The sequence below is a fragment of the Herbaspirillum sp. CAH-3 genome (genome assembly GCF_009668275.1).
Taxonomy (GTDB): Bacteria; Pseudomonadota; Gammaproteobacteria; order Burkholderiales; family Burkholderiaceae_D; genus Herbaspirillum; species Herbaspirillum aquaticum.
Genome location: NZ_VSWE01000021.1, coordinates 1 through 56,372, shown reverse-complemented (window position 1 = coordinate 56,372; position 56,372 = coordinate 1). Strand labels below are relative to the sequence as shown.

The window sequence follows — 56,372 nt, the reverse complement described above, 5'->3', positions numbered from 1 at the left end:
GTTCGTCTGGCCCGGTTTCGGCGACAACATGCGCGTGCTGAAGTGGATGCTGGACCGCATCGAGGATCCGCAGGGCGTCAAGACCGGCGGTGTCGAGCATCTGTTCGGCCTCACCCCGCGCTTCGATGACCTGCAATGGGAAGGCCTGGACTTCAGCGCCGAACAATTCGCCACCATCACCTCCATCGACAAGGCCGCCTGGGCCAAGGAACTGGAGCTGCATGCCGAACTGTTCGACAAGCTCAAGCACAAGCTGCCGGTCGAACTGCAGGGCGTGAAAGACAAGCTGGAGAAGAAGCTGGCAGCCTAAGCTGACCGGTTCGGAGAAGACAGGAAGCGCCTGCCGCAGTGATGCGGCGGGCGTTTTCTTTTTGCGTGGCGGATCTGGCGGACGGGTTTTTCAGCCAGGCATCAGCAAGGTCAGCGGCATCAGCGCCGCCCGCAATGCCTCCGGCAACGCCACCGGCCTGCGGCTGCCACGATCCACGTACACATGCACGAAATGGCCTTGCGCAGCGGCAGTCTCCTCCCCCGCCTTGAAGATGCCCAGCTCGTAACGCACGCTGCTGCGGCCCAGATGCGCCAGCCGAATGCCCACTTCGATCAAGTCCGGAAAGGCGACGGAAGCGAAATAGTTGCACTGCGTTTCAATGACCAGCCCGATCACTTCCCCTTGCTCGATATCCAGCACGCCCCGCTGCACCAGGTAATGGTTCACGGCGGTATCGAACCAGCTGTAGTAGATGACATTGTTGACGTGGCCATAGACGTCATTGTCCATCCAGCGTGTCGCAATGGCGTGAAAATGCTGGAAATCGGCGCGGCGGCCAGGTTGGGGACGGTGCTCGCTCATCGGTTCATCAGGGTCGGGATTGGTCAGCTTGTGCGCCTGCACAAGAACGGCGTGCTTGCAGTAACATTGCTCCCACTTCCGCTCGCACCTGCTCATGGCGCGGCCGGGAGTGTTCCATCTTAAGCGATCACGGCCAGAGATTGGCCAGTGCCGTGCTTGCATCTGCGCAGGCCGACGCCATGTATTTTCGGTGATCGCCCTCGTTTTGCGCTCGCCGGCACTGCCGATAGCCAGATCCTCAAGACTGATAGTTAAATCCAATCAAAAGTATTGATTAAATAAAATTGATCTATTTTGTTTGGCGTTCTACTATTCAACCCATCGCTTCACTCAACCCCCTTTAAAAGGAAATCGACAATGTCCCTGATCAACACCACTATCAAGCCGTTCAAGGCAACCGCTTACCACGATGGCAAGTTCGTCGACATCACCGAAGCCACCCTGAAGGGCAAGTGGTCCGTGTTCGTGTTCTACCCGGCCGACTTCACTTTCGTGTGCCCGACCGAGCTGGAAGATCTGGCCGACAACTACGCTGAATTCAAGAAGCTGGGCGTTGAAATCTACGGCGTGTCCACCGACACCCACTTCGCTCACAAGGCATGGCACGACACCTCGGAAGCCATCAAGAAGGTCCAGTACCCGCTGGTGGGCGACCCGACCGCGACCCTGGCACGCAACTTCGAAGTGCTGATCGAAGAAGAAGGCCTGGCACTGCGCGGCACCTTCGTGATCAATCCGGAAGGCGAAATCAAGGTCATGGAAGTGCATGACAACGGCATCGGCCGTGACGCTTCGGAACTGCTGCGCAAGGTCAAGGCCGCCCAGTACGTGGCATCGCACCCGGGTGAAGTCTGCCCCGCCAAGTGGGAAGAAGGCGCTGCCACCCTGAAGCCTTCGCTGGACCTGGTCGGCAAGATCTAAGCAACATCCCGCCGTATCGCGCCAGCCAAGCGCTGTTCTCCGGCTGGCGCCGCACTGAATATCCCGCAGTATCCGTCCTGACCCGCTCCCCCGGGCAAGCGGCCGACCCCCACAAGGGCGAGGCCGTGGTCAGGGCGACCCTAGAATCTCTCAACGAGGAAGTGATCATCATGCTTGATGCCAATCTCAAGACCCAATTGAAGGCCTATCTGGAAAAGGTCAGCCACCCGATCGAGATCGTCGCGTCGCTCGATGATGGCGCCAAGTCCCGTGAGATGCAGGAACTCCTGCAAGACATCGTGCTGCTTTCGGACCGCATCAAGCTGGTCGAGCAACGCGGTGCCGATGCCCAGGGACGTACCCCGTCCTTCAAACTGAACCGCCCCGGGACCGATATCAGCGTCGAATTCGCCGCGATCCCCATGGGCCACGAATTTACCTCCCTGGTGCTGGCGCTGCTGCAAGTCGGCGGGCACCCGGTCAAGCTCGACGACAAGGTCATCGAGCAGATCAAGAACCTGGACGGCGACTATCGCTTCGAGACCTACGTCTCGCTGACCTGCCAGAACTGCCCGGAAGTCGTGCAGGCGCTCAACGTGATGTCCATCATCAATCCGCGCATCCAGTCGGTGACCATTGACGGCGCGCTGTTCCAGGGTGAAGTCGAGCAACGCCAGATCATGGCCGTGCCGACCGTCTACATGAACGGTGAAGTCTTCGGTCAGGGCCGTACCGGCGTGGAAGAGATCCTCGCCAAGCTCGACACCGGTGCCGCTGCCCGCAAGGGTGAAGAACTGAGCGCCAAGGAGCCGTATGACGTGCTCATCGTCGGCGGTGGCCCCGCCGGTGCAGCCGCTGCCATCTATGCAGCGCGCAAGGGCATCCGTACCGGCGTGGTGGCCGAGCGTTTCGGCGGCCAGGTGCTCGATACGCTGGCCATCGAAAACTTCATCTCGGTGCAGGAAACCGAAGGCCCGCAATTCGCCATCGCGCTGGAACAGCACGTGAAGGCCTATGACGTCGACATCATGAACGTACAGCGTGCCGAAGCCCTGGTGCCGGGCGACAAGCTGATCGAAGTGAAGCTGGCCAATGGCGGCGTACTGAAGGGCAAGACCGTGATCCTGTCCACCGGTGCCCGCTGGCGCAACGTCAACGTGCCGGGCGAGCAGGAATACAAGAACAAGGGCGTGGCCTATTGCCCGCACTGCGATGGTCCGCTGTTCAAGGGCAAGCGCGTGTCGGTGATCGGTGGCGGCAACTCGGGCGTGGAAGCGGCCATCGACCTGGCCGGTATCGTCGCCCATGTGACCCTGATCGAGTTCGCAGCCGAACTGAAGGCTGATGCGGTGCTGGTGCGCAAGCTCAAGAGCCTGCCCAACGTGACCATCGTAACCTCGGCGCAGACTACCGAGATCACCGGCGACGGCCAGCGCGTCAACGGCATCAGCTACAAGGAACGCGAGACCGGTGAGGTCAAGCACGTGGCGCTGGAAGGCGTGTTCGTCCAGATCGGCCTGGTGCCCAATACCGAATGGCTCAAGGGAACCCTGGCCTTGTCCAAGCATGGCGAGATCGAGATCGACGCCAAGGGCCAGACCTCGATTCCTGGCGTCTTCGCGGCCGGCGACGTGACCACGGTGCCGTACAAGCAGATCGTCATCGCCGTGGGCGCAGGGGCTACCGCTGCTCTGTCGGCTTTCGATCACCTCATCCGTTCGTCGGCGGATGATGTGGCACCGGCTGTGGCCAAGGAAGCGGTTGCGGCCTGATTGATTCCGGCCAGCCAGTAACGCAGTAAAAGAAACGCCACCGGTTCGCCGGTGGCGTTTTTGTTTCTGGCCTGGGGTATGTGATCCGATGCATCCAAGGGTTTGCGGATACGTATCGGCATGCAATGCGTGGTCTTGGCAGCGCAGATGAAAAAACGCCATCGGCTGACCGATGGCGTTTTCTTGACTTGCTCATCTGCCGCCGTGGCGGCGGAACTGCCTGATGATTACTTGAACATCAAACGCAGCGAGTCCCAGGCACGGCCGATGAAGCCTGCCGGGCCCACCGATTCCAGTGCGATCACCGGCAGTTCGGCCACGGTCTTGTCATCGATGGTCACCTTCAGGGTACCGACCTTGGCGTTTTCCGAGATCGGGGCGATCAGCGGATCATTGCGTTCCAGCTTGGTCTTGACCTTGTCAGCGCTGCCCTTGGGGATGGTGATGTAGACATCGTTCTTGAAGCCGACCTTGATCTTGCCCTGCGAACCCTTCCACACGTCAGGCGTATCCACGGCCTGGCCCTTGGCGTACAGCTTCACGGCGTCGAAGTTCTGGAAGCCCCAGTTCAGCAGCTTCTGGCTTTCCTGGGTGCGGACCTGGTCGGACACGGTACCGATCACCACCGAGATCAGGCGACGCTCGCCGTTGGGCACCGGGCGATGGGCCGAGGTGATCAGCGAATAGCCGGCGCTGGAGGTGTGGCCGGTCTTCATGCCGTCGACCGTCGGATCCAGCCACAGCAGGCGGTTGCGGTTGGGTTGGGTGATGTTGTTGTAGGTGAACTTCTTGACCGAGTAATAGCGCTTGTAATAGTCGGGGAAGTCGTTGATCAGGTTGCGGCACAGGATCGACAGGTCGCGCGCGGTCGTGTAGGTGTCGGCGCTGGGCAGTCCGTGCGGATTGCTGAAGTGGGTGTTGGTCAGCCCCTGGCGCTGCGCTTCGCGGTTCATCAGCTGCACGAAGGCATCTTCGGTGCCGGAGACCGCTTCGGCCACGGCCACGGCGGCATCATTGCCGGACACCGAGATCAGGCCGTACAACAGGTTGTCGATCGAGACCGGCTTGTTGGGCTCGATGAACATCTTGGAGCTGCTCGGATCGACCTTCCAGGCGTTGACCGAAACGCTGACTTCCTGCTCCAGGCTCAGGCGCTTGTCGCGCAGGGCGGCGAAGGCCAGGTAGGCGGTCATCAGCTTGGTCAGGGAGGCCGGCTCCACGCGGGTATCGGGGTCGGCTGAGGCGATGACCTGGTTGGCCGAGGCATCGAGCAGCAGCCAGCTCTTGGCCGCCACGGTCGGCGGCGGCAGGCTTTGGGCGGAGGCGGTCAGGGCAGAAAGGGAAAGGACGGTTGCGGCGAATGCCGCGAGAAGCTTTTTCATCGGTGCCTAAGAAAAATTGCCAGCACGGGGGAACATCGTAGCTGTTGGTTTGAAAAGAGGGTGAGGCAGGACGGATCAGTCTGGTCAATCGATGCGAACAACCGCAATGGCGCGCTGCGCCGGTCTGGCTGGCCGCACTGAATTATAAAACGTCATGTGGCATCGTTCCCAATTGAATGGATCTTCATCCCCGAAAATCCCCTCACGATACCGGCATGCACCCTGGTCCTGGCCTCGTACAGCGCCGCCATGCTTCCGGATGAACACCGGTCGTGCCGGAAATCCTCAGGCCTGAAGCTGCGCCGGGCGGCGATGCCAGCTTTCGACCACGACGTTCTTGATATGTTGCAGCTTGCGGTGAAAAAAGTGATCCGAGCCCGGAATCACCACCACCGGCAGCTCCTGCGGGCGGGCCCAGTCCAGTACGGCGGACAGGGGAATGGTCTCGTCCTGCTCGCCGTGGATCAGGATGGTATTGGCCGGGGCTGGCGGCATGGGCCACTTGCCGGCGGCCGTGCCGACCAGCACCAGGCGCTCGGCAGCCGAGGCGGCGTCCTGTTGCAGCAGGCGCTGCTGCAATTGCGCCTGCACGAAGGTGCCGAAGGAGAATCCGCCCAAGGCCAGCGGCAGCTCCGGATACTGCGCGCGCATGTGCTGCAGCAGCAGGGCCATGTCGTCAGTCTCGCCGGCGCCGTGGTCGTGCACGCCTTCGGACTTGCCCACGCCGCGGAAATTCATGCGCACTGCCACGTAGCCCAGCGCCAGGAAGGTGCGGGCCAGGGTTTGTGCGACCTTGTTGTCCATCGTGCCGCCATACAGCGGATGCGGATGGGCCACCAGGGCCAGGCCCACGGGAGCGGCAAACTGCTCGGGATCGGGCAGGTCCAGCGCGCATTCGAGCTGGCCGACGGCGCCGGCGATCTGGAAGTGTTGGGTATGTACGTTCATGGCTTGCGGGGAAACGGATGAGGGGAGGCTTGCTGCGCCCGGCATTGCGGGCGGCAGCTTGATCAAACTTTCATATCGTCAGATTTTCAGGCGATCCACGACCTTGCCGCCGACGATGTGGCTGTCGATGATCTCGTCGATGTCTTCATTGTCGACGTAGGTGTACCAGGTGCCTTGCGGGTAGATCACCACCACCGGGCCTTCTTCGCAGCGCTCCAGGCAGCCGGCCTTGTTGATGCGGACCTTGCCGGGCGCGGACAGGCCCAGTTGCTTGATGCGCTTCTTGGCGTGCTCCTGCGCGGCCTGCGCGCCCTTGTCGGCACAGCAGGTACGTTCGCCCGGCTTGCGCTGGTTCAGGCAGAAGAAGACGTGATGTTCGTAATAGGGTTGTTCTTGCGCTTGCTCTTGATCGCTCATGGAAGGCCCTGTGGAGAGTGACGGCAGTGCCGGCGCAGGCCGGCAAAGCGTCAATGATACACCTCGCTCAGCCCGGCCTGCGGTGCACCGGGTGCAACAGGAACCAGATCGCCAGGAAGGGCCACAGTACCGACAGGAACTGCGCGGCACCGTCGAAGTTGAGGAATTTGCCCTGTACCCAGGTTTCCAGGGTGGAGAGATAGTAGGGGTTGGCCGGCACCGCATTGGTCACCACCAGGCTCAGGATCAAGGCCAGTGCCGCCACCCGCCGCTGCGCCGTGGGCGGGGCCCAGGCCAGGCCGACGATCATCAGGGTGCCCAGCATGATACCGCCCACCGCACTGGGCGAGATCCAGACGAAGGCATTCTGGGGCGCAAAGAACAGTGCGCAGGCCAGCGACTTGGCCGCAATGCAGGCCAGGAGGTAGAGCGTCACCAGGCGCCGGCGTGGGGCCTGGCGACGCATCAGCAGCAGCACCAGCAGAGCCGCGCCGGTCAGGCCGCAGGCGGTGACGATGACGTCGGCCAGCCAGTATTGTTCGGCGCTCGGTTGCGCGCTGTTGAGCCAGGTGGTGGCCAGGTCGATGGGGGTATCGAACAGGTCGGAAAAGAACGCCGACAGCGGTGGTACCAGATGTCCCAGGCCGAACAGGTGATTCTGGGGATAAATCAGTGCCAGCGGCCACAGCCACGCCACCACCAGCCCGCGGCCGGCCGCGCCTGAGAACCAACGCCGGCGCAGCATCAGGAGGCGGCTATCCTGCAGGAAGGTACGGCTGCAGGCCGCACCCAGCAAGGCTCCCAGGGCCACGCCCAGCGAATTGGTCAGCAGGTCGAGATTGGAGGGCACGCGCGTGGGCAGGTAGGTCTGCACCGCCTCCATGCAGGCCGACAGCAGCACACCGGCCAGCGTGGCCGGCCATACTGCCCACCAGGGACGCAGGCGCGGATGCAGGGCCAGCACCAGCAGCAGGCCCAGCGGCACGTAGCCGGCGACGTTGGTCCAGACGTCGAACACGGTCCAGTAGTAAGGCAGGCGCGCGCCCAGGTAATCGAAGGGCTTGAGCCCCATGTCGCGCCAGCCGGAGAAGGGATACCAGCTGGCGTAGACGATCAGCAGCGTATAGACCAGCAGGCTCACGCGCGCGAACGACGAGGCTGCCGGCGCGCTGGCCGGGGTAGCGGGAGGCTCGGAGCGGGAATCGGGTGGCACGGGCATGGGCCAGAGGGTAACCGATTTCGGGCCAGGCGGCGCCGGCTGGCTGCCGTCTTTACCATTGCAGCGTGCCAGGCACCCCGCGCAGGCGCGCTCTGCCGTTACAATGCGCGCATGACACTGACCTTTCCCATGCCTGCCGAGCCTGAATCGGCGCCGCTGGTGCGTCCCGAGCGCATCGGCATGCTCCTGGCCGGATCCGATCCCACTGGCCAGCAACGCATCGATGTCGAAGCCGTGGCCGAGACCGGTTCCACCAATGTCGACCTGATGCAGCGCCTGTCGTCCCTGCAGCGCCCGTTGCTGCTGGTGGCTGACCGCCAGACCGCCGGCCGTGGCCGCGCCGGCCGTCCCTGGCGCGCCGCCCCGGAAGATTCCCTGACCTTTTCGCTGGCCTGGCGCCTGCAGCGTCCCATGCATGCGCTGCTGGGCTTGCCGCTGGCCGTGGGCGTGGCGCTGGCCGAGGCGCTGGAAGTGTTCGGCATCCGGCCGCAACTGAAGTGGCCCAATGACGTCTTGCGCGAGGGCGCCAAGCTGGCCGGTATCCTGATCGAGACCGCTGCCGATGGCCGCCAGGGCGATGGCACCTGGGCCGTGATCGGCATCGGACTGAACCTGGCGGTCCCGCCGGGGCTGGAAGATGAACTGCAGCGCGCCGTCGGTGCCGCGCCAGAATTGCAGAAGGCGCCGCGCGAAACCGTGCTGGCCATCATCGCCAGCGCGCTGGCAGGGGTATTGGAAGAGTTCGAGGCGCGCGGGTTCGGGGCCTTCGTCAAGCGCTGGGAAGCCTTCCACGCCTATGCGGGGCAGGCCGTCAAGATCGTCGAGAATGGCCGCGTGCTGCAGGAAGGCACCGCGGTGGGCGTGGACATGATGGGCCGATTCCTGATGGACACCGAGGGCGGACAGGTCGAAATCCTGGCCGGGGATGTCTCCTTGCGCTTGCAAGACGCATGAGGCTCCTGGTCGACGCCGGCAATACCCGCATCAAGTGGGCGGTCGTGGCCGATGCGGATCGGAGTACGCTGCCGCGCTGGCAGCAGCAAGGCGCAGTGGAACGTGCCCAGGTGGAGGCGCTGGCCCAGGACTGGACCGGACTGGCCAGCCAGGCTGCTGCTGATGAAGCGCTGCAGGTTTGCGTCTCCAACGTCGCCGGCCCGGCCCTGCGCGAGAGCCTGCAGGCCCTCTTCCACGATGTCTTCGGGCCGCGCGTGATCGTCGAATGGTTCGCTTCCACTGCCGAGCGGGCCGGCGTGCGCAATGGCTATCGCCATCCCGGCCAGCTGGGCTGCGACCGCTTTGCTGCGGCCATCGGTGCGCGGGCGCTGTTTCCGGATCAGGAACTGCTGGTGGCCACCTGCGGCACGGCCACCACCATCGATGTGGTCAGCGCCGACGGCTGCTTCGAGGGCGGCATGATCCTGCCGGGCTTCGGCACCATGGCCACTTCGCTGGCCTTGAATACGGCCCAGTTGCCCCGCATCGATGGCGCTGCGCCGCCCGAACGGATGTTTGCGGACAATACCGTCGATGCCATCGTCGCCGGCTGCATCGCGGCCCAGGTCGGCGCCATCGAGCATGCGCTGGCCGAACGGCGGCGCCTGCGTCCGCACGCTCAACTGCGCTGCCTGCTGGCCGGAGGTGCCGGGTTGCTGCTGGCGCCCTACCTCGCAGCGGGCGAGACGCCGCTGGAAAAAGTGGATAATCTGGTGCTCATAGGCCTTCATATGGCCACCATGCGGGTATGAACCATGGACGCTGAGCGCTTGTCCATGCAGACAAGCAAATCAATCAGGGCAAGGAAGACTGGGCGCGGATGAAGCTGAAACTGCTTTTTTGGCTGTTGCTGGTAGGTAACGTGGTCCTGTTCGGGATGTCGCGCGGCTATTTCGGTGCCAACGCCTCCGAACGGCGCGAGCCGCAGCGCCTGGCTGAGCAATTGCGCCCGGAACTGCTGAGCGTGCTGCCGGCCAACAGCGAGAAACTGGCGTCGCAACTGCGCGCGCAGCCGGCGACGACGCAGGCGTCCGCTGCCGACCCTGCGACGGCGGCCGCAGCGCCTGCCGCTGCCGCCCCGGCGGCAACCCCCGCCACGGCGTCCCCGGCCCAGCCTGCGGCTGCGCAGGTCGCCACGGTCACCCCTTCCTGTACTGAGGTCGGCAACTTCACTGCCGCCGATGCGCGCCGCTTTTCGGACCAGCTGGCCGGCCTCAAGCTGGGTGACAAGGTGGTCCAGAAGCTGACCCAGGACGTGACCAGCCACATGGTCTACATCCCGCCCCAGGATGGCCGCGAGGGCGCCGAGCGCCGCGTTGCCGAGCTGCGCCGGCTGGGCATCGGCGATTTCTATGTCATTCCTGACAGTTTCCCCAATCCGGCGCTGCGTTCGGGTGTCTCGCTGGGCATTTTCCGCACCGAGGAGGCGGCCAAGGCCTATGTGGGCCAGCTGATCTCGCGCGGGGTGCGCAGCGCCCGCATCATTGCGCGCCGCTCGGGGGCCGGCAAGCAGGTGTTCCAGCTGCGCGATCTGAGCCCGGAAGCCCGCACCGCGCTGGAGAACATCAAGAGCGCCTTCCCGGATCAGGAAATCCGCGCCTGCAGCGCCTGAGCGCGGCGGCGTTGTCTGGATAGGACACGCCGCATGTTGCAGTGCGAAGGCAAGCGGCTTTCCATGTAAAATCGCGTCCCTAACCGCATCACCCCATCACTTTTTCCTCATCGCATCGACAGGACATTGCCATGACCACCGACCTCACCAACGTAGCTCCCCAGATCAAAGCCGAAATCCTGGCCGAGGCGCTGCCGTATATCCGCAAATTCCACGGCAAGACCATCGTGGTCAAGTACGGCGGCAATGCGATGACCGAAGAAAGCCTCAAGCACGGCTTCGCCCGCGACGTGATCCTGTTGAAGCTGGTCGGCATGAACCCGGTGGTGGTCCACGGCGGCGGCCCGCAGATCGATGCGGCGCTCAAGAAGATCGGCAAGCAGGGGACCTTCGTGCAGGGCATGCGCATTACCGATGAAGAAACCATGGAAGTGGTGGAATGGGTGCTGGGCGGTGAAGTGCAGCAGGACATCGTGATGCTGATCAATCACTACGGCGGCCAGGCGGTGGGCCTGACCGGCAAGGACGGCGGCCTGATCCGCGCGCGCAAGATGCAGATGCCGGACAAGGAGCATCCCGGTCAATTCCTCGACATCGGTTACGTCGGCGAGATCGACGCCATCAACCCGGCTGTGGTCAAGGCGCTGCAGGACGATGCCTTCATCCCCATCATCTCGCCGATCGGTTTCGGTGACGATGGCCAGGCCTACAACATCAATGCCGACGTGGTGGCCGGCAAGATCGCCGAGATCCTGCACGCCGAAAAGCTGATCATGATGACCAACATCGCCGGTGTCCAGGACAAGGCCGGCAACCTGCTGACCGACCTGTCGGCGCGCGAGATCGATGAGATGTTCGCCGACGGCACCATCTCCGGCGGCATGCTGCCCAAGATCTCCTCGGCCCTGGATGCGGCCAAGTCGGGCGTGAACACGGTCCACATCATCGACGGCCGCATCGAGCATTCGCTGCTGCTGGAAGTGCTGACCGAGCAGGCCTTCGGGACCATGATCCGTTCGCACTGATCGCTGCAGGGCTCCGGTCATGCAAAAAGGGATGAGCGTGCTCATCCCTTTTTTTGTGCACAGCGCATTGCCGCGCCTTTGATGCGTCGCGGCCGGACGGATTCAGTAAAGTTGCCGCACCTGCAAGCCCTGCTTTTCCAGCAGGACCGGCACGCTGCCCGGCCCGACCAGATGCAGGATGCCGATGGCCGCCACGGCCTTGTCCTGCTGGCGCAGCAGTCCTGCAATGCCCGCCGCCAGGCCGGGGTTGCGCTCGCGCAGCAGGGTTTGCACTGCAAAGCGGCTGGCGAAACTGTCATCCTGCTGCATCTCCTGCAAGGCGGCAGCGAAGTCGGCGCTGTCGGCGCGGCGCCAGGCGGCGACCAGGCGGTCCAGCTTGCGGGTGAGGTCGGCATCGTCCAGCTCCTGCAGGGTATCGGAGAGGAATTGCGCCTGCTGTGCCGGCGTGAGCTTGCTGAACAGGCCCATCTGGCGGTCGGCGCTTTCCAGTTCAATCACCTTGCCGCCATGTGCACGGACGGTTGCCGCCAGATGGCTGTCCACGGCCAGGTCGGTGCGATAGCCGTGACGTACGTATTCCTGCACGGTCAGGGCCATGGCCAGCATCCAGGGGCGCAGTTGCTGCACGTTGTGCGGCGTCATGCCGAAACGCTGCAGCGTGGTCCGGGTCCGTTCGCGCAGTGCCGGGTCGAGTTGGTCCAGCAACTGTTGTCCGGCAGGATAGACCGCGTAGCGCTGTACGGCGCTCTGCATGGCGGCGCTGTTCTGCGGGTCCAGTTCCAGCGCCAGTGCGGGCGCCACGGCCAGGGCTTGTTGCAGCTTCGGTTCCAGCGGATAGAAGTCGGGAGCGCCGACGTGGATCGTGCCAAACAGCAGCAAGGTATGGCGGCCGTCGGAGACCTGGTAAAGGGCGCCGCGCGGTGGCGCCGGCGGGGCCGCATCGGTTGGCGTGGCAGCGCGGGCGGGGGAGAGCAAGTTCAGGCAGGACAGCCAGGTCAAACTCACTATAATCAAGCGTTGCATCAATCCGGTCACTGCTGGCCTTTCTTTCCTAGCTTGCTGAAGGTGCGCCCCGGTGACGGCGGCGCGCCGGTCTTTTTATGGCGTCCAATACTACACCGCTCTGGCTGTTCGATCTCGACAATACCCTGCACAACGCCTCGCACGCGATCTTCCCGGCCATCAACACCAACATGAACCGCATCATCAAGCGCGTGCTGGACAACGATGGCCAGCCCAGCGACGAAGCAGCGGTCAATTACCTGCGGCGGCACTACTGGAAGCTCTACGGCGCCACCCTGCTGGGGCTGGTGCGCCACCACGGGCTGGGGGTGGATGAATTCCTGCATGAAGCGCATCTGTTCGATGATCTGCCGGGCATGGTGCGTGCAGAGCGCGGCATCGGGCGCTGGCTGTCGCAGTTGCCGGGGCAGAAGATCCTGCTCACCAACGCACCGCGCCGTTATTCCCGTGAGCTGGTGCGGCACCTGGGGCTGCACCGGCATTTCTCGCATCACATCTCCATCGAGTCCATGCACGTGCATCGCCAGCTGCGTCCCAAGCCTTCGCGCATCATGCTGCGCAAGCTGCTGGCGCGCCACAAGGTGGCGCCGCGCCGCTGCATCCTGGTCGAGGATACGGTCGATAACCTCAAGAGCGCGCGGGAGCTGGGCGTGCGCACGGCCTGGGTCACGCAGTATCTGCGCGGTAGCCAGGCGCTGCTCGGGCACATGGGCGGCCAACGCGCATTGAGTCGCTTGCCGGGTTTTGTCGATGTGAAGGTTCGTTCAGTGCGGCAGTTGCCACGACGGCTTGCGGCGCTGGGGGCCGCGCGCTGAGCTGAAGGGATCTGCCCAAAGTCAGTCGGCGCAGTCGGCGCACCAACCCTTGATGGTCAGTTCCACTTCGTGGCTCTGGAAGCCTTTGCCCAGGGTCTTGCGCAAGGCCGATTGCAACTGCGCGGCGGTGGAGCGGTGACGGTCGGCGTCGGGCAGGACGGTCGCCAGGAAGTCGGTGCCATCGCTGGCATCCAGGCAGAACACGCGGTTGCAGCGGGTGCACTTGAAGTGGCCGTGCTGGTGCTGCTTGCCTTGGGCATGGTCGTGCAGGCCATGTTCGGCGTGATCGGCACCGGCGCTGTAGCGGAAGATGCGGTCGTCGCTGGAGATCTTGTGCGCCAGGCCGGCTTCGGTCAGGCAATCCAGGGCACGGTAGAGCGTGACCCGGTCCATGTCGGCAAAGCGATCCTGGATATCCTGGTGGGATGCCGCGCTGCGGGTTTCCAGCAGGGCACCCAGGACATTGACGCGGGCCTGCGTCACGCGTACGCCGGCCTCGCGCAGTTGTGCCTCGGCCAGCGCGGTCACCGTCGCAGCCTGGGCGGCAGTGCTGGCGGGAGAGGATTCGGCGGCTTTGGCTTTCATGGTCGGCATGGGCGAGTGTGCTGGGCCAGCGGGACTGGCCAACGGTTCGGTAGCACGTGGCGTGCGGAAGCCTCCATTTTATCCGATCACGGCCCGGCGCTCGCGAAGGCGCGGCCGCCAGCCGGCCGGCAGTTACTTGCCGCCGCCCTTGCGGGCCCGTGGATGGGCCTGGTCATAGACCTGGGCCAAGCGCTGGAAGTCCAGCGCGGTGTAGACCTGGGTAGCGGTGATGGAGGCGTGGCCCAGCATTTCCTGCACCGCCCGCAGGTCGCCGGAACTTTGCAGCACGTGAGATGCGAACGAATGGCGCAGCATGTGGGGATGCACGTCAGCAGGCATCTCTACCCCCTTGCCATGGGCCTTGAGCCGCAGCTGCGTCACCCGGGGCGACATGCGCGCGCCGCGTTCATTGAGAAACAGCGCGTGACCATCGGTCCCACGGTCGGCCTTGACCAGTCCGGCGCGCAAGGGCAGCCAGTCGCGGGTAGCCTGCAAGGCTGCCTGGCCCACCGGGACCTTGCGCTTCTTGCCACCCTTGCCGGTGACGGTGACTTCGGCCTCGTCCAGGTCGATCCAGCCGGCTGATTCGTAGGGGCCTTCGCGTACATCCGTGACATCAATGCCCACCAGTTCCGAGACCCGCAACCCACTCGAATACAGCAGCTCGAACATGGCCCGGTTGCAGGCCGCCAAGGTTGAGTCTGGATCGCGCGCCGGATCGGCCTGGGAGACCAGGCGGATGGCCTCATCGGCCGGCAAGGCCTTGGGCAGGGGTTTGCTTTTCTTGGGTGGTTTGACGCCATCGACCGGATTGGCCGGCATCGCCTGTTCCAGCGCGAGCCAGGCGAACAGGCCGCGCCAGGCCGACAGCTTGCGCGAGATGGAACGCGCATTGAGGCCGCGGGCATGCAGGCGGGCAGCGCATTTGCGGATCTGGGCCTGGGTGACGTGCTGCAGGGCAGGTTCACCGGCGTCCTGCTCCGAGTCGTTGGGCGCCAGCAGGGCGCGCAGCTCTTGCAGGTCGCGCGCATAGCCGTCCAGCGTATGCGGCGATAGCTTGCGCTGGCTGCGCAGGAAGGAAAGATACTGTCCGATCAGGGACGCAGCCGGCACCGTTGTGTCATCCATGCGGTGACTCCTCGGCGCTGGCCGCCGCGCTCAGCGCAGCAGGCAGGCCAGGGCGGCGCTGCCGGTTTCGCCGATGCGGGTCAGGAAATCGGTGCCCATGTCGGCGGTGAAGCGGCTGGGATCGGGCGAGCCCAGGACCAGCAGGCCGAAGGCTTCGGGCGCTGCGCCCACGCGCAGCGGCAGCATGGCGACCGATTTTACGGAGGCGGCGTCCTCCAGCCAGCCGGCCGCTTCGAAATCCTTGTTGGGGCCGCAGAAGGGCGCCGACAAGCCATTGGCGAAGATGCGTGCATCATCCGAGACTTCCTGCGTGGCCCAATGGCTGGCGTGCGCGGGGCCCAGGTTCCACAGGCGGACCGTCACTTGCGGGACGTGGAAGATTTCCTGCAGCCGGTCTACCAGCACGCGCGGCAGGTCCGCGGCATCGCGGGTCAGGAGCAGGGCGCGGCTCCATGCCTGGAACTTGCTGGTGATCTCGTCGTTTTCCTGGGCGATGCGCATGAGGTCGGCCATGCGCAGTTCCTGCACGCGGATCTTCTCGCGCAGGATTTCCATCTGGCGTTCCTGCAGCGACACGGCGCGGCCCATCACGGGGCTGGTCAGCTTGACCGTCGAAAGCAGTTCGGCATGCTCCTCGAAGAAATGAGGGTGGTCGAGCAGGTAGTCGGCAATCAGGCTGGAATCCAGTTCGGTGGTCATCGTCGCGGGGTCTGTGTTGGAGTGCCGGTGGCGCGCGGGGAGGAGCGCACCGGAAGTATCGCGAGATTATCCTCGCTATCGGACACACTGACAATCATCGGCACTGGCGGGAGGGGCTTGCCCGGGCTGACAAGGTGGGCGAAGGCAAAAAAGAAAGAGGCCTGCATGATTGCTCATGCAGGCCTCTTTCGGTACGGCTCAGGTTCAACTCAGGTTGAAACCGATGTATTCACACCGGCTTCAGGTCCATGAATTAGAACTTGTGACGAACGCCAACGGTGACAGCGGTTTGGCTGGCATCGTTGCCGGTGGTTTCGCTGTTGAACACGCCGGGGTTCTTCATGTCCTTGGCACGCAGGTTCGACACGAAGGCGTACAGGTCGGTACGCTTGGACAGCCAGTAGTCAGCACCCAGGTTGTATTGGGTCAGCTTGCCCTTGCCGCTCAGACCGTCGAAGTCAGCGCGGGTGTATTCAACAGCAGCCAGCAGCTTCAGGGACGGGGACAGGGAGTAGGCGGTACCGATTTCGTACATGTCAGCCTTCTTCGCCAGACCCAGGGTAGCAGCGGTCACGCGGGTCACGCCGGTAGCGGTCAGGCCGGTGTTGGCAGCGGTGTTCAGGTCTTGCTTGACGCGCGAGTAGTTACCGTACACGCGGGCCGGGCCGAACTGGTAGGAAGCCACAACGTTCAGGGACTTCAGTGCGCTTTGACCTGCGTTGGCAGCGCCAGCGGCGGTGCTCAGAGCAGCAGCCGAGGAGATCAGCGAAGTGTCAGCAGGAGTCGGGCCTTGCTTGGACTGGTAGTAGTTGATACCCAGACCCAGAGGACCGTTGTCGTACTTGCCGCCGATGCCGAAGGCTTGACCAGCGGAGGTCTTGCCAGCGGTTTCGCCGAAGCCGTACATCAGGTTACCAGTGAAGCCGCTCAGGCTGTTGGTGGTGTAGCTGATCGAGTTGTTGGTACGAACACCTTGCAGGCGGTTCAGGCCCGAACCCGAGGCGGAGACCACGCCACCGAAGTCGTTGACGGCGGTGTAAGCGGAGATGGTGTCAGCGAAGTCGGTTTGACGACCGACCAGCACGGTGCCGAAGCCACCAGCCAGACCAACGACCGACTTGCGGCGGAACAGGTTGGTGGTACCAGCGGTGCCATCTTGACCGTTCAGAGCGCCGTTGTCGTTGTTGAAGCCGGTTTCCAGTTGGAACACAGCCGACAGGCCGCCGCCCAGATCTTCAACGCCCTTGAAGCCGATACGCGAACCTTGGATCACGCCCGAGTTCACAGCGAACTTGCTGCCGGTGTTGATGCCGGTTTGGCCGGGAACGTTGGTGGTCTGTGCCTTGGAGGTGTAGGTGATGCCGGTATCAACGATACCGTAGATAGTAACGGAGCTTTGTGCTTGAGCAGCACCTGCGAACGCGCCGAGGACGGCCAGTGCCAGCAGAGATTTTTTCATTTGACATCCTTCTATAAAAATAGTCTTGAGGATCCGTACTTCTGGTCGGATGGTGAGACATTAAGGGTTCTCATTTGGCGTGGCCGCAGATTGGTCACGTGGAAGGCGGAATTTTGGTTGAAAGCGTCAAACCGCTGGCGTAGTGTTGTTTTTTTCAAACGCTTTCCTGCCCGTTAATGCCTGACAGGCAAATTTTGGCTTGCAGCTTGTCACTCATTAACGGCATTGCACCCCAAAACTTGATCCGTCCCGTCTCGCCAGCCACCTTGTTGTTAAAAAGATGCGTTTCGATTGTTTTCGATGGTTTTTTAAAAAAATGTCGATTGTGGGGCATAATTTTGGCTTTCTGACCTGATGTGGAGGCTGGATGGCCAATCGCGAGGATCTTGCAATCATCCGCGCAGCACGTGCCGGAGATGCCCAGGCGCAACTGAACCTGGGCCAGCGCTACCTGTTTGGGGGCAATGGACTGCCGCAAAGTCCGGGCACCGCATTCCACTGGCTGGAGCGGGCGGCGCGCCAGGGGCAGGCCGATGCGTGGAAGCTCATGGCGCAGCATATTCCGTATGAAGTGATAAGCCAGTTGGCCCGGCCGCATGAAGCGGCCCAGTGGTATGAGCGGGCGTTTGAGGATGGTTCCATGCGTGCGGGCCTCACGCTGGCCCGCCTGGTGCTGGAGCATCCGGCAGGCGCTGCGGCGGCCAGTGCTCAACAGAAGAGCCGCGCCTTGCGCGCGCTGGAGGCCGTGGCGGCCGAGGGCGATGCGGATGCGCAGTGGCTGCTGGCGCGCCAGGGCGAACGCATGATCGCGCCGGCAGCAGGAGCGCCGCAGGCGGCCGCTGAGCCGCAGGCAGCAGTGCCGGTGCAGCCGGAGCAATTGCAGCACTGGACACGGAAAGCCGCCGATGCCGGCATCGAGCAGGCCCAGCATGCGCTGGCCGACAGCGCCTGGCGCCAGTCGGACTTCGCGGTGTTCCGCGAGCGCGCCCAGCCCCTGGCCGACGCCATGCTGCGCCAGCATGACCAGCTCCAGGCTCAGCTCAATGGGCCCTCAGAGGCCTTGGCGTCCGCCCTGGGAGCGCAAAACATCCAATTGCTGCGCCGCCTGGGCGAGGTACATCTGGCTGACAGGCGTCCTGACCTGCAGCAGGCCCAGCAATTGTTGGAGCTGGCATCCCTGGCCTGCGACCGCGATGCGCAACTGGCCCTGGGCCTGTTGTACGGTCGGGTCGATGCCTCGGGTGAGCGGCGTTTCGCCGGGCAAGGTTCGGCCAATTACAAGAAGGCCATCCGCTGGCTGACCCTGGCAGGAGAGCAGGGGATGGCCGCGGCTTGGTACGTGCTCTCCCGCATCTATCTGAAACCTGAGTTTTCACAGCGCAATCTTGCGGATGTGCAGCATTACCTGGAGCGTGCCGCCGAGATGGGGCATGTGGAGGCGCAGGTGGAGTGCGGCGTGGGCGCATGGCGCAACCGGCGCGACGATCCCGCCAACGACGTGCGCGCGCTGTACTGGCTGCAGAAGGCCGCGACCCAAGGGGCGCAGCAGGCGCAAGCGCTGCTCGACAAGGTGGCCGACCGCCCGCAAGCTGCGGCCTGGGCCGTGCAGGCGCGCGCGCAGATGAGCCGTGAGCAGGTCAATGCCCATCCGTTCCTGGCGGCCCGCATCGAGCTGGCCATGCTGTTTGGCCTGACCCGGCCAGAAGCCTTGTTGATCGACTTGAAACAGGCCGATTGCGGGCATTGCCTGATGGTCGACATCCGCAGCCAGTACGCACGCAGCAAGCGGCGGCTCATCATGGTGGAAACCGGCGAGCAGCGCGGTGCGCTCAACCGTATCGGACGCCTCTTCGAAGACATGGATTGCGGGCCCAGCGGTCCGGAAGGCAACTATCGCCAGCGCCTGTATCGCTTGAAGACCGTCCTGCCACAGTCTCAGGATGACGAGGAAGCCGAAGCGCAAGACCTGGCGGCCTGAGCCGGCCAGCCCGCGCGTGGGCGTGAAATGAAAAGCGGCTTGCTGATGATGGTTCAGCAAGCCGCTTTTTCGTTGCAGGGAGGCAAGGCGATCAAAGTGCGTCAGGCACGTCAATCTCGCCTTCGAAGACGGTCACGGCGGGCCCGGTCATCATCACTGCCTCGCCCGGACCGGCCCAGGCGATGTTGAGGACGCCGCCGTGGGTCTGGACCGCTACCGGCGAATCCAGCAGGCCGCGGCGGATGCCAGCGACCACGGCCGCACAGGCACCGGTGCCGCAGGCCAGGGTTTCGCCTGCGCCGCGTTCATAGACGCGCAGGTTGATGTGGTGGCGGTCCACCACCTGCATGAAGCCGGCATTGACCCGCTTGGGAAAGCGTTCATGGTGCTCGATCAACGGCCCGTCCACCAGCACCGGGGCGGCTTCGCTGTCCTCCACCACCTGCACCGCGTGCGGATTGCCCATCGACACCACCGAGATCCAGGTGGTCTTGCCGGCCACGTCCAGTGGCCAGAGCGTGTCTTCAGCCTCGCTGCGATGCTGCAGGTTGCGGCTGTCGAAGGGGACGTCGGCGGGCGTGAGGATGGGCGCGCCCATGTCCACGGTGATCTGGCCGTCGTCTTCCAGGCGCGGCTCGATCACACCGGACATGGTTTCCACGCGGATCGCGCGCTTCTCGGTGAGACCCTTTTCGGTGACGAAGCGCACGAAGGCACGGGCGCCATTGCCGCATTGCTCGACTTCGCCGCCATCGGCGTTGTAGATGCGATAACGGAAATCGACCCCGGCGCCTTGCGCCTTTTCCACCACCAGCATCTGGTCGGCGCCGATGCCGAAGCGGCGATCCGCGATGAACTTCCACTGGCCAGGCGTGAGCGAGATGGCTTGATTGACGGCATCAAGGACGACAAAGTCGTTGCCGGCACCGTGCATCTTGGTAAATTTGATTTTCATCACATCATTATAAGTACGCTGCGCCCGATTCAAAGGGCGGCGGGGTGGTCGGTGCTGCCAGCGTCAGTGCTGGCCCTTGCGATAGAAGTCCGGTTCGCCCGGGGGGCGATTCTTGAAACGCTTGTGCGCCCAGAAATATTCGGCCGGGGCTTCCAGTACACGCTCTTCGATGAAGGCATTCATGCGGCGGGTGGCGGCCACGATATCGTCGCCCGGATAATTTTCCCAGGCTGGATAGAAGGTAGTCTTCCAGCCGCGATAGCCGGGCAGGAAGGTGGTGATGACCGGTACCACGGACGCCCCGGTGGCCGCCGCGATGCGGGCGGTGGCGGTGAGGGTGGCCGCAGGCACGCCGAAGAAGGGGACGAATTCCGCATCGCGCGTGCCGAAATCCATATCGGGCAGCATGATGAAGGGCAGTCCTTCGCGCATGGCGCGAATGATGGGCTTGACGCCTTTCTCGCGCGCCAGCAGCGTCACCGGGCGGAAGCGCGAGCGGCCCTTGAGCAAGGCCTGGTCCACCACTTCGTTCTGCTGGCGGGCGTAGATGGTGCAGACTGAATAGTCCGAATTGAGCACCAGCGCGATGCCGGGGATTTCCAGGCAGACGAAATGGGGGCACAGCAGGATGGTCGGGCCGCGGCTGAGCGTCTCGAAGGGAATGCCGGGTTCGACCTGGATCAGGCGCTTCAGGCGAGACTCCGGTGCCCACCACAAAATGCCGCGCTCCAGGGCGCTGCGGGCATAGGCCTGGAAGTGGCGCCGGGCCAGCAGGCGGCGTTCCTGTTCCGTTTTTTCAGGAAAGCACAGGCGCAGGTTGATCAGGGTGATGCGGCGACGCGGACGCATATAGATATAGAGCAGCCAGCCCAGCGCCTCGCCCAGCCGCCCCAGGATGGGCAGCGGCAGCCAGTGCAGCAGCCACATCAGCCCGATCAGGGCTTTCATTGCGCCGCTCCCGGCGGGGTCACGCCTGGCGGCGTCTTGTAGCGGTTGTAGCTCCAGATGTACTGCGCCGGGCAGCGGGCGATCAGCTTTTCCATGGCGGCATTGATGGCACGGGCCTGTTGCTCGGGCGTCTGGCCGAGTTCGCCCTCGAAGGGCACGAAATGGATTGCATAACCGCGGCCCCAAGAAAGGCGCTCGGCGTAGGCCAGGATGATGGGCGCGCCGCTCATCTGTTGCAGTTTGGCCGGCAGGGTCATGGTATAGGCCGGCTTGCCGAAGAAATCCGCCCACACGCCTTCGCCGTTCTGCGGTACCTGGTCCGGCAGCAGGCCGATGGCCTGGCCGTTCTTCAGGGCCTTGAGCAGGATGCGCACGCCCGACAGGTTGGCCGGTGCCAGGTGCAGGTTGGCGCGGGCGCGGGCGCCTTCGATCAAGGGCTTGAGCGCGGCCTTGCGCGGCGGGCGGTACAGCACGCTCAGGCTGTCATGGCGCGCCACCGATTGCGCTGAAATCTCGAAACAGCCCAGGTGCGGCGTCAGGAAGACGATGCCGGCCTTGGCGTCCAGCGCCTGTTGCACCAGGTCCCAGTTGACGATGCGTGCCGTGCGCAGCACCCGTTGCGGACTTGCGCACCAGATGAAGGGCAGCTCGAACATGCCCTTGCCAGCTTCGCCGACCGATTTCCAGAGACTGCCGCGATGGCCGGCCAGCGTGATGTTGTCAGTCAGGCGGCGGCGATAGGAGGGCGAAAGCAGGAAAACCAGCCAACCCACCGCTACGCCCAAGGCATGCAAGGCCGGCAACGGCAGGAAAGAGAGCAGGCGGAATAAAGAAACGAGCATACTTGCCGATAACAAAAAGGCGGACTTAATCCGCCGTCAAATTGCAGAAAAATGCAAGAGGCGTAAAATAGCACAAGCCGTCGAGTTAATGACAACTTGCGAGACGGGGTACAAATATCGCTAAAGCGTCGCAGGCACGACTAACGATGGGCCGCGACATTTCGCTAAATCGTTTTCAGTTCGAGGCTTGCATGTCCAACGAATATCTCTTCACTTCCGAATCCGTCTCCGAAGGTCATCCCGACAAGGTCGCCGACCAGATCTCAGATGCCATTCTGGATGCCATCTTCACCCAGGATCCCCACTCCCGTGTGGCCGCCGAAACCCTGTGCAACACCGGTCTGGTGGTGCTGGCCGGTGAAATCACCACCCGCGCCAACATCGATTACATCGACGTTGCCCGCGAAACCATCAAGCGCATCGGCTACGACAACGCCGACTTCGGCATCGACCACAAGAGCTGCGCCGTGCTGGTCGCCTACGACAAGCAATCCCCCGACATCGCCCAAGGTGTTGATGAAGGCCGCGGTGTTGACCTGGAGCAAGGCGCCGGCGACCAAGGCCTGATGTTCGGCTACGCCTGCAACGAAACCCCGGAACTGATGCCGGCCGCGATCTACTACGCGCACCGCATCGTCGAGCGCCAGTCGCAACTGCGCAAGGATGGCCGCCTGCCCTGGCTGCGTCCCGACGCCAAGTCCCAGGTCACGCTGAAGTATGTGGACGGCAAGCCCGTCGCCATCGATACCGTGGTGCTGTCGACCCAGCATGCGCCGGAGATGGAGCAGAAGGCCATCCACGAAGCCGCCATCGAGGAAATCATCAAGCCGGTGCTGCCGGCCGAGTGGCTCAAGAACACCCGCTACCTGATCAACCCGACCGGCCGCTTCGTCATCGGCGGCCCGCAGGGAGACTGCGGCCTGACCGGGCGCAAGATCATCGTCGATACCTACGGTGGCGCAGCGCCCCACGGTGGCGGTGCCTTCTCCGGCAAGGACCCGTCCAAGGTCGACCGTTCGGCTGCCTACGCCGGCCGCTATGTGGCCAAGAACATCGTCGCCGCCGGCCTGGCCGAGCGTTGCCAGATCCAGGTGTCCTACGCCATCGGCATCGCCAAGCCGACCTCGGTCATGGTGACCACCTTCGGTACCGGCAAGATCAGCGATGAAAAGCTGGCCCAGCTGGTGCAGGAGCACTTCGACCTGCGCCCCAAGGGCATCGTGCAGATGCTGGACCTGCTGCGTCCGATCTACGCCAAGACGGCCGCCTATGGCCACTTCGGCCGCGAAGAGCCGGAATTCACCTGGGAGCGTACCGACAAAGTCGCCGCCCTGCGCGCCTCGGCTGGCCTGTAAGCCAGCCTGTCCGGCAACTGCCGGCTTGCAGCATGCATGATGAAGCGCCAATGCATCTGCAAACCGGCTTGAAAGGCGTGTGAAGACCGATTCACACGCCTGTTCCGGGGATTGACTAGCGCCTGACCCGCGCTACAATGCTGTTCCCGCGAATGAAGATTCGTGCACTGTTCCGATGTTGGCATTGCGTCCGGAACCTGGAACCTCACAATGCCTCACCGCTGCAAGGAGCGTTGCGACAGGGCTATCACCCTGCCAGGCTTGAAGCGGTGAACAGGCGCAGGTCGCCTGGCAACCGCGCTCACGTTACTTTTTTTCTGGCTTTTTCATGAAAGGAGGGCGTGAACAGCGCCATTGCCATGACCACCAATCCTACCCAAGACTACATCGTCGCAGACATCAAGCTGGCCGACTGGGGCCACAAGGAAATCAAGATCGCCGAAACCGAAATGCCGGGCCTGATGGCGATCCGCGAGGAATTCGCTGCCTCCCAGCCCCTGAAGGGCGCGCGCATCACCGGTTCGCTGCACATGACCATCCAGACCGCCGTGCTGATCCAGACCCTGGAAGCACTGGGCGCGCAAGTGCGCTGGGCTTCCTGCAACATCTACTCGACCCAGGATCACGCTGCTGCTGCCATCGCGGCCAACGGCACCCCGGTCTTCGCCATCAAGGGTGAAACCCTGGATGAATACTGGGAATACACCCACCGCATCTTCGAATGGACCGATGGCGGCTATTCCAACATGATCCTGGACGATGGCGGCGACGCCACCGTGCTGCTGCACCTGGGTACCCGTGCCGAGGCCGATATCTCGGTGCTGGACAAGCCGGATTCGGAAGAAGCCGTGTGCCTCTTCAACGCCATCAAGCGTTACCTGGCCAAGGACCCGCAGTGGTATTCCAAGCGCATCAAGGAAATCAAGGGCGTCACCGAAGAGACCACCACCGGCGTGCACCGCCTGTACCAGATGTTCAAGGAAGGCAAGCTGGCCTTCCCGGCCATCAACGTCAACGACTCGGTCACCAAGTCCAAGTTCGACAACCTGTACGGCTGCCGCGAATCGCTGGTGGACGGCATCAAGCGCGCCACCGACGTGATGATCGCCGGCAAGGTCGCCATCGTGGCCGGTTACGGTGACGTCGGCAAGGGTTCGGCCCAGGCCCTGCGCGCGCTGTCGGCGCAAGTGTGGGTCACCGAAATCGATCCGATCTGTGCCCTGCAGGCCGCCATGGAAGGCTACCGCGTGGTCACCATGGACTATGCCGCTGAGCATGGCGACATCTTCGTGACCGCCACCGGCAACTACCATGTGATCACCCATGAGCACATGAAGAAGATGAAGGACCAGGCCATCGTCTGCAACATCGGTCACTTCGATAATGAAATCGAAGTCGCCGCCCTGAAGCAGTACACCTGGGAAAACATCAAGCCGCAGGTCGACCACGTGATCTTCCCGGACGGCAAGCGCATCATCCTGCTGGCCGAAGGTCGCCTGGTGAACCTGGGTTGCGCTACCGGCCACCCGTCCTACGTGATGAGCTCGTCCTTCGCCAACCAGACCATTGCCCAGATCGAACTGTTCGTCAACACCAAGGACTACCCGGTCGGCGTCTACACGCTGCCCAAGCACCTGGATGAAAAGGTCGCCCGCCTGCAATTGAAGAAACTCAATGCGCAGTTGAGCGAACTGACCGCCGAACAGGCCGCCTACATCGGCGTGAAGGTCGAAGGCCCCTACAAGCCTGAGCACTACCGCTACTGATCCCTGCCTGGCGCCGGCCTTCTCTTGCATGGAGAGGGCCGGCCCGGCAGCCTCAGCATCGTCTCCCGCCTGCGGACCTTGCATCCCCCTCTTGAGGTGATGCAAGCTTCACGGGTATCTTCATTACTCCCTGACGGGGTCGAAAGGTTTTCCATGCGCCTGCTGCTCACCTGGCTCATCAATGCATTGGCCTTGCTGGCCGTTCCTTACCTGATGCACTCGGTGCAGGTCGACAGCTTCGGTTCGGCCCTGCTGGCCGCGCTGATCCTGGGCTTCGTCAATACCATCGTGCGTCCGGTGCTGGTGGTGCTGACCTTGCCGGTGACCATGCTCACCCTGGGCTTGTTCATCCTGGTCATCAACGGCCTGATGTTCTGGGTCGTGGCGCAACTGGTCGGCGGCTTCCACGTGGCTGGCTTCTGGTCTGCGGTCGGCGGCGCACTGCTCTACAGCATCGTGTCCTGGGCACTGTCCACACTGTTGCTGAAATCGGGTTCGAATCAATGAGTACACATAATTTCAGTATCGAATTTTTCCCGCCAAAGACCGCTGAAGGCGCGCAAAAGCTGCGTACCACCCGCACCCGGCTGGCGGCGCTGGCGCCAAAATATTTCTCGGTAACCTTCGGTGCCGGGGGATCGACGCAGCAAGGCACGCGCGACACCGTGCTGGAAATCATCGGTGAAGGCCATGACGCCGCGCCGCACCTGTCCTGCATCGGCAGCTCGCGCGCCAGCCTGCGCGCCATCCTGGAAGACTATCGTGCCCAAGGCATCAAGCGCCTGGTGGCCCTGCGTGGCGACCTGCCCAGCGGCTACGGTGCCATGGACCAGGCTTCCAGCGAATTCCGCCATGCCAACGAACTGGTCGAGTTCGTGCGCGCCGAAACCGGTGACTGGTTCCACATCGAAGTGGCCGCCTATCCCGAGATGCACCCGCAAGCGCGCTCGCCCCAGGACGACGTGCAGAACTTCGCGCGCAAAGTGAAGGCCGGTGCCAATTCGGCCATCACCCAGTATTTCTACAATGCCGACGCCTACTTCCGCTTCGTGGATGACGCCGCCAAACTGGGTGCCACCGTGCCGGTGATCGCGGGCATCATGCCCATCACCAACTACACGCAGCTGATGCGGTTCTCGGACATGTGCGGCACCGAGATCCCGCGCTGGATCCGTCTCAAGCTGGCCAGTTACGGCGACGATACGGAATCGATCCGCGCCTTCGGCCAAGATGTGGTGACCCAGCTGTGCCAGCGCCTGCTGGCAGGCGGTGCGCCCGGTTTGCATTTTTATTCACTGAACCAGGCCGGGCCGACCGAGGCGATCTGGCAACAACTGGTGAAGTAGACTGCAGCTGCTTCTGCGAGCCGGACTTGGGTCCGGCTTTTTTTCTTCATACGTCCTCGAAAATGATGCTGTCCAGCGGGATATCGTGCGCCTGCGCCTCGAATTCGACCCGCCCGAAGCTGTGACAGACCCCCACGGCCAGCGGCCGCGGGCTGGCAGCCAGCGTGCGGTCATAGAAGCCGCCGCCATAGCCCAGGCGGTATCCTGCCGTATTGACACCCAGGCAAGGAATCAGCAGCGCCTGTGGCCGCACGACGGTCGTGCCGGCAGGTGGCACGAGGGTGCCCATCCCATCCTTTTGCAGAGGATCGCCGGGCTGCCAGGCGCGGAATTCCAACGCCGCATCTTTATCGACCACCACCGGCAGGCACAGGTGCACCCCGCGCGCGGCCAGCGCGTTATAGGCCGCAGACAGATCCGGTTCGCGCCGGATCGGCTGGTACACCGCCAGGCTGTGGATGGCGTGGGTGGCGCACCAGTCCAGTACGCGCTGGCCGATGATGGCATCGGCTGCGATCTTGTCCTGCTCGCCCAAGGCCTTGCGGCGCGCCAGCAACTCGGTGCGCAAGCGCTGTTTGTGAAGGGCGGCCGCCTGCTGTTGCGTCATTGGCGGGGGCGTGTCGCGTGCTATGCTTGGGTTCATTTTCCGTTTCACCAATCTGCATGAAGAAGCTTGCATGAGTATGCGTCCGAAGAATCATCCGTTCAACCAGCGCCTGCGCGCGCTGGCCGCCTCATTGGCGCTCCCCCTGGCGCTGGCGACTGGCGCCATGCTTGCCGCTGCCCCTGCTGCCCACGCCCAGAAGCGTGTGGCGCCTGACGCCGCGCCTGACGATATCTTCCTGGCCTTGCGACAGGCTGCCGCCAGCGACAATGCCGCGCTGGCGCAGGACCTGGCCTCACGCTTGTCGGGCTATGAGCTGGCATCCTATGTCGACTACTATCGCCTCAAGCCACGCGTGCGCGATTACAGCGCCAGCGAGCAGGAAATCCGCGATTTCCTGGCACGCTGGGACGGCCAAGCCATCGTCGACCGGCTGCGCAACGACTGGCTGCTGGCCTTGGGCAAGACCGGCAACTGGGCCGTCTTCGATGAGCAGTATCCCAAGTTCGTGCTCGATGACGATACCCAGGTCAAATGCTTTGCCCTGAACTCGCGCGCACTCAAGGGCGCCAATGTCGCCGAGGAGGCGCGCATCCTGCTGAGCAATCCCAAGGACTACGGCCAGGGCTGCAGCGACCTGATCGCGACGCTCGCCCAGAATGGCCAGTTCAGCGATGCCGACGTCTGGTTCCAGATCCGCCAAGCCGCCGAGAACGGCAATGCCACCGTGGCCCGCCGGGCAGCCGTGCTGGTCGACAGCGGCGACGTCAGCGTGACCCAGGTGATGGATCGCCCTGCGCTGATGCTGGCCAAGGGGCCGGGCCGTGGTCCGGCGAACCACCAGCTTTATATCATCGCGCTGGGCCGCATCGCCAAGACCAATCCTTCCCAGGCCGCGACCTATCTCAACGATGCCGGCCGCAACCTGACCTCGCAGGAAGTCGCACAGGCTTGGGCACAGATCGCCCTGGCCGCGTCCTACAAGCTGGCACCGGAAGCCTCGGATTACTGGCGCAAGGCCAAGGACGCGCCACTGACCCAGGATGCGATGCAATGGAAGGTCCGCATGGCCCTGCGCGACGGTGACTGGAAGACCGTGCGCAAGACCATCGAAGCCATGCCGGCCCCGCTGCGCAGTGACACCGCCTGGGTCTATTGGCTCGGCCGTGCGCTGAAGGCCGAAGGCCAGAACGAGGCGGCTCGCCGCTTGTTCGAATCGATTGCACCCAACTTCAGCTTCTATGGCCAGCTGGCGCTGGAAGAGCTGGGCCAGCAGATCACCATCCCGCCCGGCCCGACGCCGCCGGGCGCCGGTGAAGTGGCGCTGTATTCGCAGAATGCCGGCTTCAAGCGTTCGCTCAAGTTCTACCAGCTGAACCTGCGTTTCGAAGCCATCCGCGAATGGAACTGGGAACTGCGCAACATGACCGACCGCCAGTTGCTGGCCGCCGCTGAATACGCACGCCAGAACGACGTGCTGGACCGCATGGTCAACACCTCCGACCGCACCAAGACCGAGTTCGATTTCACCCAGCGCTTCCCGGCACCGCACCTGCCGGAGATGAATGCGGCCACGCGTCCGCTGGGCATGGAGAATGCCTGGGTCTATGGCCTGATCCGCCAGGAGTCGCGCTTCATCAAGTCGGCCCGTTCGCACGTGGGCGCTTCCGGCCTGATGCAGCTCATGCCGGCCACCGCCAAGTTCGTCGCCAAAAAAATCGGGATGACCGAATTCACGGCTGACCAGGTCAACGACATCAACACCAACCTGCTGCTGGGCACCAGCTACCTGGACATGGTGTTGAACAACCTGGAAGGATCGGAAACCCTGGCCACCGCCGGCTACAATGCCGGCCCCGGCCGTCCGCGCACCTGGCGCGCGACCTTGCCGCGACCGGTGGAAGGCGCGATCTTCGCCGAAATCATCCCTTTCAATGAAACCCGGGGCTATGTCAAGAACGTGATGTCCAATGCGACCTACTATGCGGCCATGTTCGAGAACCGCCCGCAATCCCTGAAGCAGCGCATGGGCACGGTGGCACCCAATGCCAATGTCGCCACCGACCTGCCCTGATCCCGTCGCCGCGGCCGCCGTCCGCAGTTGATGCGGCGGCCAGCGCTTCTCACTGGAAATCGGAGAGAGACAAATGGCAGTCAAGAAGATCCTCGTCATCGGCGGTTCCGGCTTCATCGGCACCCGCCTGATCGAACTGCTGGGCAGCACCACCGGCTATCGCGTCATGGTGCCCACGCGCCGCTACGAGCGCGCCAAGCACCTGCTGGTCTCGCCCGTGGTCAGCGTGGTCCAGGCCAACATCCATGACGATGCCGTGCTGGCACGCCTGGTGGCGGAGGCTGACGTGGTCATCAACCTGGTCGGCATCCTGCAATCGCGCCCGGCGCGGGGCGGTGCTCCTTATGGTCCGGATTTCGAGCGCCAGCACGTGCTGCTGCCGCGCCGTATCGTGGCCGCCTGCGTGCAGCAGGGGGTGCCGCGCTACCTGCACATGAGTGCGCTGTGCGCCGATGCCCAAGGGCCGTCGATGTACCTGCGCTCCAAGGCCGCCGGCGAACAGGAAGCGCTGGCCTCCCCGGCGCTGGATGTGGCCATCTTCCGCCCCTCGGTCGTGTTCGGCGAGGGCGACAATTTCATCAACATGTTCGCCGGCCTGAACCGCATGTTCCCGATGATCCCGCTGGGCAGTCCCGATGCGCGCTTCCAGCCGGTCTACGTGGGCGATGTGGCACAGGCTTTCGTCAACGCGCTGGCCTTGCCGCGCCTGGGCGGCAAGGTGTTCGAACTGGGCGGTCCCAAGCAATACACGCTGCGCGAACTGGTACGCCTGTCGGGCTGGTACAGCGGCCATCCGCGTCCGGTGATCGGCTTGCCCGATGCGGCCGGCTGGCTGCAGGCCTTCGCGCTGGAACACCTGCCGGGCAAGCTGATGAGTCGCGACAACGTTGCCTCGATGAAGGTGGACAATGTCCTGCACGGCCCCATCGCCCCCGAGCTGCAGCTCACGCCGCGCGCGCTGGAGGACGTCGTTCCCGGCTATCTCCTGCCGCGCAGCCCGCAACAGCAATTCGACTTCTTCCGTAGCACCGCGCGGCGCTGAATGGTTCAGTCGTCGCGTCATTGAACTTCGAGAAACGAGCTCCCATGCAAGATACAGAACTGGATCCGGTCTTGTCCGAAACCCTGCAAAAGGCCGGACGCCACATGCCCACCCTGGTGATCGCCAACAAGAATTACTCCTCGTGGTCGATGCGCCCGTGGGTCACTGCCGTGGCCTTCGACATCCCTTTCAAGGAAGTGCGCGTGCTGCTGGACCAGCCCGAGACCGCCGGCGAGATCGCCCGCTACACCGGCTCGGGCCGCGTACCGGTGCTGCTCGATGGCGACATCGCGATCTGGGATTCGCTGTCCATCTGCGAATACCTGGCCGAGCAATTCCCCGACCGCCACCTGTGGCCGGCGCGCACCGATGCCCGCGCCATCGCACGCAGCATCTGTGCCGAGATGCACTCCGGTTTCACCGGCCTGCGCACCGCCATGAGCATGGACATCCGTGGCCGCTACCCCGGCAAGGGGCGCACCGCCGAGGCACAGGCCGACATCGCGCGCGTGTGCGAGATCTGGGAAGAGTGCCTCTCGCAATTTGGCCATCATGAATTCCTCTTCGGCGATTTCTCCATTGCCGATGCCTTCTATGCACCGGTGGTGATGCGCTTCGTCAGCTACCAGGTGCCGCTGGCCCCGGCCCTGCAAGCCTATGCCGACCGCGTGCGCGAGCATCCGGCGGTGGCACGCTGGATCGCCGAGGCGCTGGCCGAGAAGGAAATCCTTCCGGACCATCAGTGAGGCGCAGCCGATGAAGACCTACACCGTCGGCGGCGCAGTGCGCGACGGCTTGCTGGGGCTGCCGGTGAAAGACCGCGACCACGTAGTGGTGGGGGCCACGCCGCAGCAGTTGCTGGAGCTGGGTTTCCGCCCGGTCGGCAAGGATTTTCCGGTGTTCCTCCATCCCGATACCCACGAGGAATATGCCCTGGCCCGCACCGAGCGCAAGACCGCGCCGGGCTACAAGGGCTTCGCCTTCCACGCCGCCCTCGATGTGACGCTGGAAGATGATCTCGCGCGCCGTGACCTCACCATCAATGCGATTGCGCAGGATGAGGATGGCACCCTGGTCGATCCCTATCACGGTCGTGCCGATCTTGAGGCGCGTGTATTTCGCCATGTCTCTGACGCCTTCGTCGAAGACCCGGTCCGCATCCTCCGCGTAGCACGTTTTGCGGCGCGCTTCGCCGATTTCACGGTCGCCCCTGAGACCAACGCGCTCATGCAGCGCATGGTGCAAGAGGGCGAGGTCGATGCCCTGGTGCCTGAACGCGTCTGGCAGGAACTGGCGCGCGGCCTGATGGAACACAAGCCTTCGCGCATGTTCGAGGTCTTGCGCGCCTGCGGTGCCTTGCAGCGCATCCTGCCGGAGCTCGCTGCGTTGTGGGGCGTACCGCAACCGGAGAAATGGCATCCTGAGATCGATACCGGCGTCCATGTGATGCTGGTGGTTGATTGGGCCGCCGCACAGGATTTTTCTTTGCCGATCCGTTTCGCCGCGCTGTTGCACGACCTCGGCAAAGGCACCACGCCGCCCGAGATCTGGCCGCGCCACCATGGACATGAAGCGCGCAGCGAACGCCTGGCCGAAGACGTCTGCACGCGCCTGAAAGTCCCCGGCGAATGCCGTGACCTGGCGCTGATGACGGCCCGCGAACATGGCAATGTGGGACGCTCTTTCGAGATGCGTCCCGATACCTTGGTCAAGTTCTTCGCGCGCTGCGACGCCTTCCGCAAACCGCAGCGCTTCCTCGACATGCTGCGCGCCTCGGAGTGCGATCATCGCGGCCGCACCGGACTGGAGTTGCAGCCCTTCCCGCAGGCGGCTTATCTGGAAGGCGCACTGCAGGCCGCGCAAGCCATCGATGCCGGTGCCATCGCGCAGCAGCAGACGCAGCCGCAACGCATTCCCGAGGCCATCCTCGCGGCGCGTACCGCTCAGGTTGCGGCTTATGTCGAGCGGCATCGTCCGGCCCAGGCTTGAGGGAGCGTCACGATGAGTCATCCCCTGTCCCGTCTCCTCCAGCGCTTGCGCGGCCAGCGATCCGACCTGCCACCCGCGCAGCAGGAGAAGCAGGACAAGCCCAACGTCTTCGTCAAGGAGCTCTCGCCGCGTGCGCGCCGTCATCTCCTGCGTCACTTCCTCGCGCTGGAAGAAAAGGATCGCCTGCTGCGCTTCGGTTCCAAGCTTTCCGATGAGATGGTGACGCGCTACGTGGAGGGCATCAACTTCGAGCGCGATACCGTCTTTGGCGTTTATGACCGCCGCCTGCGGCTGCTCGGGGTGGGCCACCTGGCCTTTGCGCCCAAGGAAAGCACGCGCATCAGCGGTGCCACCATCAAGCCGGTGGTGGCCGAGTTCGGGGTGTCGGTGACGGCCGCCGCGCGCGGGCTCGGGGTGGGCACGCGCCTGTTCATGCGCGCCTCCATGCACTGTCGCAATGCCGATGTCGATACGCTGTACATGCACTGCCTCTCGTCCAACAAGGTGATGATGCACATCGCCAAGAAGGCCGGCATGGAAATCCACCGCGACTATGGCGAGGCCGATGCCTACCTGAAGATCAAGCCTGCCAACTCGGCCACGGTGTTCCAGGAAGCGCTGGAAGAGCAAGTTGCAATGTTGGACTATATCGTCAAGGCCAACTTCAAGGCCCTGCTGAAATGGGGCGCGCGCGTGACCGGCATCGGTGCCAGAAAGAAGGACGACGGTACGCCACCGCCTGCTGCCTGACGCGCCGCTTGCGCGAACGCACATGACCATCCCGTGCCGCGAGCGCATAATATGCGCCTCACTTTGATAACGGGTATGCCATGAGCACCAATCCCAACACCGATGATTTCTTCGCCACCGTCGCCACCAAGTCCGATAGCGGAGCCTTGCGCGGTGACTACAGCCAGGCCGACGCCAACTACGTCGTGGCCCAGAACTGGGAGGCTTACACGCCCGCCCAGCACGCGCTGTGGCGTCGTCTCTACGAGCGCCAGGCCAAGTTGATTCCCGGCCGCGCCTGTGATGTCTTTATCGACAGCCTCAAGGCGCTCGATGTCTCGCAAGGCATCCCGCGCTTTGACCGCACCACCGAAGCGCTCTTCAAGGCCACTGGCTGGCAGCTGGTCGCCGTGCCGGGCCTGGTACCGGACCACACCTTCTTCGAGCACCTGGCCAACCGCCGCTTCCCGGTCACGGTGTGGCTGCGTGAAGAGCACGAGTTCGATTACATCGTCGAGCCCGATCTGTTCCATGACTTCTTCGGCCATGTGCCGCTGCTGTTCAATCCCGTCTTCGCCAATCACCTGCAGGAATATGGCAAGGGTGGCTTGAAGGCGCTCAAGCTGGACGGGCTGGCCTATCTGGCGCGCCTGTACTGGTACACCATCGAGTTCGGGCTGATCCAGGGCAAGGAGGGGTTGCGCATCTATGGTGCCGGCATCCTGTCCTCGGGCGGCGAGGTCGAGTACTGCCTCTCCAGCGACCAGCCGCGCCGCGTGCCGTTTGAAGTGGAGCGCATCATGCGCACGCTCTACAAGATCGATACCTATCAGGAGACCTATTTCGTCATCAAGGATTTCGAGCAGCTCTTCAACGATACGGCACCGGACTTCACGCCGCTCTACGAGCGGCTCAAGCAACAGGAGGCCTTGCCGGCCAGTACCTTGCTGCCGGGCGAAACCAACTTCCCGCCCAATCGCTGAAGACGACATCGCTGCAAGCAAGCCCTCAGGAAAGCCGGACATGCGTCCGGCTTTTTTTGTGTCCGGAAGAAGCGCAAAAAAAAGCGGATCCGACAGGGGAGGCCGGATCCGCGAGCTAGTGGTGCTTTCAACACTAGAGGGGAGGAACCTTGCACAGTAACGGATACCAATCAATCGCTGTTCAAGTGAGGTCTATTAAACGTCAGCGGCCGAGCTGGTCCAACGGCTTTTACGGGCTGTTACATTCACGTCTTGCTTGTAACACTTGGGGCCGCCGCAGGCCTTTTTTTTCAGCCGGAAATGTTGTTGTTTTTCGCTTTCCGGCATTTTCTTCTCCGCATTGCCAGCAATGCCGCAGGACGTGCGGAAACAGTTTCCTGCAAGGCAAAAAAGCCCGGAAACCCTGCTGCGGCGCGCGTAGCGGGCCGGTCACCCTTGTGCTAACTTGACACTACAACTTGAAGACACCCGGTTCACAAGACTGAGGTGTTCCCGATTCCCGACAGATCGGCGTAGCCGCACAGCGACACCTGTGCAGGCCGTGACTGCCGGGAGCATGTGCAAGGCAAAAACAAGATTTTTGGCACGGAGACCACATGAACGCACCCCTACCCGCCGGGCAACGCCTGCTGCTGGACGATGTATCCCTGGACGACAAATATGCACTGGAGCGCGGCCGCGTCTTCATGACCGGCATCCAGGCGCTGATCCGCCTGCCGATGCTGCAGCGGCAGTACGATGAGCGCGCAGGCCTCAACACCGCCGGCTTCATCACCGGCTATCGCGGCTCGCCATTGGGCTCGGTCGACCAGACCGCCGAGAAGGCGCGCAAATACCTGGAAGCCAAACAGGTCAGATTCCATCCCGGCATGAATGAAGACCTGGCCGCCACCAGCGTGTGGGGTACGCAGCAGGTCAATCTCTTCAAGGGTGCGCAATACGATGGCGTGTTCTCGCTGTGGTATGGCAAGGGCCCGGGGGTGGATCGCTGCGGCGATGTCTTCAAGCACGCCAACATGGCAGGCACCTCCAGGCACGGCGGCGTGCTGGTGATCGCGGGCGATGACCACGCCGCCAAATCCTCCACCGCCGCGCACCAGAGCGAGCACATCCTGAAGGCCTGCGGCATTCCGGTGCTCTATCCGTCGTCGGTGCAGGAGTACCTCGACTACGGCCTGCATGGCTGGGCCATGAGCCGCTACACCGGCTTGTGGGTGGCGATGAAATGCGTGACCGACCTGGTCGAATCGGGCATGTCGGTGATGATCGATCCGGAGCGCGTGAAGATAGAACTGCCCGACTTTGAACTGCCGCCCGATGGCCTCAACATCCGCATGCCGGATACCGTGCTGGGCCAGGAAGCGCGCATGATCAACTACAAGTGGTATGCCGCCCTCGCTTACGCGCGCGCGAACAAGTTGAACCGCATCATCTGGGACAGCCCGCGTGCGCGCATCGGCATCATCACCGCCGGCAAGTCCTACCTCGATACGCGCCAGGCGCTGGAAGACCTGGGCATCGATGAACAGGTCGCCGCCGACATCGGCATTCGTCTCTACAAGGTCGGCATGACCTGGCCGCTGGAAGCCGAGGGCGTGCGTGAATTCGCGCAGGGTCTCGATGAGATCCTGGTGGTCGAAGAGAAGCGCCAGATTCTTGAATACCAGTTAAAGGAAGAACTCTACAACTGGCGCGACGATGTTCGTCCCCGTGTGGTCGGCAAATTCGATGACACCGGCGAATGGAGCGGTTCACAGCGCGAAGGCCATGGCAACTGGCTGCTGCCGGCCACCTATGAACTGAACCCGGCGCAGATCGCACGCGCGATTGCCACGCGCATCTCGCGCTATTTCGCCGGCCATCCGGTGGAGCAGCGCGTACGCACGCGCGTGGCCTATCTCGAAGCCAAGGAAGCGGCCCTCAACATCAGCAGCAAGCCCGATCCCGACAAGGACCGCGTGCCGCATTTCTGCTCGGGCTGCCCGCACAATACCTCCACCAAATTGCCCGATGGCAGCCGTGGCCTGGCCGGTATCGGTTGCCATTACATGGTCACCTGGATGGACCGCGAGACCAGCCTCTTCACCCACATGGGCGGCGAGGGCGTGACCTGGGTCGGACAGGCGCCGTTCACGACGGAAAAACACGTCTTCGCCAACCTCGGTGACGGCACCTACTTCCATTCCGGCTTGCTGGCGGTGCGCGCCTCGGTCGCGGCGAAGGTCAATATCACGTACAAGATCCTGTACAACGATGCGGTCGCCATGACCGGTGGCCAGGAGTTCGACGGCCCGCTCGATCCGGCCATGATCTCGCGCCAGCTGGCCGCTGAAAACGTGCGGCCCATCATCGTGGTCACCGATGAGCCGGACAAGTATCCGGCGGGAACCCAATGGGCCGAAGGCGTGACCATCCGCCATCGCAGCGAACTCGATGCCGTGCAGCGCGAACTGCGTGAACAGCCGGGTGTGTCGGCCATGATCTATGACCAGACCTGCGCCTCGGAAAAGCGTCGCCGCCGCAAACGCAATGCCTATCCCGACCCGGCCAAGCGCGCCGTCATCAACGAGGCGGTGTGCGAAGGCTGTGGCGATTGCAGCGTGCAGTCCAATTGCCTGTCAGTCGAACCGCTGGAAACCGAATTCGGCCGCAAGCGCCAGATCAACCAGTCTTCCTGCAACAAGGATTATTCCTGCGTGAACGGTTTCTGCCCCAGCTTCGTGACGGTGGAAGGGGGCCAGTTGAAGAAACCTGTACGCGCCAAGACGCAATCGGGGCCGGCCTTGCCGACGCTGCCGCAGCCGCTGCTGCCAGGGTTGGCGCAGCCCTACGGCATCGTGGTCACCGGCGTGGGCGGCACGGGCGTGATTACCATCGGCCAGATCATCGCCATGGCGGCGCACGTCGAAGGCCGGGCCTGTTCGGTGCTGGACATGAGCGGCCTGGCACAGAAAGGCGGGCCGGTGATGTCGCACGTACGCGTGGCCGAAGACCCGGCGCATATCCAGTCCACCCGCGTGGGCACCGGCATGGCCGACCTGGTGATCGGTTGTGATGTCATCGTCACCGCCGGCCGCGATGCCCTCTCGCGCATGGGCGAGGGGCGCACCCATGCAGCGGTCAATTCGACGCAGATGCCGACCGCGGCCTTCGTGCGCAATCCTGACTGGCAATTCCCCACCGCCTCCAGCGAAGGCGAGATCGCCAAAGCCTGCGGGCGGGACAATCTTTCACTCATTGATGCAGGCCGCATCGCCACGGCGCTCATGGGCGATGCGATCGCGACCAACATGTTCATGCTCGGCTATGCCTGGCAAAAGGGCTGGGTGCCGTTGTCCGAAGCGGCGCTGATGCGCGCCATCGAACTCAATGCGCTGCAGGTGGATTTCAACAAGCAGGCCTTCGCCTGGGGCCGCGTCGCCGCGCATGATGTGGATGTCGTGCTGGCTGCTGCAGGCCGCAATGGCATGACGGCGCAGGTGATCGAGTTCAAGCGCACGCCGACCCTGGAAGAACTGGTGGAACGTCGTGTGGCCTTCCTCACCGATTACCAGAACGCCGCCTACGCGCGCAGTTATCGTGATGCCGTGGAAGAAGTGCGTGCCCGCGAGAGCGCGCTGGGTGAGGCCGGACGCGGCCTGAAACTGAGCCGTGCGGTGGCGGCCGGTCTCTTCAAGCTCATGGCCTACAAGGACGAGTACGAAGTCGCGCGCCTCTATACCGAGCCGGCCTTCCGCGCCAAGATCGAGGGCATGTTCGAGGGGGATTACAAGCTGCGCTTCCACCTGGCCCCGCCGCTCTTGGCCAAGCGCGATGACCAGGGTCACCTGCGCAAGCAGGCCTTCGGCAGCTGGATGATGCCGGCCTTCGGCGTGCTGGCCAAGCTGCGCTTCCTGCGTGGCACGGCCTTCGATCCTTTCGGCTACACCGAGGAACGCAAGCAGGAGCGGGCGCTCATCACCGCGTACCGCGCCACCCTGTCGCGCCTGCTGGCACAGCTCACGCCCGATAACCTGGAACAGGTCGTCGCGGTGGCGCGCATTCCGGAAGAGATTCGCGGCTATGGCCACGTGAAGGAACGCCATCTGAAAGCGGCCATGCAGAAGCAGGCCAGCTTGCTGGCGCAACTGGAACCGGCTGCCTCAAGCGGCCAGCCGCACTCGCCGCAAGGAGGCGGCAAGCGGGCTGCCTGATGTAGCAGGAGGAAATTCAGGAGCGGTCAGCGGATCAGCCCAGGCGGCCGCCGCTGACCCGTTCGATACCGGCCAGGTCGCGCCAGCTCTGGACTTCTGTGAAGCCGGTGCCGGAAAGCAGTCCGCGCACCGCAGCAGCCTGGTCATAGCCGTGTTCCATCAGCAGCCAGCCACCGGGCAGCAGATGCGCCGGTGCGCCGTCGATGATGCTGCGCAGGTCACTGAGGCCATCACCGTGATCGGTCAGCGCATCGACCGGTTCGAAACGCAGGTCGCCCTGCGAGAGATGCACATCCCCCGCGACGATGTAAGGCGGGTTCGAAGCGATCACCGCAAAGCGTTCATCGCGCGGCAGGGCGGCGTACCAGTCGCTTTCCAGCAGCGTCACGCGCACCTGGTTGGCAGTGGCGTTTTCACGTGCGATGGCCAGTGCGGCAGCGCTGGCATCCAGTGCCGTCACCACCGCATCGGGCCGCGTATGGGCGATGGCGATGGCAATCGCCCCCGAACCGGTTCCCATGTCCAGCAGCGCCGCGTCTTGCGGCAATCTTTCCATGGCCAGCTCCACCAGCAGCTCGGTATCGGGGCGGGGGATCAATACATCCGGCGTGACGCGAAAATCCAGTCCATAGAATTCGCGCTGCCCGATGATGTAGGCAATCGGCTCGCCGCGCAGGCGACGGGCATAGAGGGCCGTGAGCGCCTCCGATTGAGCGGCATCGAGCCGCCGTTCGGATTGCGTGATCAGCTGCACGCGCGTGATGCGCAGCGCGTGGCAGAGCAGGATGCGGTTCTCCAGCGGGTCCAGCGGCGCCGTCTTCAATACGGTGGCCAGCGTGCAGCCGGCATAGCTGGAGAGCGGCTCCATCACTTCCAGATGGTGGTGCGCGGGGCGCGCTTGAACAGTTGCACGGCCAGCACCAGGGCCAGCACGCCGAACCAGATCAGCGACCAGGTGGGGATCTGCAGGCCGAACACGGGCGGCCAGGGCGCCGAGCAGAACCCGTCGGCGGTGAACATCTGCGGCCACAGCTTGGCCGTGGGCAGCTGGTTCAGTGCCGTTTCCAGCGGATCGGTGGTGCAGGACACGCCCGGATGCGCCTTCACATACAGGTGCCAGATCGCCGTGCCGGCGCCGCCCAGCGCGGCCAGCAGGCCCAGTCCGGCGCTGCCGCGGCGGGCCGCTTCGGGCATCAATGCGCCGATCAGGGCGAAGGCGCCCACCAGGACGAACATGTAGCGCTGGATGACGCACAGCGGGCAGGGCTGCATTTCTTCGACGATCTGCAAGTACATGGCAACGCCCAGCAGGGCAGCGCAGACCAGCGCCACCAGCAGGAAAACCGCTTTGGATGATTTCATGGTTGAGGGTTCAGTGATTCATTAATGGGGGACAGCGTCGGGGCAGTTCGATGGGCAGGACCGCCCGAATGATCGGGCGGCTTTTTTGCCATGACGCGATTGTAGAGAAGTCCGGGCCTGCGTGCATGCTGACCGCGCAGGCAAAACGGCGGCAAAGGCACTCTGAACCCATCCCCCCGGCTTGGTTCCGGCGGCCTCAGTCGTCGCCCAGCTGGGCCAGCAGTTCGGCCTGGTGCTCGGTGATGAGGGCATTGGTCAGTTCGTCCAGGTCGCCATCCATGATGAAATCGAGCTTGTAGAGCGTCAGGTTGATGCGGTGGTCGGTCATGCGCCCCTGCGGGAAATTGTAGGTGCGGATGCGCTCGCTGCGGTCGCCCGAGCCGATGAGCGACTTGCGGGTGGCGGCCTCCTTGGATTGCTGTTCGCGCAACTGCACGTCCTTGATCCGGGCGGCCAGCACTTTCATGGCCTGCGCCTTGTTCTTGTGCTGGCTGCGGTCGTCCTGGCATTCCACCACGATACCGGTCGGGAGGTGGGTGATGCGCACGGCTGAATCGGTCTTGTTGATGTGCTGTCCGCCGGCACCGGAGGCGCGGTAGGTATCGATGCGCAGGTCGGCCGGGTTGATGTCGACGTCCTCGACTTCATCGGCCTCGGGCATCACCGCCACCGTGCAGGCGGAAGTGTGGATGCGGCCCTGGGTCTCGGTGGCCGGCACGCGCTGCACGCGGTGGCCGCCGGATTCGAACTTCAGGCGCGAATAAGCGCCGAATCCGGCGATGCGGGCGATCACTTCCTTGTAGCCGCCCAGTTCCGATTCGGAGGCCGAGACGATCTCCACCTGCCAGCGCTGGCGTTCGGCATAGCGGGTGTACATGCGCAGCAGGTCGCCGGCAAACAGGGCCGATTCGTCACCTCCGGTGCCGGCGCGGATTTCCAGGAAGATGTTTCGTTCATCATTGGGATCCTTGGGCAACAGCATCTTCTGCAGATCCAGCTCCAGCGCCTCCATGCGGGCCTTGGCGCCATCGATTTCTTCCTGGGCGAAAGCCTTCATATCGGGGTCCGACAGCAGCTCGCCGGCGGTGCGGATATCTTCACTGGCCTGCACATAGTCGTGGTACAGCGCCACCAGCGGGCCCAGTTCGGCGTGTTCGCGGGTCATCTTGCGGAAGTTGTCCATGCTGGACGTGGCATCTTCCTGGGCCAGCAGGCTGTTGAGCTCTTCCAGCCGTTCGGCGAGCTGGTCGAGTTTGGCGAGCATTGAGGGTTTCATGAGGTCGGGAAGTCAGTATCGGTCAGCAATGAAGGGACGACGGCAGCCGTCGGCGACGGCGCGAGGGTGCCAGCCGCAGACAGCGGCCGGCCGGGCGGAAGGCGCTAACGCTTGGAGCGGAACAGTTGCGGCAGCAGCGAGACCAACTGGCTGCGCTGTTCGCCCTGGGCGTGATGCAGGGCCTGTTGCGGGCCGTGCAGGAACTTGGCGGTCAGGCCTTTGGAGAGGGCATCGAGCACCGCTTCCACATCCTCGCCCTTGGCCAGCATGCGGCGTGCGCGCTCCAGTTCGGCCAGGCGCAGGGCCTCGCCGGTTTCGTGCAGGTCCTGGATCAGCGGCACCATGGCGCGACTGTCGATCCAGTGCATGAAGGATTGCACCCGGGTTTCGATGATGGCTTCGGCCTGGGCGACCGCCGCCTGGCGGTTTTCGACGCCGCTTTGGACCACCGAGGCCAGGTCATCCACCGTGTAGAGGAAGACGTCGTCCAGGCGGCCGACTTCGGCCTCGATATCGCGCGGCACGGCCAGGTCGACCATGAAGATGGGTTTGTGGCGGCGTGCCTTGACGGCCCGTTCCACCAGACCGAGGCCGATGATGGGCAGCTGCGAGGCGGTACAGGACACCACGATGTCGAAGCTGGCCAGTTGCTCCGGCAGGTCGGCCAGGCGGATGGCACGGCCGCTGAAGCGATGGGCCAGGGTTTCGCCGCGTTCCATGGTGCGGTTGGCCACCGTCAGGGTCTTGGGATTCTGGGCCGCGAAGTGCGTGGCGCACAGCTCGATCATTTCGCCCGCGCCGATGAAGAGCACGTTCTGGCCGGAGATCGAATCGAAGATGCGCTGCGACAGCCGCACGGCGGCCGCGGCCATCGAGACGCTGTGCGCACCGATTTCGGTGGTGCTGCGCACTTCCTTGGCGACCGCAAAGGTGCGCTGGAACAGCTGGTGCAAATAGGTGCCCAGCCCGCCGGCGGCATCGGCCTGGCGGACCGCATCTTTCATCTGGCCCAGGATCTGCGGCTCGCCCAGCACCATCGAGTCCAGCCCGGAGGCGACCCGGAAGGCATGGCGCACGGCATTGTCCTGCGGCAGCGAATACAGGTAGGGACGCAGGTCGGCGTAGGGAATGTGGTGGTACTCGGCCAGGAACTGCGCGGTGCGGTCGATGGCGAATTCCACGCCGTCTTGCCCGGCGGCTGCCGCCGCATACAGCTCGGTGCGGTTGCAGGTGGAAAGGATGGCGGCCTCGCCCGAGGCCACGATCTTGTCATGCCCGCCGAACCACGCACGCGCGGACGCCACCGCCTGACCGATCTGGTCAGCGGGGAATGCCACTTTCTCGCGCAGCGAGACCGGCGCGGTAGTGTGGTTGAGTCCGACGGCGAGCAAATGCATGGAAGAATCGACTAAAAGGCAGCAGTGCAGATGAGCTGGGATATTGCACTTCTATGGCTGTGAACCTGAATGAAAAGCGTAGGAATCAATGCAATTCGTACAAAATCAGACAGATTCGGCCCCGGTTTTGGGAATAATTATACTCTTTGCCCACTTTCGGGTTGGGGCGCCCCCTGATAATCGGTATATGTCCCTGACATGGATCAGGCTTGGCGCAGATGGCCGGGGCGCCGATGCAACACTGTGCGGCGCGCTATTCCAGCCGTTCCAGCTGGTAGCCATAGCCGTAGACGGTGGCGAGCTGGTAGCCATTGCCCGGATGCAGCTTGAGCTTGGTGCGGATGCGCGAGACGTGGGTATCGATGGTGCGGGTCGGGGTTTCCGGTTCGGCGCCCCAGATGCGCTCCTGCAAGAAGGCGCGCGACAGCGGGCGTCCCAGGTGCTGCATGAACAGCAGCGCCAGTTCGACTTCCTTGCGGGTGAGCGTGGCATCCAGGCCGGGCCGCTCGGGATGGGTGATGCGCAGGCGTGCCAGGTCGACCATGAAGCCGCCGGCTTCCACCACGCTGGGCGGCGCTTCGTACGGCTGCGCGGCCAGCAGCAGCAGGTCCAGGCGCAGGGCCAGTTCCTGGCGCTCCACCGGTTTGACCAGGAAGTCATCGGCACCGGCCATGCGCAGGTTGCGCAGCCAGTGCTGGTGGGCGGGGGTGCACAGCAGCAGCACCACCGGACGCGCCTTGGAGGCCGCCGGCGGGCGATGCTGCTGGACCAGCATGGTGACCGCGTGCTGATGCCGCTGCAGGTCGTCCAGATCCAGCACGACCAGGTTGGCACGGTCGGCACAGGCCGCAGCAAAGCCCTCCACACCGCTGTAGACCTGGCATTCATGGCGATCGGCCAGTTGCGTGACCAGGGTCACGGTGTCGGCGTCTTTGGAAAGAATCCCGATTTTCATTGCATCTGTTCAGGATGGAAGTCAAAGGCAGTCAACGCACGGCTCCCCGGGGTGGTGGACCGTATTGGCAAAAAGGGCAGCCTGGGCTGCCCTTTTCTTCATGCAGGCTGCGGCGTGCGCGCTCAGGCAGCCGGTACGTCGCTGTCGGGCAGCACCACGTTCACATCCAGCACTTCCAGGTTGCCCTGGCGGTCCAGCGAGATCTTGATGTCGTCGGCATTGACCTTGGTGTACTTGGAGATGACCTCGATGAGTTCCTTGTGCAGCGCCGGCAGGAAGTCCGGACCCTGGCGGCCGTTGGAACGCTCGCGGGCGATGATGATCTGCAGCCGCTCCTTCGCCGCCACCGCACTTTTGGGCTTGCTGGGGAACAGGAAAGAAAGCAGGGACATGTCACTTACCTCCGAAGATGCGCTGCAGGAAGCCCGGCTTTTCGTAGGTGGTGAAACGCAGCTCGACGGTCTCGCCGAGGAAGCGCGATACCACGTCCTGGTAGGCCTGGGCCACGTCGCTGTCCTTCATGTGGATGGCGGGGGAACCCTGGTTGGAGGCCTGCAGCACGGTTTCCGATTCGGGGATGATGCCGATGAGGGGAATGCGCAGGATTTCCTGCACATCGGTATAGGACAGCATTTCGCCATCTTCCACGCGCTTGGGGGAATAGCGGGTGATGAGCAGGTGCTCCTTGACCGGCTCGCCGCCCGAGGAGGCACGGCGCGACTTGGCCTGGATGATGCCGAGGATGCGGTCCGAGTCGCGCACCGACGACACTTCGGGGTTGGAGACCACGATGGCTTCGTCGGCGAAGGTCAGCGCCATCACCGCACCGTGCTCGATGCCGGCCGGGGAGTCGCAGATGATGTATTCGAAGTCCATCTTGGAGAGGTCGTTGAGGACACGCTCCACGCCTTCTTCGGTCAGGGCGTCCTTGTCGCGGGTTTGCGAGGCCGGCAGGATGAACAGGTTGTCGCAGTGCTTGTCCTTGATCAGGGCCTGGTTCAGCGTGGCTTCCTTGTTGATCACGTTGATGAGGTCGTAGACCACGCGGCGTTCGCAGCCCATGATCAGGTCCAGGTTGCGCAGACCGACGTCGAAGTCGATCACGGCCGTCTTGTGGCCGCGCATGGCCAGGCCCGATGCGAAACTGGCGCTGGACGTCGTTTTGCCGACGCCGCCCTTACCCGAAGTCACAACGATGATTTTTGCCACGAAAAACTCCTTAAGAAGAACAGTACGCCGGCGGTCCCGGCTGGATTCGTTTAAATGATTTACGCCGGAGCCTTACGACGCCGACATGGGCAGCACGTCGATACGTTCGCCTTGCAGGCGCACCTGCACCTGCTTGCCGACGAGCTCCGGAGCATGACCGTTCTCGAAGGTCCGATAGACCCCCGCAATGGAAACCAGTTCCGCTTCCAGTGAAGCAGCGAAGATACGCGCGCTCGTATTGCCCGAGGCACCGGCCAGGGCACGGCCGCGCAACGGCGCGTAGACGTGGATGCAGCCATCGGCAATGAGCTCGGCGCCGTTGTTGACCACGGCCAGCACCACCAGGTCGGCGCCGCGCGCATAGATGCGCTGGCCGGCGCGCACCGGGGTGTCGATCACCACCGTGTTGGCCACCGGGGCCGGGGCGGGCTGGGGAGCGGGTGCAGCGGCAGCAGGCGGAGCCACCGGGGCGGCTGGCGGGGTTGGTGCTGGTGCGGCTTGCTGGGCTGCCGCCTCTTGCGCCCGCGCATTGGCGGTGCCGGCACCGGCCACCGCCGAGTTGTCGATGGCCAGGCCCTGGGCGACGATGCCGCCATGCAATTCTTCCGGCGCATTGCGCACGGCCACCGTATTCAAACGGAAGCGCTTGAACAGGGCCACCACGGCGCTCCAGTCGATGGCCGCAGCGGCTGCCGCATCCAGGGTGCCGATATCCAGCACCGCGAATTCGTCTTCGAAGAAATCGGCGACGCCGCCGGTCATTTCCTTCAGGGCTTTTTCCAGCGAAGTCGGATCGGTTTCATGCAGGATTGCCGAAATGGCAACTACAGTGGAAATTTTGATTTCGATCGGTTTGCGCGCTTTTTGCATAAATCCTGTAGTTCAATGCGGCGGAAAGTGAAGGAAAATGCAGGCTTTCCACCCGGTTTGGGTGTGCATTATACAGGCTGGATGCGGCTGCGATAGCGGTGGAGCGGGGGTTTTCGGCAGGCAAGGGTGGGGCCCAGCGGGTGCCGACGCTTTGCCAAATATTTGTGGCAAAAAGCCAGTGCAGCGGGACAGCCGACAGCCGTTTTGTAAAGTGTGGCGTCACAAGATACATCTATCGCGAGAACAAGCGTCAATGCGACTATCACCAATCCAAATCAACGGAGGTCAGTCATGACGCGCATGTTCAACCCGCCGCACCCGGGCGAGGTCCTGAGGGAATATCTGGGTGAAATGACCGTCACGGAAGCGGCCATGCGCCTGGGCGTCGCCCGTGTCACGCTGCAGCGGATCGTCAACGGTGCCGCCGGCATTTCGCCGGACATGGCCTATCGCCTGGCGGCGGCCTTCGGCACCAGTCCCGAACTCTGGGCCGGGATGCAATTGCAGTATGACCTGCACGAGGCCGGCAAGCTGGCCCGTCCGGTGATCGAGCGCATCACTGCGTGATTCCCAATAAAAAAACCGCCGGCACCTCACGATGCCAGCGGTTTTCTTGAAGCCTGCCCCGGCCGCCTGACAGCAGCGCCGGGGAGCCATCCGGAAATCAGCCCGGTACCTTGCCGTCCACGCCCTCGACGTAGAACTTGATGCCATGCAGGAAGCCGTCATCGGCCACGGCGTCCTTGCCCAGCACTTCCTTGCCGGCGTTGTCCTTGATCGGACCCTTCCAGATCGGGGCCGAGCCGTCGACGATGCCCTTCTTGCGCTCTTCCACCAGCGACTTCACGTCGGCCGGCAGTTCAGGATTGAATGCGGCCAGGTCGATGCCGTTTTCCTTCAGGCCGATCCAGCTGGTGCTGCTCTTCCACGAGCCATCCAGCACGGCTTGCACGCGCGCCGTGTAATACACGCCCCAGTTGATCATGGAAGCAGCCAGGTGGGCCTTGGGGCCGAAGCTGGTCATGTCGCTGTCCCAGCCGAAGGCATACACGCCCTTTTCCTGCGCGGTCTGTACCACGGCGGCGGAGTCGGTGTTCTGCATCAGCACGTCCACACCCTGGCCGATCAGGGTGGTGGCGGCTTCACGTTCCTTGCCCGGATCGAACCACTTGTTGACCCACACCACGGCGGTGGTGGCCTTCGGGTTGACCGAACGCGCACCCAGGGTGAAGGAGTCGATGTTGCGGATCACTTCAGGAATCGGCACCGACGCCACCACGCCCAGCTTGCCGGACTTGCTCATCTTGCCCGCGACCACGCCGGCCAGGTAAGCGCCTTCATAGGTGCGCACATCGTATTGCGCCAGGTTGTCGGCGGTCTTGAAGCCGGTGGCGTGTTCGAACTTCACATCCGGGAATTCCTTGGCGACCTTGAGCATGGCTTCCATGTAGCCGAAGGTGGTGCCGAAGATCAGCTTGTTGCCGTCGGTGGCCAGCTGGCGGAAGACGCGCTCGGCGTCGGCTGCGGATTCAGGAATGTTTTCCACGAAGGTGGTCTTGACCTTGTCGCCGAACTTTTCTTCGACTGCCTTGCGGCCCTTGTCATGCGCGAAGGTCCAGCCGGCGTCACCCACCGGGCCGATGTAGACGAAGGCGACCTTCAGCGGATCAGCCGCCGGTGCAGCCGCAGCCGGCGCAGCAGCGGGCGCGGCGGCAGCAGGTTCTTCCTTCTTGCCGCAACCGATCAGGGTTGCTGCGGCCAGGGTGGCGAGCATCGTCAAGGATGCCCTGCGCGAAATCTTCATTGTGTTCTCCCTCAAGGTCAGTGGATAAATGCAAGTGCTGCTACAAAAACGGAATAAACGATTTAAACGATATAAATGGTTCAGGAAGCGCCCGGACGGAACGGCTTGCCCAGCGACGCCGGCATGTTCAGGCGGATCCAGTCGGGGTTGCGCGAGATCAGCGCCAGCACCACGATGGTGGCCAGGTACGGGGCCATCGACAGGATCTGCGAGGGCACCGTCACCCCCATGCCCTGCAGGTAGAACTGCGCGATGGTCACGCCGCCAAACAGCAGCGAACCCAGCAAGACGCGTGCCGGACGCCAGGTGGCGAAGGCGGTCAGGGCCAGCGCGATCCAGCCGCGTCCGGCCACCAGGCCCTCGACCCACATCGGGGTATAGACCAGCGACATGTAGGCACCCGCCAGGCCGCAGCAGGCGCCCCCGAACAGCAGCGCCAGGTAGCGGATGCCGCGCACCGAATAGCCCAGCGCGTGCGCCGATTCCGGCGACTCGCCCACGGCACGCAGGACCAGCCCGGCCCGTGTGCGATACAGGAACCAGATGCTGGCCAGGCACAGCGCGAAGGCGACATAGCTCATCCAGTGCTGGTGGAACAGCGCCTTGCCGAGGAAAGGAATATCCCCCAGCAGCGGAATCGAATTCGGTTGCGCCGGCAGGGCCAGGCCCACGAAGCGCTGGCCGACGAAGGCCGACAGGCCGGCCCCGAAGATCGACAGCGCCAGGCCGGTGGCGACCTGGTTGGTGGCCAGGCGCAGCGCCAGCCAGGCAAAGAGCGTGGCCATCAGCATGCCGCAGACGGCACCGGCGGCAAAGCCCAGGAGCGGGCTCTTGGTGGCATAGCCGACCGCGAAACCGGCGATGGCCGCCACCAGCATCATGCCTTCGGCACCCAGGTTGAGCACGCCGGAGCGTTCATTGATCAACAGCCCGATGGCCGCCAGCAGCAGGGGTGTGCCGGCATTGATGGAGGCTGCGATGAGAGGAGCGAGTTGTTCCATGTCCTGTCCTGATTCCTTAGACTTTCTTTTTCCACGCCAGGCGGTAATCGATGAGCGTATCGCAGGCCAGCAGCAGGAACAGCAGCATGCCCTGGAATACGCCCGTGATGGCCGAGGGCAGGCCCAGGCGCGACTGCGCCAGCTCGCCGCCCAGGTACAGCAACGACATGATCAGCCCGCCCAGGATCGCGCCGACCGGATGCAGGCGGCCGATGAAGGCCACGATGATGGCGGCGAACCCATAGCCCGGCGACACCGACGGCAGCAGCTGCCCGATCGGACCGGCGATCTCGAAGGCGCCGGCCAGTCCGGCAAAGGCACCCGAGATCAGCAGCGAGACCCACAAGGCCGAACGTGCCGAGAAGCCCGCATAGCGCGCCGCATGCGGCGCCACGCCACCGACCATGAGCGAGAAGCCGCGCAGGCTGCGCATCATGAAGATGGCCATCAGGATGGCTGCGACGATGGCCACCGCAAAGCCGATATGCAGGCGCGTGCCCGACATCAGCACGGGCAGCATGAATTCGCTGGAGAACACCTTGGACTGCGGGAAATTCATGCCATTGGGATCCTTCAGCGGACCGTTGACGGCCCACATCAGCAGCAGCTGCGCCACATAGGTCAGCATCAGCGAGACCAGGATTTCATTGGCATTGAACTGGTCACGCAGGTAAGCGGTGATGGCCGCCCACAAGGCGCCGCCGATGATGCCGGCCACGATCATGAGCACCAGCCCCATGCCGCCGGAGATGCCGTGTCCCGGCACATCCAGCCACACCAGCATGGCCCCCGAACAGAGCGCACCGACGGTGAACTGGCCTTCGGCACCGATATTCCAGATGCTGGCGCGGAAGCACACCGCCAGCCCCAGCGCGCACAGGATCAGCGGTACGGATTTGAGCAGCAGCTCGCTGATGGCGCGCTTGCCGTTGAACGGATCAACCAGGAATACCTTCAGGCCCGCCAGCGGATCCTTGCCCAGTGCCAGGAACAGCAACGCCCCCAGGAACAGGGTGGCGACGATGGCGATCACCGGCGACAGATAAGTCATGGTCTTGGAGGGCGCACCGCGCAGTTCCAGACGCAGGGGGAAGCTCATGCGTTCAGCCATGGTTCACCTCCGCAGCGGCGGCCGCCGGTTCATCCCACAAGCCGCTCATCCACACGCCCACTTGTTCGCGCGTGGCCTGTTCGATGGGGATGGAGGGCGACAGTCGCCCCTTGGCGATGACGTGCAGGCGATCACATAATGCGAACAATTCGTCAAGTTCTTCCGAGATCACCAGCACTGCACAACCTTCCTGTTTCAGTTTCAAGATTTCGCCGTGGATCTGGGCGGCGGCACCGACGTCCACCCCCCAGGTCGGCTGGGCCACCACGAAGACGGCGGGTTTGCGTTCCATTTCGCGGCCGACGATGAATTTCTGCAGGTTGCCGCCCGACAGGCTCTTGGCCGGTGCATCCGGTCCGGCCGCCTTGACCTTGAAGCGTTCGATGATGGACGCCGCAGCACGCCGCGTAAAACCGAAATCGATCATGCCGCGCTTCACGTAGGGCGCTTTCTGGTGCGACAGCAGCATGTTGGCGGTGAGCGAAAGCGTCGGCACGGCACCGCGCCCCAGGCGTTCTTCCGGCACCAGGCCCAGGCCCGCTGCGCGGCGCGGATTGGGCGAGAGGTCGCCCACGGCCTTGCCGGCCAGCATGATCATGTTGGGCGCGGCGCGCTGGTCTTCGCCGGACAGCGCCGCCAGCAATTCCTGCTGGCCATTGCCCGAGACCCCGGCGATGCCGACGATTTCACCGGCGCGCACTTCGCATTCGATGTCCTTCAGTTCGGTCGCAAACAGGTGCGCCTTGGGCAGCGAAAGACGATTGACGTGCAGCTTGCGCTCATTGCGCAGCGAATCGGGATTGCGCTCGCGCTGCAGGCGCACCAGCTCATCACCGATCATCATGCGCGAGAGGCTGGCGCTGCTTTCATTGCGCGGATCGCAGTTGCCGGTCACGCGGCCACCGCGCATGACGGTGGCGCTGTGGCACAGCGCGCGGATTTCGTCGAGCTTGTGGCTGATGTAAAGAATGCTGCAGCCCTCATCGGCCAGGCGGCGCAGCGTCACGAAGAGTTTTTCCACCGCCTGGGGCGTGAGCACCGAGGTCGGCTCGTCCAGGATCAGCAATTGCGGTTCGGTCAGCAGCGCGCGCACGATTTCCACGCGCTGGCGTTCCCCGACCGACAGGGTATGCACATGGCGCTGCGGTTCCAGCTCCAGCCCGTATTTTTCGCCGGTGCGGGTGATGCGTTCGGCCAGTTCCTTGAGATCGGTCTTGGCGTCCAGGCCCAGGGCGATGTTCTCGGTCACGGTCAGCGTATCGAACAGCGAGAAATGCTGGAACACCATCGCAATGCCCAGCTTGCGCGCCACCTGCGGATTGGCGATCTGCACCGTCTCACCGTTCCAGCGCAGTTCACCGGCATCCGGCTTGACCGCACCGAAGATGATCTTCATCAGGGTGGACTTGCCCGCGCCGTTCTCCCCGAGTACGGCGTGGATCTCGCCGGGCGCAACGGCCAGGCTGACATCGTCATTGGCCAGCACGCCCGGATAGGCCTTGCGCACATGGCTGATTTCAAGACGGAGTGGAACTGCGCTCACGTGATTTCCCTGTGGTGATGAGGTTGGTCATGTCCAAATGCAAGGCGGTCCGCGTGCCTGCGGCCGCCGCGAGCGCCCCCAGCGGCTCGCACGCGCGACATCATAGACAAATTGCGCCGCGCCGCATACCGCTTTTGCCGGGTTTTCCGCCCCTGTTGCGGCGTAATCGCCCGATTTATCTCATTTTCCCCGATGCGCCCAGCCGGTGGTGCGTTTCTCGATGATGGCGAACAGTTCGTACATGGCCATGGCCATGGCCCCGATCACCACCAGCCCGGCAAAGGCCAGCGGCATCTTCATCGAGGAGCCGGCCGAGACCAGCAGGTAGCCGATGCCCTGGTTGGAGGCATTCATCTCGGACACGGTCGAGCCCACGAAGGCCAGCGTGATGGCCACTTTGAGCGAGGCAAAGAAATACGGCATCGAACGCGGCAGGCCGACCTTGAGCAGGATGTCCATGCGGCGTGCGCCCAGCACGCGCAAGACGTCTTCCAGCTCCGGTTCCAGCGTGGCCAGGCCGGTGGCGATGTTGACCATGATGGGGAAGAAGGAGATCAGGAAAGCGGTCAGGATGGCCGGCCCCGCGCCGATACCGAACCAGACCACCAGCACCGGCACGAAAGCCGCCTTGGGCAAGGCATTGAAGGCCGTCATGAGCGGATAGGCGGCGGCATAGAGCATGGGTGAAGAGCCGATCACGAAGCCCAGCGTCACACCGACCACCACCGCAATGGCAAAGCCCACCATGGTGACCCAAAAGGTGGAGAGGGCGTGTTCGGTGATCGGCCCGGCGTAATCCACCATGGCCTGCAGGATGGAGGCGGGGCTGGGGAAGATGAAGTCGGAGACCTGCCACACGCTGCAGATGAACTGCCACACGCCCAGGATGGCGAGCAGCAGGAACCAGGGAGCCAGCGTGGTGGCGGCGCGGTTGAGTTTGCCGTTGAACGGAGTTTTCATGAGTTTCCTTGGCCGGGCCGTGTGAGGGTCAGGTATTGCGCACGTGGCCGATGTGCTCGCGCAGTTCATGCACCAGCGCGTTGAAGCCGTCGGTATAGGTGGTTTCCAGCGGACAGGGGCGCGGCAGCGGATTTTCCCGCCGCACCACGATACGCCCCGGGCGCTTGCTCATCACGTAGATGGTGTCGGCCAGGAAGGCCGCCTCGCGCAGGTCATGCGTGACCAGGATGACGTTGAAGCGGCGCTCGGCCCACAGGTCGCGCAGCACGCACCACAGTTCTTCGCGGGTGAAGGCATCGAGCGCGCCGAAGGGTTCGTCCAGCAGCAGCATCTTGGGCTCATGGATCAGCGCGCGGCAGATCGAGGCGCGCTGCTGCATGCCACCCGAGAGTTGCCAGGGGAATTTGTCGGCATAGCCGTCCAGCCCCACGGTCTTGAGCAACTTGAGGGCACGTTCGGTGTACTCGGCCTTCTTCTGCTTGAAGTCGCGCCGATAGGGTTCGACGATCTCCAGCGGCAGCAGCACGTTTTCCAGCGTGGTGCGCCAGGGCAACAGGGTCGGGGCCTGGAAGGCCATGCCCACGAACTTGAGCGGCCCCGTGACCGTCTGGCCGTTGATGACGACGCTGCCGCGATTGGGTTGCTTCAAGCCCGTGGCCAGCTTCATGAAAGTGGACTTGCCGCAGCCGGACGGCCCGACGATGGCGATGAACTCGCCTGCACGGGTCTGCAGGTCGATGTCTTCCACCGCAAATTCGGCGGCGCCATCATAGGCCAGGTAGACGTGGCGGAAATCGACGAAGGGTTCGCTCATGAATGCAGTCGGCCAGAAATGAGATGAGATGAATCGAATGAACGATATAAATGATTTACTTGGGGAACACGTCCAGCTCGGCCTTGGCCGGCAGGAAGCTGCCGTTCCAGATCTTGTCGGCATTGACGCGGGTCTTGGTGCCGTAGGCGTCCGAGACTTGCGAAGCCATGAGCGTGAGGCGCGGACCGTAGACCTGGCCATAGCCTTCCGACTTGGCATGGGGCGTAGCGATGGCGCTGGCGATGGCCAGCTTCAGGCGGCGCAGTTCCAGCTTCTCGTCGATGAGGCCATCGCGTTCCTTCAGGACCTTGATGGCGGCTTCCGGATTGGCCATCACGTCGCGGCTGGCCTTGGCGAAGGCGCGCAGGAAGCCCTTGATGGCCTCCGGCTTCTGCTTGACCATGGTCTCGGAGGCGATGATGGTATTGCCGTAGAGGCGCACGCCGTAGTCCGGGTACATCATCACGTTGATGTCTTCATCCTTGATGCCGCGGGCGTTGAGGTTCAGCAGCGAGGTGAAGTAGAAACCGGTGATGGCATCCACATCGCCGCGCGCCAGCATGGTTTCGCGCAGCGGCGGGTCCATGCTGGTCCACTGCGCCTTGGTGGCATCGAGGCCGTTGGCCTTGGCAAAGATCGGGTAGGCGCGGCGCCCGGCGTCGAATACCGGCGCGCCCAGCTTCTTGCCGGCCAGGTCTGCCGGTTTCTTGATGCCGGATTTCTTGAGCGAGAACACCGCGGCCGGGGTGTCGTTGTAGACCATCATCACGGCCACCGGCTTGCCCGGGGCATCGGGATTGTTGGCCGTGAATTCCATCAGGGCGGCCATGTCGGCGAAGCCCATGTCATAGGTGCCGGAGGCCACGCGGTTGACCGCATTGCCCGAGCCGTTGCCGGCGTCGATGGTGACATCCAGTTTTTCCTGCGCGAAGTAACCCTTGGACTTGGCTACCAGGAACAGGGCTGCCGGCCCTTCGAAGCGCCAGTCCAGCTGGAACTTGACCTTGGTTTCCTGTGCCAGCGCCAGCGAGGAGCTGGCGGCCAATACCAGGCCGAGAACGGTGGTGCCGAGTTTGAAGAGCTTGCTGGAGTGCACGATGGACTTCCTTCCTTGTTCGTTTGAATGTCAGATCCCAGGGCTTCAATAGCATTTAATGTGCCAAGCCAGCCTGCGGTTCGCGTCTGCTCTGCTTTGCCGGGCGCGGCAGGGGCCAGGCGGTCGGCAAGGGCCCTGCGGATGATCGACATCCGCTTTTCTTTTTGTCGACAATCAAAAAATCCATTTGCGACAATTTGGTGCTTGGCTGCACCTAAGTAGAAAAAAATGCACTAAAAAAATTTGGCTTGCGGCGCTGTAAGGCAGGCGGCATGCGCCTCCTGGCAGTTTTTGTCCGGGCGTACCTGGTTGTCGCGATTGTCGACAATGCGAGTCGCCATGCAACTAACTGCTGGATGAGGGCTTGGGAAAGTGCCCGGACTCGGCTAGGATTGCGCCCCGGCGCGCAGGGCGCAGCGCTTGATGCAGCGTTGCGCGGCTCGCTTTGGGAGCGATGGATTCGCTACTTCTGGTGGGTGCGATTGCGCGCGCCAAGTGCCGGCTTGGGGGCTGGCACGGGCTTTGCGTAAACGCTGCCGTCGGTGCGGGTGTCGGCAATGCTGTCAGCAATTTGCCAGACCTTATTTGACGAGGGCAAGCACACGAGGGGTACCGGAGTCGCTGCTGTGGCGGGGAGAGTGCAGGACGCCGCAGGATGCGAACCGGTCTCCGGTTCAACAGCCATTTTTTAGATTAGCAATACAGGGAGAAACTTATGAAGAAGGGTATCAAGGGGAAGTATTGGATGATGGCGGCCGTGGTTGCCTCGGCGGCGGGCAGCATGTCGGCGCAGGCGGCTGACTGGTCGGACAACTCGATCGGCTACCGTTACGGCACGAAGTTTGCCGAGCCCTTCAACACGCAGGACATTGCCAAGAGCATCGTCAATTTCCAGCACGCCAGTGGCTACAAGTACGGTACCAACTTCCTGAACGTGGACCTGCTGATGTCCAACAGCAAGGATGACAATGCCCAGGAAGCGTATATCGTTTACCGCAATACCCTGGACATCGGCAAGATCAGCGGCAAGGACCTGTCCTTCGGTCCGGCACGCGGTGTGGGCCTGACCCTCGGCTTTGACTGGAACACCAAGAACGACAACAGCTACGCCTCCAAGAAGCGCATGTGGGTCGTCGGTCCGACCCTGATGCTGGATGTGCCCGGTTTCCTGAACGTGAGCGTGCTGGCGCTGTTTGAAAGCAACCAGCCCAAGGGCGTGACCAGCCGCTACACCTACGACACGCACCCGATGCTGAACCTGGCCTGGGGTATCCCGCTGGGTTCGACCGGCCTGGCGTTCGAAGGCTACATGAACTACATCGCCGCCAAGGGCAAGAACGAGTTCGGCGGTTCGACCGGTCCCGAACTGAACTTCGATGGCCAGGTCATGTATGACGTGGGCACGGCCATGGGCCTGGGCAAGAACACCTTCCGCGTGGGCCTGGAATACCAATACTGGCGCAACAAGTTCGGCAACCCGCACAACGTGCCGGGTTCGCTGGCCAAGACCCCGATGGTGCGCGCCGAGTATCACTTCTAAGTCCGGTTGATCCGGCTGCTTGCAGCATCATGGCGATGCCGGGTCTTCGGATCCGGCATTTTTATTGGGTGCTCGCCGTTGGCCGGGAATTGGCTACACTGTGGCTGGCCGGTGGCGCCCAGGGTGCTATGTGGTTTGTCATATGTTGGCTATAAGTTTTCAGGCATGAGGTATCGGCCAGGCTGATATCTAATTGCTGGGTTTTGAACAGGATGGGGGTTTGCGCGTTGCGGCCTTCGTCATCCACAGGGATTTGAGAGCGGAGCATCATGGAAGCATACCTACTTGACTGGCTGAACTTGCTGCTGCGCTGGCTGCACGTGATCACGGCGATTGCCTGGATCGGTTCTTCATTCTATTTCGTCTGGCTGGACAACAGCCTGGTGGCGCCGACCGATCCGGAGCTCAAGGAGAAGGGTGTCGGGGGCGAGTTGTGGGCGGTGCATGGCGGGGGTTTCTACAATCCGCAAAAGTATCTTCTTGCACCCAAGGTGTTGCCGGAGCATCTGCACTGGTTTTATTGGGAGTCTTACAGCACGTGGCTGTCTGGCTTTGCCTTGTTTTCGCTGCTGTATCTCTTCAATGCGAACGTCTTTTTGGTCGATCGCAATGTGTTCGACATGTCGGCGTCGATGGCGGGCGGAACGGCGATTGCCTTCCTGGTCTTCAACTGGCTGATCTATGACGCGATCTGCAGCACCATCGGGGATCGGCCAGGGGCGGATCGGCTGGTCAACCTGCTGGTCGGCTTGCAGGTGATCGTTTCTGTTTGGGCGGCTTGCCATCTGTTTTCGGGGCGGGCGGCTTTCCTCATCAGCGGGGCTTCCCTGGCCACCATCATGAGCGCGAACGTGCTGGTGTGGATCATTCCGGGGCAGCGCAAGATGGTGGCTTCCATGCGGGCCGGGCAAGCTCCCGATCCGATTCATGGCAAGCGCGGCAAGCAGCGTAGTGTCCACAATACCTACTTCACCTTGCCGGTGCTGTTTGCCATGCTGTCCAATCACTACAGCATGACCTATAGCGCGCCGCATAACTGGGTGGTCCTGTTGTGCATCATGGCGGCCGGTGCCTTGATCCGGCAGTTCTTCGTGTTGCGGCACAAGGGGGTTTATAACTGGTGGTATCCGGGGATTGCTGTTGCGCTGCTGCTGGCGGTGATCTTGTGGATGAGTCCTGCCATGCAGTCCAAACCTGTGGCGGCTGTTGCTCCTTCTCCTTCTGCTGAGGCTTCATCCGCTGCTCCTGCTGGCGACGCTGTGGCCGCAGGGTCGTTTGCCCAAGTCCAGCAAGTGATCCAGGCGCGATGCATCCAGTGCCATGCCGCCAAACCTACCCTCATGCCGGTGCCCGGCAAGGGTGTTCTGCTCGATTCGCCTGAACATATCTCCCAGCATGCTCAGCAGATCTATCAACAGGCTGTCGTGCAGAAGGCCATGCCTTTAGGGAACATGACCCAGATCACCGACGATGAACGCGCCATCATTGGCAAGTGGTTCGAAAGCGGCGCTCCCGTTAAGTGATTTGTTGAGTGTGGGGTTGTCTTGGCTGCGGGCTTTTCTGGTTGTTCTGTTTGGGGCAGTCTGCACGGATTGCTTTCCTGCGCTCTAGCTTAATTCTTATCTCTCTCCGGTCGGAAGGACGCGCCGGGGGCGGCCCGGCAGCCGCTCACTTTTCTTGTCTCGCCAAGAAAAGTAAGCAAAAGAAGGCGACCCCAAAGAGCCAGCCCTCCTGCGGAGGGTGCCCGTCGCAGCGAAGCGAAAAGTGGGAAGGATAGAG

At 63.4% G+C, this 56,372-nt stretch carries 52 protein-coding genes and 1 riboswitch (1 of these 53 running past the window's edge); of the genes, 23 read left to right on the top strand and 29 right to left on the bottom strand.

Features of this window, described 5'->3' with window-relative positions; genetic code table 11:
- Positions 1-310 carry the final stretch of a phosphoenolpyruvate carboxykinase (GTP) gene (locus tag FYB76_RS23225; protein WP_088755089.1) on the top strand. 1,559 nt of this gene lie to the left of the window's left edge, so only the last 310 of its 1,869 coding nucleotides appear in the window; its start codon lies off the left edge, out of view; its stop codon occupies positions 308-310.
- A 90-nt stretch (positions 311-400) separates the two neighbouring features.
- Here FYB76_RS23225 and FYB76_RS23220 read toward each other — a convergent pair whose 3' ends face one another.
- On the bottom strand, positions 401-853 hold the full coding sequence (locus FYB76_RS23220; protein ID WP_154135204.1) for a thioesterase family protein: 453 nt from the start codon (positions 851-853) through the stop codon (positions 401-403).
- Positions 854-1,210: 357 nt separating this feature from the next.
- Here FYB76_RS23220 and ahpC point away from each other — a divergent pair, with 357 nt between their 5' ends.
- On the top strand, positions 1,211-1,774 hold the full coding sequence (gene ahpC / locus FYB76_RS23215; protein WP_008332872.1) for an alkyl hydroperoxide reductase subunit C: 564 nt from the start codon (positions 1,211-1,213) through the stop codon (positions 1,772-1,774).
- A gap of 170 nt (positions 1,775-1,944) precedes the next feature.
- A complete protein-coding gene (gene ahpF / locus FYB76_RS23210; RefSeq protein ID WP_154135203.1) occupies positions 1,945-3,546 on the top strand; it encodes an alkyl hydroperoxide reductase subunit F in 1,602 nt (533 codons plus the stop codon).
- Between the two features lie 227 nt (positions 3,547-3,773).
- Here the strand turns inward: ahpF and FYB76_RS23205 are convergent, their stop codons facing one another.
- From FYB76_RS23205 to FYB76_RS23190, 4 genes are all read right to left on the bottom strand, one after another.
- Positions 3,774-4,928 (bottom strand): D-alanyl-D-alanine carboxypeptidase family protein, encoded by a 1,155-nt coding sequence (locus FYB76_RS23205; protein ID WP_154135202.1) that lies wholly within the window; start codon positions 4,926-4,928, stop codon positions 3,774-3,776.
- 285 nt (positions 4,929-5,213) lie between these two features.
- Positions 5,214-5,876 carry an alpha/beta hydrolase gene (locus FYB76_RS23200; RefSeq protein ID WP_088755086.1) on the bottom strand — a complete coding sequence of 221 codons (663 nt, stop codon included), beginning with the start codon at positions 5,874-5,876 and terminating at the stop codon, positions 5,214-5,216.
- 78 nt (positions 5,877-5,954) lie between these two features.
- On the bottom strand, positions 5,955-6,293 hold the full coding sequence (locus FYB76_RS23195) for a ferredoxin (protein ID WP_088755085.1): 339 nt from the start codon (positions 6,291-6,293) through the stop codon (positions 5,955-5,957).
- 67 nt (positions 6,294-6,360) lie between these two features.
- Entirely contained in the window at positions 6,361-7,512 is a 1,152-nt protein-coding gene (locus FYB76_RS23190; protein WP_154135201.1) for a VanZ family protein, read from the bottom strand.
- A 111-nt stretch (positions 7,513-7,623) separates the two neighbouring features.
- On the opposite strand from FYB76_RS23190, the gene FYB76_RS23185 reads away from it, so the two are divergent.
- From FYB76_RS23185 to argB, 4 genes are all read left to right on the top strand, one after another.
- Entirely contained in the window at positions 7,624-8,466 is an 843-nt protein-coding gene (locus FYB76_RS23185; RefSeq protein WP_154135200.1) for a biotin--[acetyl-CoA-carboxylase] ligase, read from the top strand.
- Entirely contained in the window at positions 8,463-9,257 is a 795-nt protein-coding gene (locus FYB76_RS23180) for a type III pantothenate kinase (protein ID WP_154135199.1), read from the top strand. The genes FYB76_RS23185 and FYB76_RS23180 overlap by 4 nt, the downstream gene beginning before the upstream one ends.
- 68 nt (positions 9,258-9,325) lie before the next feature.
- Positions 9,326-10,117: a hypothetical protein gene (locus FYB76_RS23175; RefSeq protein ID WP_088755081.1), complete on the top strand. Its 792-nt coding sequence runs from the start codon at positions 9,326-9,328 to the stop codon at positions 10,115-10,117.
- Positions 10,118-10,248: 131 nt separating this feature from the next.
- Positions 10,249-11,142: an acetylglutamate kinase gene (gene argB, locus FYB76_RS23170; RefSeq protein ID WP_088755080.1), complete on the top strand. Its 894-nt coding sequence runs from the start codon at positions 10,249-10,251 to the stop codon at positions 11,140-11,142.
- A gap of 102 nt (positions 11,143-11,244) precedes the next feature.
- Here the strand turns inward: argB and FYB76_RS23165 are convergent, their stop codons facing one another.
- Positions 11,245-12,147, bottom strand: coding sequence for a TraB/GumN family protein (locus FYB76_RS23165; RefSeq protein ID WP_370516400.1), 903 nt, complete (start codon positions 12,145-12,147; stop codon positions 11,245-11,247).
- Between the two features lie 95 nt (positions 12,148-12,242).
- Between FYB76_RS23165 and FYB76_RS23160 the strand changes: the two genes are divergently transcribed.
- The gene (locus FYB76_RS23160) at positions 12,243-12,980 is read left to right on the top strand and encodes an HAD-IA family hydrolase (RefSeq protein ID WP_034331773.1); all 738 of its coding nucleotides are present in this window, start codon (positions 12,243-12,245) and stop codon (positions 12,978-12,980) included.
- A 21-nt stretch (positions 12,981-13,001) separates the two neighbouring features.
- On the opposite strand, the gene FYB76_RS23155 is transcribed toward FYB76_RS23160, so the two are convergent.
- The 4 genes from FYB76_RS23155 to FYB76_RS23140 form a co-directional block, all read right to left on the bottom strand.
- Positions 13,002-13,574, bottom strand: coding sequence for a Fur family transcriptional regulator (locus FYB76_RS23155; protein WP_088755078.1), 573 nt, complete (start codon positions 13,572-13,574; stop codon positions 13,002-13,004).
- Positions 13,575-13,697: 123 nt separating this feature from the next.
- Positions 13,698-14,693 carry a tyrosine-type recombinase/integrase gene (locus FYB76_RS23150; protein WP_154135197.1) on the bottom strand — a complete coding sequence of 332 codons (996 nt, stop codon included), beginning with the start codon at positions 14,691-14,693 and terminating at the stop codon, positions 13,698-13,700.
- Positions 14,694-14,723: 30 nt separating this feature from the next.
- Positions 14,724-15,392, bottom strand: coding sequence for a DUF484 family protein (locus tag FYB76_RS23145; protein ID WP_154135196.1), 669 nt, complete (start codon positions 15,390-15,392; stop codon positions 14,724-14,726).
- A gap of 253 nt (positions 15,393-15,645) precedes the next feature.
- Positions 15,646-16,851, bottom strand: a complete 1,206-nt coding sequence (locus tag FYB76_RS23140) for a porin (protein WP_154135195.1) — start codon at positions 16,849-16,851, stop codon at positions 15,646-15,648.
- Positions 16,852-17,218: 367 nt separating this feature from the next.
- Between FYB76_RS23140 and FYB76_RS23135 the strand changes: the two genes are divergently transcribed.
- On the top strand, positions 17,219-18,829 hold the full coding sequence (locus FYB76_RS23135) for a tetratricopeptide repeat protein (RefSeq protein WP_154135194.1): 1,611 nt from the start codon (positions 17,219-17,221) through the stop codon (positions 18,827-18,829).
- 91 nt (positions 18,830-18,920) lie between these two features.
- Here FYB76_RS23135 and dapF read toward each other — a convergent pair whose 3' ends face one another.
- The 3 genes from dapF to FYB76_RS23120 form a co-directional block, all read right to left on the bottom strand.
- A complete protein-coding gene (dapF, locus tag FYB76_RS23130) occupies positions 18,921-19,784 on the bottom strand; it encodes a diaminopimelate epimerase (protein ID WP_154135193.1) in 864 nt (287 codons plus the stop codon).
- 63 nt (positions 19,785-19,847) lie between these two features.
- Complete coding sequence (locus FYB76_RS23125) at positions 19,848-20,732, bottom strand: lipid A biosynthesis acyltransferase (RefSeq protein WP_154135192.1); 885 nt, start codon at positions 20,730-20,732, stop codon at positions 19,848-19,850.
- On the bottom strand, positions 20,729-21,574 hold the full coding sequence (locus tag FYB76_RS23120) for a lysophospholipid acyltransferase family protein (protein ID WP_154135191.1): 846 nt from the start codon (positions 21,572-21,574) through the stop codon (positions 20,729-20,731). The genes FYB76_RS23125 and FYB76_RS23120 overlap by 4 nt, the downstream gene beginning before the upstream one ends.
- A gap of 191 nt (positions 21,575-21,765) precedes the next feature.
- Between FYB76_RS23120 and metK the strand changes: the two genes are divergently transcribed.
- The 4 genes from metK (at position 21,766) to metF (ending at position 26,041) form a co-directional block, all read left to right on the top strand.
- Complete coding sequence (metK, locus tag FYB76_RS23115) at positions 21,766-22,929, top strand: methionine adenosyltransferase (RefSeq protein WP_154135190.1); 1,164 nt, start codon at positions 21,766-21,768, stop codon at positions 22,927-22,929.
- 219 nt (positions 22,930-23,148) lie between these two features.
- A riboswitch (S-adenosyl-L-homocysteine riboswitch) is annotated at positions 23,149-23,239 on the top strand.
- Positions 23,240-23,288: 49 nt separating this feature from the next.
- Positions 23,289-24,695 (top strand): adenosylhomocysteinase, encoded by a 1,407-nt coding sequence (gene ahcY / locus FYB76_RS23110; RefSeq protein WP_154135221.1) that lies wholly within the window; start codon positions 23,289-23,291, stop codon positions 24,693-24,695.
- Between the two features lie 153 nt (positions 24,696-24,848).
- The gene (locus tag FYB76_RS23105; protein WP_008332818.1) at positions 24,849-25,202 is read left to right on the top strand and encodes a phage holin family protein; all 354 of its coding nucleotides are present in this window, start codon (positions 24,849-24,851) and stop codon (positions 25,200-25,202) included.
- Positions 25,199-26,041: a methylenetetrahydrofolate reductase [NAD(P)H] gene (gene metF / locus FYB76_RS23100; RefSeq protein ID WP_154135189.1), complete on the top strand. Its 843-nt coding sequence runs from the start codon at positions 25,199-25,201 to the stop codon at positions 26,039-26,041. The genes FYB76_RS23105 and metF overlap by 4 nt, the downstream gene beginning before the upstream one ends.
- 46 nt (positions 26,042-26,087) lie before the next feature.
- Here metF and FYB76_RS23095 read toward each other — a convergent pair whose 3' ends face one another.
- On the bottom strand, positions 26,088-26,684 hold the full coding sequence (locus FYB76_RS23095) for a 5-formyltetrahydrofolate cyclo-ligase (protein ID WP_229297072.1): 597 nt from the start codon (positions 26,682-26,684) through the stop codon (positions 26,088-26,090).
- Between the two features lie 34 nt (positions 26,685-26,718).
- Between FYB76_RS23095 and FYB76_RS23090 the strand changes: the two genes are divergently transcribed.
- The 7 genes from FYB76_RS23090 (at position 26,719) to FYB76_RS23060 (ending at position 37,655) form a co-directional block, all read left to right on the top strand.
- Complete coding sequence (locus tag FYB76_RS23090) at positions 26,719-28,719, top strand: lytic transglycosylase domain-containing protein (RefSeq protein WP_154135187.1); 2,001 nt, start codon at positions 26,719-26,721, stop codon at positions 28,717-28,719.
- A 73-nt stretch (positions 28,720-28,792) separates the two neighbouring features.
- Entirely contained in the window at positions 28,793-29,761 is a 969-nt protein-coding gene (locus FYB76_RS23085) for a complex I NDUFA9 subunit family protein (RefSeq protein WP_154135186.1), read from the top strand.
- 44 nt (positions 29,762-29,805) lie between these two features.
- The gene (locus tag FYB76_RS23080) at positions 29,806-30,507 is read left to right on the top strand and encodes a glutathione S-transferase family protein (protein ID WP_088755065.1); all 702 of its coding nucleotides are present in this window, start codon (positions 29,806-29,808) and stop codon (positions 30,505-30,507) included.
- A gap of 10 nt (positions 30,508-30,517) precedes the next feature.
- Positions 30,518-31,750, top strand: a complete 1,233-nt coding sequence (locus FYB76_RS23075) for a multifunctional CCA addition/repair protein (protein WP_154135185.1) — start codon at positions 30,518-30,520, stop codon at positions 31,748-31,750.
- A gap of 12 nt (positions 31,751-31,762) precedes the next feature.
- On the top strand, positions 31,763-32,500 hold the full coding sequence (locus FYB76_RS23070; protein ID WP_088755063.1) for a GNAT family N-acetyltransferase: 738 nt from the start codon (positions 31,763-31,765) through the stop codon (positions 32,498-32,500).
- Between the two features lie 80 nt (positions 32,501-32,580).
- Positions 32,581-33,462: a phenylalanine 4-monooxygenase gene (gene phhA / locus FYB76_RS23065; RefSeq protein WP_154135184.1), complete on the top strand. Its 882-nt coding sequence runs from the start codon at positions 32,581-32,583 to the stop codon at positions 33,460-33,462.
- 596 nt (positions 33,463-34,058) lie between these two features.
- Complete coding sequence (locus FYB76_RS23060) at positions 34,059-37,655, top strand: indolepyruvate ferredoxin oxidoreductase family protein (RefSeq protein WP_154135183.1); 3,597 nt, start codon at positions 34,059-34,061, stop codon at positions 37,653-37,655.
- 34 nt (positions 37,656-37,689) lie between these two features.
- Here the strand turns inward: FYB76_RS23060 and prmC are convergent, their stop codons facing one another.
- The 8 genes from prmC to minC form a co-directional block, all read right to left on the bottom strand.
- The gene (prmC, locus tag FYB76_RS23055; RefSeq protein ID WP_154135182.1) at positions 37,690-38,523 is read right to left on the bottom strand and encodes a peptide chain release factor N(5)-glutamine methyltransferase; all 834 of its coding nucleotides are present in this window, start codon (positions 38,521-38,523) and stop codon (positions 37,690-37,692) included.
- Positions 38,523-39,017 carry a disulfide bond formation protein B gene (locus FYB76_RS23050; protein ID WP_088755059.1) on the bottom strand — a complete coding sequence of 165 codons (495 nt, stop codon included), beginning with the start codon at positions 39,015-39,017 and terminating at the stop codon, positions 38,523-38,525. The genes prmC and FYB76_RS23050 overlap by 1 nt, the downstream gene beginning before the upstream one ends.
- Positions 39,018-39,213: 196 nt before the next feature.
- A complete protein-coding gene (gene prfA / locus FYB76_RS23045; RefSeq protein ID WP_034331945.1) occupies positions 39,214-40,293 on the bottom strand; it encodes a peptide chain release factor 1 in 1,080 nt (359 codons plus the stop codon).
- A gap of 104 nt (positions 40,294-40,397) precedes the next feature.
- Complete coding sequence (gene hemA / locus FYB76_RS23040; protein ID WP_088755057.1) at positions 40,398-41,690, bottom strand: glutamyl-tRNA reductase; 1,293 nt, start codon at positions 41,688-41,690, stop codon at positions 40,398-40,400.
- A 253-nt stretch (positions 41,691-41,943) separates the two neighbouring features.
- Positions 41,944-42,645 (bottom strand): response regulator transcription factor, encoded by a 702-nt coding sequence (locus tag FYB76_RS23035; RefSeq protein WP_088755056.1) that lies wholly within the window; start codon positions 42,643-42,645, stop codon positions 41,944-41,946.
- Positions 42,646-42,767: 122 nt separating this feature from the next.
- A complete protein-coding gene (gene minE / locus FYB76_RS23030; protein WP_006465131.1) occupies positions 42,768-43,037 on the bottom strand; it encodes a cell division topological specificity factor MinE in 270 nt (89 codons plus the stop codon).
- A gap of 1 nt (position 43,038) precedes the next feature.
- A complete protein-coding gene (gene minD, locus FYB76_RS23025; RefSeq protein ID WP_088755055.1) occupies positions 43,039-43,854 on the bottom strand; it encodes a septum site-determining protein MinD in 816 nt (271 codons plus the stop codon).
- 72 nt (positions 43,855-43,926) lie between these two features.
- Positions 43,927-44,724: a septum site-determining protein MinC gene (gene minC, locus FYB76_RS23020; RefSeq protein ID WP_088755054.1), complete on the bottom strand. Its 798-nt coding sequence runs from the start codon at positions 44,722-44,724 to the stop codon at positions 43,927-43,929.
- 291 nt (positions 44,725-45,015) lie between these two features.
- Here minC and FYB76_RS23015 point away from each other — a divergent pair, with 291 nt between their 5' ends.
- The gene (locus FYB76_RS23015; RefSeq protein WP_034332728.1) at positions 45,016-45,291 is read left to right on the top strand and encodes a HigA family addiction module antitoxin; all 276 of its coding nucleotides are present in this window, start codon (positions 45,016-45,018) and stop codon (positions 45,289-45,291) included.
- A gap of 97 nt (positions 45,292-45,388) precedes the next feature.
- Here the strand turns inward: FYB76_RS23015 and FYB76_RS23010 are convergent, their stop codons facing one another.
- The 7 genes from FYB76_RS23010 to FYB76_RS22980 form a co-directional block, all read right to left on the bottom strand.
- Positions 45,389-46,528: a BMP family ABC transporter substrate-binding protein gene (locus FYB76_RS23010; RefSeq protein WP_039783680.1), complete on the bottom strand. Its 1,140-nt coding sequence runs from the start codon at positions 46,526-46,528 to the stop codon at positions 45,389-45,391.
- Positions 46,529-46,608: 80 nt separating this feature from the next.
- A complete protein-coding gene (locus FYB76_RS23005; RefSeq protein WP_154135181.1) occupies positions 46,609-47,529 on the bottom strand; it encodes an ABC transporter permease in 921 nt (306 codons plus the stop codon).
- Positions 47,530-47,545: 16 nt separating this feature from the next.
- Entirely contained in the window at positions 47,546-48,640 is a 1,095-nt protein-coding gene (locus tag FYB76_RS23000; protein WP_154135180.1) for an ABC transporter permease, read from the bottom strand.
- The gene (locus tag FYB76_RS22995) at positions 48,633-50,183 is read right to left on the bottom strand and encodes an ABC transporter ATP-binding protein (RefSeq protein ID WP_039783683.1); all 1,551 of its coding nucleotides are present in this window, start codon (positions 50,181-50,183) and stop codon (positions 48,633-48,635) included. The genes FYB76_RS23000 and FYB76_RS22995 overlap by 8 nt, the downstream gene beginning before the upstream one ends.
- A gap of 180 nt (positions 50,184-50,363) precedes the next feature.
- Positions 50,364-51,143 (bottom strand): ABC transporter permease, encoded by a 780-nt coding sequence (locus tag FYB76_RS22990; RefSeq protein WP_088755051.1) that lies wholly within the window; start codon positions 51,141-51,143, stop codon positions 50,364-50,366.
- A 28-nt stretch (positions 51,144-51,171) separates the two neighbouring features.
- On the bottom strand, positions 51,172-51,957 hold the full coding sequence (locus tag FYB76_RS22985) for an ABC transporter ATP-binding protein (protein WP_088755050.1): 786 nt from the start codon (positions 51,955-51,957) through the stop codon (positions 51,172-51,174).
- Positions 51,958-52,012: 55 nt separating this feature from the next.
- Positions 52,013-53,053 carry an ABC transporter substrate-binding protein gene (locus FYB76_RS22980; RefSeq protein WP_088755049.1) on the bottom strand — a complete coding sequence of 347 codons (1,041 nt, stop codon included), beginning with the start codon at positions 53,051-53,053 and terminating at the stop codon, positions 52,013-52,015.
- A 715-nt stretch (positions 53,054-53,768) separates the two neighbouring features.
- On the opposite strand from FYB76_RS22980, the gene FYB76_RS22975 reads away from it, so the two are divergent.
- Together FYB76_RS22975 and FYB76_RS22970 are read left to right on the top strand one after the other, a co-directional pair.
- Positions 53,769-54,593: an outer envelope protein gene (locus FYB76_RS22975; protein ID WP_154135179.1), complete on the top strand. Its 825-nt coding sequence runs from the start codon at positions 53,769-53,771 to the stop codon at positions 54,591-54,593.
- A 269-nt stretch (positions 54,594-54,862) separates the two neighbouring features.
- The gene (locus FYB76_RS22970; RefSeq protein WP_154135178.1) at positions 54,863-56,116 is read left to right on the top strand and encodes a urate hydroxylase PuuD; all 1,254 of its coding nucleotides are present in this window, start codon (positions 54,863-54,865) and stop codon (positions 56,114-56,116) included.
- Positions 56,117-56,372: the final 256 nt, after the last annotated feature.

What these genes read in the sequence shown, in the direction of transcription:
- FYB76_RS23220 (WP_154135204.1), bottom strand. Translation starts at nt 853, where the DNA reads ATGAGCGAGCACCGTCCCCAACCTGGCCGCCGCGCCGATTTCCAGCAT.
- ahpC (WP_008332872.1), top strand. Translation starts at nt 1,211, where the DNA reads ATGTCCCTGATCAACACCACTATCAAGCCGTTCAAGGCAACCGCTTAC.
- ahpF (WP_154135203.1), top strand. Translation starts at nt 1,945, where the DNA reads ATGCTTGATGCCAATCTCAAGACCCAATTGAAGGCCTATCTGGAAAAG.
- FYB76_RS23205 (WP_154135202.1), bottom strand. Translation starts at nt 4,928, where the DNA reads ATGAAAAAGCTTCTCGCGGCATTCGCCGCAACCGTCCTTTCCCTTTCT.
- FYB76_RS23200 (WP_088755086.1), bottom strand. Translation starts at nt 5,876, where the DNA reads ATGAACGTACATACCCAACACTTCCAGATCGCCGGCGCCGTCGGCCAG.
- FYB76_RS23195 (WP_088755085.1), bottom strand. Translation starts at nt 6,293, where the DNA reads ATGAGCGATCAAGAGCAAGCGCAAGAACAACCCTATTACGAACATCAC.
- FYB76_RS23190 (WP_154135201.1), bottom strand. Translation starts at nt 7,512, where the DNA reads ATGCCCGTGCCACCCGATTCCCGCTCCGAGCCTCCCGCTACCCCGGCC.
- FYB76_RS23185 (WP_154135200.1), top strand. Translation starts at nt 7,624, where the DNA reads ATGACACTGACCTTTCCCATGCCTGCCGAGCCTGAATCGGCGCCGCTG.
- FYB76_RS23180 (WP_154135199.1), top strand. Translation starts at nt 8,463, where the DNA reads ATGAGGCTCCTGGTCGACGCCGGCAATACCCGCATCAAGTGGGCGGTC.
- FYB76_RS23175 (WP_088755081.1), top strand. Translation starts at nt 9,326, where the DNA reads ATGAAGCTGAAACTGCTTTTTTGGCTGTTGCTGGTAGGTAACGTGGTC.
- argB (WP_088755080.1), top strand. Translation starts at nt 10,249, where the DNA reads ATGACCACCGACCTCACCAACGTAGCTCCCCAGATCAAAGCCGAAATC.
- FYB76_RS23160 (WP_034331773.1), top strand. Translation starts at nt 12,243, where the DNA reads ATGGCGTCCAATACTACACCGCTCTGGCTGTTCGATCTCGACAATACC.
- FYB76_RS23155 (WP_088755078.1), bottom strand. Translation starts at nt 13,574, where the DNA reads ATGCCGACCATGAAAGCCAAAGCCGCCGAATCCTCTCCCGCCAGCACT.
- FYB76_RS23150 (WP_154135197.1), bottom strand. Translation starts at nt 14,693, where the DNA reads ATGGATGACACAACGGTGCCGGCTGCGTCCCTGATCGGACAGTATCTT.
- FYB76_RS23145 (WP_154135196.1), bottom strand. Translation starts at nt 15,392, where the DNA reads ATGACCACCGAACTGGATTCCAGCCTGATTGCCGACTACCTGCTCGAC.
- FYB76_RS23140 (WP_154135195.1), bottom strand. Translation starts at nt 16,851, where the DNA reads ATGAAAAAATCTCTGCTGGCACTGGCCGTCCTCGGCGCGTTCGCAGGT.
- FYB76_RS23135 (WP_154135194.1), top strand. Translation starts at nt 17,219, where the DNA reads ATGGCCAATCGCGAGGATCTTGCAATCATCCGCGCAGCACGTGCCGGA.
- dapF (WP_154135193.1), bottom strand. Translation starts at nt 19,784, where the DNA reads ATGAAAATCAAATTTACCAAGATGCACGGTGCCGGCAACGACTTTGTC.
- FYB76_RS23125 (WP_154135192.1), bottom strand. Translation starts at nt 20,732, where the DNA reads ATGAAAGCCCTGATCGGGCTGATGTGGCTGCTGCACTGGCTGCCGCTG.
- FYB76_RS23120 (WP_154135191.1), bottom strand. Translation starts at nt 21,574, where the DNA reads ATGCTCGTTTCTTTATTCCGCCTGCTCTCTTTCCTGCCGTTGCCGGCC.
- metK (WP_154135190.1), top strand. Translation starts at nt 21,766, where the DNA reads ATGTCCAACGAATATCTCTTCACTTCCGAATCCGTCTCCGAAGGTCAT.
- ahcY (WP_154135221.1), top strand. Translation starts at nt 23,289, where the DNA reads ATGACCACCAATCCTACCCAAGACTACATCGTCGCAGACATCAAGCTG.
- FYB76_RS23105 (WP_008332818.1), top strand. Translation starts at nt 24,849, where the DNA reads ATGCGCCTGCTGCTCACCTGGCTCATCAATGCATTGGCCTTGCTGGCC.
- metF (WP_154135189.1), top strand. Translation starts at nt 25,199, where the DNA reads ATGAGTACACATAATTTCAGTATCGAATTTTTCCCGCCAAAGACCGCT.
- FYB76_RS23095 (WP_229297072.1), bottom strand. Translation starts at nt 26,684, where the DNA reads ATGAACCCAAGCATAGCACGCGACACGCCCCCGCCAATGACGCAACAG.
- FYB76_RS23090 (WP_154135187.1), top strand. Translation starts at nt 26,719, where the DNA reads ATGAGTATGCGTCCGAAGAATCATCCGTTCAACCAGCGCCTGCGCGCG.
- FYB76_RS23085 (WP_154135186.1), top strand. Translation starts at nt 28,793, where the DNA reads ATGGCAGTCAAGAAGATCCTCGTCATCGGCGGTTCCGGCTTCATCGGC.
- FYB76_RS23080 (WP_088755065.1), top strand. Translation starts at nt 29,806, where the DNA reads ATGCAAGATACAGAACTGGATCCGGTCTTGTCCGAAACCCTGCAAAAG.
- FYB76_RS23075 (WP_154135185.1), top strand. Translation starts at nt 30,518, where the DNA reads ATGAAGACCTACACCGTCGGCGGCGCAGTGCGCGACGGCTTGCTGGGG.
- FYB76_RS23070 (WP_088755063.1), top strand. Translation starts at nt 31,763, where the DNA reads ATGAGTCATCCCCTGTCCCGTCTCCTCCAGCGCTTGCGCGGCCAGCGA.
- phhA (WP_154135184.1), top strand. Translation starts at nt 32,581, where the DNA reads ATGAGCACCAATCCCAACACCGATGATTTCTTCGCCACCGTCGCCACC.
- FYB76_RS23060 (WP_154135183.1), top strand. Translation starts at nt 34,059, where the DNA reads ATGAACGCACCCCTACCCGCCGGGCAACGCCTGCTGCTGGACGATGTA.
- prmC (WP_154135182.1), bottom strand. Translation starts at nt 38,523, where the DNA reads ATGGAGCCGCTCTCCAGCTATGCCGGCTGCACGCTGGCCACCGTATTG.
- FYB76_RS23050 (WP_088755059.1), bottom strand. Translation starts at nt 39,017, where the DNA reads ATGAAATCATCCAAAGCGGTTTTCCTGCTGGTGGCGCTGGTCTGCGCT.
- prfA (WP_034331945.1), bottom strand. Translation starts at nt 40,293, where the DNA reads ATGAAACCCTCAATGCTCGCCAAACTCGACCAGCTCGCCGAACGGCTG.
- hemA (WP_088755057.1), bottom strand. Translation starts at nt 41,690, where the DNA reads ATGCATTTGCTCGCCGTCGGACTCAACCACACTACCGCGCCGGTCTCG.
- FYB76_RS23035 (WP_088755056.1), bottom strand. Translation starts at nt 42,645, where the DNA reads ATGAAAATCGGGATTCTTTCCAAAGACGCCGACACCGTGACCCTGGTC.
- minE (WP_006465131.1), bottom strand. Translation starts at nt 43,037, where the DNA reads ATGTCCCTGCTTTCTTTCCTGTTCCCCAGCAAGCCCAAAAGTGCGGTG.
- minC (WP_088755054.1), bottom strand. Translation starts at nt 44,724, where the DNA reads ATGCAAAAAGCGCGCAAACCGATCGAAATCAAAATTTCCACTGTAGTT.
- FYB76_RS23015 (WP_034332728.1), top strand. Translation starts at nt 45,016, where the DNA reads ATGACGCGCATGTTCAACCCGCCGCACCCGGGCGAGGTCCTGAGGGAA.
- FYB76_RS23010 (WP_039783680.1), bottom strand. Translation starts at nt 46,528, where the DNA reads ATGAAGATTTCGCGCAGGGCATCCTTGACGATGCTCGCCACCCTGGCC.
- FYB76_RS23005 (WP_154135181.1), bottom strand. Translation starts at nt 47,529, where the DNA reads ATGGAACAACTCGCTCCTCTCATCGCAGCCTCCATCAATGCCGGCACA.
- FYB76_RS23000 (WP_154135180.1), bottom strand. Translation starts at nt 48,640, where the DNA reads ATGGCTGAACGCATGAGCTTCCCCCTGCGTCTGGAACTGCGCGGTGCG.
- FYB76_RS22990 (WP_088755051.1), bottom strand. Translation starts at nt 51,143, where the DNA reads ATGAAAACTCCGTTCAACGGCAAACTCAACCGCGCCGCCACCACGCTG.
- FYB76_RS22985 (WP_088755050.1), bottom strand. Translation starts at nt 51,957, where the DNA reads ATGAGCGAACCCTTCGTCGATTTCCGCCACGTCTACCTGGCCTATGAT.
- FYB76_RS22975 (WP_154135179.1), top strand. Translation starts at nt 53,769, where the DNA reads ATGAAGAAGGGTATCAAGGGGAAGTATTGGATGATGGCGGCCGTGGTT.
- FYB76_RS22970 (WP_154135178.1), top strand. Translation starts at nt 54,863, where the DNA reads ATGGAAGCATACCTACTTGACTGGCTGAACTTGCTGCTGCGCTGGCTG.